The 57,671-nt window shown below is 71.8% G+C and carries 47 protein-coding genes (1 of these 47 running past the window's edge); 3 read left to right on the forward strand and 44 right to left on the reverse strand.

Annotated elements, in window-relative coordinates; translation table 11 throughout:
• Window positions 1-895, forward strand: partial view of a capsule assembly Wzi family protein gene (locus HNQ61_RS00970; RefSeq protein WP_170030793.1) — the 3' portion only. Its footprint begins 893 nt before the window's first position; only the last 895 of its 1,788 coding nucleotides appear in the window; the start codon falls outside the window, past its left edge; its stop codon occupies window positions 893-895.
• Between the two features lie 4 nt (window positions 896-899).
• On the opposite strand, the gene HNQ61_RS00975 is transcribed toward HNQ61_RS00970, so the two are convergent.
• The 12 genes from HNQ61_RS00975 to asnB form a co-directional block, all read right to left on the reverse strand.
• Entirely contained in the window at window positions 900-1,682 is a 783-nt protein-coding gene (locus HNQ61_RS00975; RefSeq protein WP_170030795.1) for a tyrosine-protein phosphatase, read from the reverse strand.
• 553 nt (window positions 1,683-2,235) lie between these two features.
• A complete protein-coding gene (locus HNQ61_RS00980; RefSeq protein WP_170030797.1) occupies window positions 2,236-3,717 on the reverse strand; it encodes an oligosaccharide flippase family protein in 1,482 nt (493 codons plus the stop codon).
• Window positions 3,714-4,889 (reverse strand): glycosyltransferase family 4 protein, encoded by a 1,176-nt coding sequence (locus HNQ61_RS00985; RefSeq protein WP_170030799.1) that lies wholly within the window; start codon window positions 4,887-4,889, stop codon window positions 3,714-3,716. The genes HNQ61_RS00980 and HNQ61_RS00985 overlap by 4 nt, the downstream gene beginning before the upstream one ends.
• Entirely contained in the window at window positions 4,886-6,163 is a 1,278-nt protein-coding gene (locus HNQ61_RS29075; protein WP_170030801.1) for a glycosyltransferase, read from the reverse strand. The genes HNQ61_RS00985 and HNQ61_RS29075 overlap by 4 nt, the downstream gene beginning before the upstream one ends.
• Window positions 6,160-7,230, reverse strand: coding sequence for an NAD-dependent epimerase/dehydratase family protein (locus tag HNQ61_RS00995; RefSeq protein ID WP_205761092.1), 1,071 nt, complete (start codon window positions 7,228-7,230; stop codon window positions 6,160-6,162). The genes HNQ61_RS29075 and HNQ61_RS00995 overlap by 4 nt, the downstream gene beginning before the upstream one ends.
• Entirely contained in the window at window positions 7,227-7,586 is a 360-nt protein-coding gene (locus tag HNQ61_RS01000) for a cupin domain-containing protein (RefSeq protein ID WP_170030804.1), read from the reverse strand. Before HNQ61_RS01000 ends, HNQ61_RS00995 begins: the two co-directional genes overlap by 4 nt.
• A 149-nt stretch (window positions 7,587-7,735) precedes the next feature.
• A complete protein-coding gene (locus HNQ61_RS01005) occupies window positions 7,736-8,932 on the reverse strand; it encodes a DegT/DnrJ/EryC1/StrS family aminotransferase (RefSeq protein ID WP_170030806.1) in 1,197 nt (398 codons plus the stop codon).
• Window positions 8,917-9,579, reverse strand: a complete 663-nt coding sequence (locus tag HNQ61_RS01010) for an acetyltransferase (protein WP_170030808.1) — start codon at window positions 9,577-9,579, stop codon at window positions 8,917-8,919. The genes HNQ61_RS01005 and HNQ61_RS01010 overlap by 16 nt, the downstream gene beginning before the upstream one ends.
• The gene (locus HNQ61_RS01015; protein WP_338088062.1) at window positions 9,579-10,202 is read right to left on the reverse strand and encodes a sugar transferase; all 624 of its coding nucleotides are present in this window, start codon (window positions 10,200-10,202) and stop codon (window positions 9,579-9,581) included. Before HNQ61_RS01015 ends, HNQ61_RS01010 begins: the two co-directional genes overlap by 1 nt.
• Window positions 10,203-10,568: 366 nt before the next feature.
• Window positions 10,569-12,401: a heparinase II/III domain-containing protein gene (locus HNQ61_RS01020; protein ID WP_170030812.1), complete on the reverse strand. Its 1,833-nt coding sequence runs from the start codon at window positions 12,399-12,401 to the stop codon at window positions 10,569-10,571.
• Window positions 12,388-13,605: a glycosyltransferase family 4 protein gene (locus HNQ61_RS01025; protein WP_170030814.1), complete on the reverse strand. Its 1,218-nt coding sequence runs from the start codon at window positions 13,603-13,605 to the stop codon at window positions 12,388-12,390. The genes HNQ61_RS01020 and HNQ61_RS01025 overlap by 14 nt, the downstream gene beginning before the upstream one ends.
• Window positions 13,605-15,623: an asparagine synthase (glutamine-hydrolyzing) gene (asnB, locus tag HNQ61_RS01030; protein WP_170030816.1), complete on the reverse strand. Its 2,019-nt coding sequence runs from the start codon at window positions 15,621-15,623 to the stop codon at window positions 13,605-13,607. Before asnB ends, HNQ61_RS01025 begins: the two co-directional genes overlap by 1 nt.
• A 777-nt stretch (window positions 15,624-16,400) precedes the next feature.
• Here asnB and HNQ61_RS01035 point away from each other — a divergent pair.
• Window positions 16,401-16,643: a hypothetical protein gene (locus tag HNQ61_RS01035; RefSeq protein ID WP_170030818.1), complete on the forward strand. Its 243-nt coding sequence runs from the start codon at window positions 16,401-16,403 to the stop codon at window positions 16,641-16,643.
• Here the strand turns inward: HNQ61_RS01035 and HNQ61_RS29425 are convergent.
• The 31 genes from HNQ61_RS29425 to gmd form a co-directional block, all read right to left on the reverse strand.
• Complete coding sequence (locus HNQ61_RS29425; protein WP_170030820.1) at window positions 16,631-17,875, reverse strand: glycosyltransferase; 1,245 nt, start codon at window positions 17,873-17,875, stop codon at window positions 16,631-16,633. The two genes, HNQ61_RS01035 and HNQ61_RS29425, sit on opposite strands and share 13 nt — an antisense overlap.
• The gene (locus HNQ61_RS01045; protein WP_170030822.1) at window positions 17,872-19,149 is read right to left on the reverse strand and encodes a glycosyltransferase; all 1,278 of its coding nucleotides are present in this window, start codon (window positions 19,147-19,149) and stop codon (window positions 17,872-17,874) included. The genes HNQ61_RS29425 and HNQ61_RS01045 overlap by 4 nt, the downstream gene beginning before the upstream one ends.
• A gap of 262 nt (window positions 19,150-19,411) precedes the next feature.
• A complete protein-coding gene (locus tag HNQ61_RS29080; RefSeq protein WP_170030825.1) occupies window positions 19,412-20,560 on the reverse strand; it encodes a glycosyltransferase family 4 protein in 1,149 nt (382 codons plus the stop codon).
• Window positions 20,553-22,004: an O-antigen polymerase gene (locus HNQ61_RS01055; RefSeq protein WP_170030827.1), complete on the reverse strand. Its 1,452-nt coding sequence runs from the start codon at window positions 22,002-22,004 to the stop codon at window positions 20,553-20,555. The genes HNQ61_RS29080 and HNQ61_RS01055 overlap by 8 nt, the downstream gene beginning before the upstream one ends.
• An 845-nt stretch (window positions 22,005-22,849) precedes the next feature.
• Window positions 22,850-23,971: a glycosyltransferase family 2 protein gene (locus tag HNQ61_RS01060; protein ID WP_338088064.1), complete on the reverse strand. Its 1,122-nt coding sequence runs from the start codon at window positions 23,969-23,971 to the stop codon at window positions 22,850-22,852.
• A 96-nt stretch (window positions 23,972-24,067) separates the two neighbouring features.
• Window positions 24,068-25,096 carry a hypothetical protein gene (locus HNQ61_RS01065; RefSeq protein ID WP_170030831.1) on the reverse strand — a complete coding sequence of 343 codons (1,029 nt, stop codon included), beginning with the start codon at window positions 25,094-25,096 and terminating at the stop codon, window positions 24,068-24,070.
• An 82-nt stretch (window positions 25,097-25,178) separates the two neighbouring features.
• Complete coding sequence (locus HNQ61_RS01070) at window positions 25,179-26,747, reverse strand: glycoside hydrolase family 32 protein (RefSeq protein ID WP_170030833.1); 1,569 nt, start codon at window positions 26,745-26,747, stop codon at window positions 25,179-25,181.
• A gap of 373 nt (window positions 26,748-27,120) precedes the next feature.
• Window positions 27,121-27,846: an O-methyltransferase gene (locus tag HNQ61_RS01075; protein WP_170030835.1), complete on the reverse strand. Its 726-nt coding sequence runs from the start codon at window positions 27,844-27,846 to the stop codon at window positions 27,121-27,123.
• A 50-nt stretch (window positions 27,847-27,896) separates the two neighbouring features.
• Window positions 27,897-28,835: a PfkB family carbohydrate kinase gene (locus tag HNQ61_RS01080; RefSeq protein WP_170030837.1), complete on the reverse strand. Its 939-nt coding sequence runs from the start codon at window positions 28,833-28,835 to the stop codon at window positions 27,897-27,899.
• A 2-nt stretch (window positions 28,836-28,837) separates the two neighbouring features.
• Window positions 28,838-29,557, reverse strand: coding sequence for an NTP transferase domain-containing protein (locus HNQ61_RS01085; RefSeq protein WP_170030839.1), 720 nt, complete (start codon window positions 29,555-29,557; stop codon window positions 28,838-28,840).
• On the reverse strand, window positions 29,554-29,943 hold the full coding sequence (locus HNQ61_RS01090) for an HAD family hydrolase (RefSeq protein WP_205761093.1): 390 nt from the start codon (window positions 29,941-29,943) through the stop codon (window positions 29,554-29,556). The genes HNQ61_RS01085 and HNQ61_RS01090 overlap by 4 nt, the downstream gene beginning before the upstream one ends.
• On the reverse strand, window positions 29,944-31,176 hold the full coding sequence (locus HNQ61_RS01095; protein ID WP_170030841.1) for an acyltransferase family protein: 1,233 nt from the start codon (window positions 31,174-31,176) through the stop codon (window positions 29,944-29,946).
• Window positions 31,173-32,432, reverse strand: coding sequence for an acyltransferase family protein (locus HNQ61_RS01100; protein WP_170030843.1), 1,260 nt, complete (start codon window positions 32,430-32,432; stop codon window positions 31,173-31,175). Before HNQ61_RS01100 ends, HNQ61_RS01095 begins: the two co-directional genes overlap by 4 nt.
• Window positions 32,429-34,057: a phosphotransferase gene (locus HNQ61_RS01105; protein WP_170030845.1), complete on the reverse strand. Its 1,629-nt coding sequence runs from the start codon at window positions 34,055-34,057 to the stop codon at window positions 32,429-32,431. Before HNQ61_RS01105 ends, HNQ61_RS01100 begins: the two co-directional genes overlap by 4 nt.
• Before the next feature lie 48 nt (window positions 34,058-34,105).
• Window positions 34,106-35,206 (reverse strand): WavE lipopolysaccharide synthesis family protein, encoded by a 1,101-nt coding sequence (locus tag HNQ61_RS01110; RefSeq protein WP_170030847.1) that lies wholly within the window; start codon window positions 35,204-35,206, stop codon window positions 34,106-34,108.
• A 9-nt stretch (window positions 35,207-35,215) separates the two neighbouring features.
• Complete coding sequence (locus tag HNQ61_RS01115) at window positions 35,216-36,355, reverse strand: WavE lipopolysaccharide synthesis family protein (RefSeq protein WP_170030849.1); 1,140 nt, start codon at window positions 36,353-36,355, stop codon at window positions 35,216-35,218.
• A 6-nt stretch (window positions 36,356-36,361) separates the two neighbouring features.
• On the reverse strand, window positions 36,362-37,531 hold the full coding sequence (locus tag HNQ61_RS01120; RefSeq protein WP_170030851.1) for a hypothetical protein: 1,170 nt from the start codon (window positions 37,529-37,531) through the stop codon (window positions 36,362-36,364).
• Window positions 37,528-38,826 (reverse strand): ABC transporter ATP-binding protein, encoded by a 1,299-nt coding sequence (locus HNQ61_RS01125; RefSeq protein WP_170030853.1) that lies wholly within the window; start codon window positions 38,824-38,826, stop codon window positions 37,528-37,530. The genes HNQ61_RS01120 and HNQ61_RS01125 overlap by 4 nt, the downstream gene beginning before the upstream one ends.
• Window positions 38,826-39,731 (reverse strand): ABC transporter permease, encoded by a 906-nt coding sequence (locus HNQ61_RS01130; RefSeq protein WP_170030855.1) that lies wholly within the window; start codon window positions 39,729-39,731, stop codon window positions 38,826-38,828. Before HNQ61_RS01130 ends, HNQ61_RS01125 begins: the two co-directional genes overlap by 1 nt.
• A 134-nt stretch (window positions 39,732-39,865) precedes the next feature.
• Window positions 39,866-40,993 carry a non-hydrolyzing UDP-N-acetylglucosamine 2-epimerase gene (gene wecB / locus HNQ61_RS01135; protein ID WP_170030857.1) on the reverse strand — a complete coding sequence of 376 codons (1,128 nt, stop codon included), beginning with the start codon at window positions 40,991-40,993 and terminating at the stop codon, window positions 39,866-39,868.
• Complete coding sequence (locus HNQ61_RS01140; RefSeq protein WP_170030859.1) at window positions 40,993-42,252, reverse strand: GumC domain-containing protein; 1,260 nt, start codon at window positions 42,250-42,252, stop codon at window positions 40,993-40,995. The genes wecB and HNQ61_RS01140 overlap by 1 nt, the downstream gene beginning before the upstream one ends.
• On the reverse strand, window positions 42,242-43,882 hold the full coding sequence (locus HNQ61_RS01145; RefSeq protein ID WP_170030861.1) for a polysaccharide biosynthesis/export family protein: 1,641 nt from the start codon (window positions 43,880-43,882) through the stop codon (window positions 42,242-42,244). The genes HNQ61_RS01140 and HNQ61_RS01145 overlap by 11 nt, the downstream gene beginning before the upstream one ends.
• 49 nt (window positions 43,883-43,931) lie before the next feature.
• Window positions 43,932-44,918: a UDP-glucuronic acid decarboxylase family protein gene (locus HNQ61_RS01150; protein WP_170030863.1), complete on the reverse strand. Its 987-nt coding sequence runs from the start codon at window positions 44,916-44,918 to the stop codon at window positions 43,932-43,934.
• Between the two features lie 7 nt (window positions 44,919-44,925).
• The gene (locus HNQ61_RS01155) at window positions 44,926-46,287 is read right to left on the reverse strand and encodes a UDP-glucose dehydrogenase family protein (RefSeq protein ID WP_170030865.1); all 1,362 of its coding nucleotides are present in this window, start codon (window positions 46,285-46,287) and stop codon (window positions 44,926-44,928) included.
• A gap of 94 nt (window positions 46,288-46,381) precedes the next feature.
• Window positions 46,382-47,761: a nucleotide sugar dehydrogenase gene (locus HNQ61_RS01160; protein WP_170030867.1), complete on the reverse strand. Its 1,380-nt coding sequence runs from the start codon at window positions 47,759-47,761 to the stop codon at window positions 46,382-46,384.
• A gap of 120 nt (window positions 47,762-47,881) precedes the next feature.
• The gene (locus HNQ61_RS01165; RefSeq protein WP_170030869.1) at window positions 47,882-49,768 is read right to left on the reverse strand and encodes a polysaccharide biosynthesis protein; all 1,887 of its coding nucleotides are present in this window, start codon (window positions 49,766-49,768) and stop codon (window positions 47,882-47,884) included.
• 236 nt (window positions 49,769-50,004) lie between these two features.
• Complete coding sequence (hemB, locus tag HNQ61_RS01170) at window positions 50,005-50,982, reverse strand: porphobilinogen synthase (RefSeq protein ID WP_170030871.1); 978 nt, start codon at window positions 50,980-50,982, stop codon at window positions 50,005-50,007.
• Window positions 50,983-51,002: 20 nt separating this feature from the next.
• The gene (locus HNQ61_RS01175; protein ID WP_170030873.1) at window positions 51,003-52,589 is read right to left on the reverse strand and encodes a capsule assembly Wzi family protein; all 1,587 of its coding nucleotides are present in this window, start codon (window positions 52,587-52,589) and stop codon (window positions 51,003-51,005) included.
• Window positions 52,590-52,609: 20 nt separating this feature from the next.
• Entirely contained in the window at window positions 52,610-54,127 is a 1,518-nt protein-coding gene (gene cobA / locus HNQ61_RS29430; protein ID WP_170030875.1) for a uroporphyrinogen-III C-methyltransferase, read from the reverse strand.
• A complete protein-coding gene (locus HNQ61_RS01185; RefSeq protein WP_170030877.1) occupies window positions 54,124-55,047 on the reverse strand; it encodes a GDP-mannose 4,6-dehydratase in 924 nt (307 codons plus the stop codon). Before HNQ61_RS01185 ends, cobA begins: the two co-directional genes overlap by 4 nt.
• 5 nt (window positions 55,048-55,052) lie before the next feature.
• A complete protein-coding gene (gene gmd, locus HNQ61_RS01190) occupies window positions 55,053-56,048 on the reverse strand; it encodes a GDP-mannose 4,6-dehydratase (protein WP_170030879.1) in 996 nt (331 codons plus the stop codon).
• Between the two features lie 187 nt (window positions 56,049-56,235).
• Between gmd and rpmB the strand changes: the two genes are divergently transcribed.
• Complete coding sequence (rpmB, locus tag HNQ61_RS01195; RefSeq protein ID WP_170030881.1) at window positions 56,236-56,427, forward strand: 50S ribosomal protein L28; 192 nt, start codon at window positions 56,236-56,238, stop codon at window positions 56,425-56,427.
• Window positions 56,428-56,758: 331 nt separating this feature from the next.
• Here the strand turns inward: rpmB and HNQ61_RS01200 are convergent, their stop codons facing one another.
• Complete coding sequence (locus tag HNQ61_RS01200; RefSeq protein ID WP_170030883.1) at window positions 56,759-57,487, reverse strand: Type 1 glutamine amidotransferase-like domain-containing protein; 729 nt, start codon at window positions 57,485-57,487, stop codon at window positions 56,759-56,761.
• Window positions 57,488-57,671 lie beyond the last annotated feature (184 nt).

Genomic DNA, 57,671 nt, shown 5'->3' on the forward strand with positions numbered 1-57,671 from the left:
GGGCGGGCTGGAGGCGTCCGACTACGCCCCCGGCCGGGATGACGAAAATGACGGCGAGCGTTCGCTCAGCGCGCTGGGAGTGACGCTGCGCCCGGCGGTGTTCCCGGCGCTGACGCTGGGGATCGCGCGTACGGTGATGTCGCCCGTGGACGACTGGGGCGGCGTGGCGGGGCGCTTTGCGGACGTGCTGGGCCACTGGGACGCCGGCCGCGACACCACCGGGCGCGCCGCGGAGCAGATGACCGCCCTGTCCGCGCGCCTGGTGGCGCCGGGCGACGGGGCGGAGGTGTACTTCGAGTGGGCACGGCGCGAGCTGCCCACCTCGTTCCGCGACCTGCTGCTGCGTCCGGAGCACACGCAGGGCTACACCATCGGCGGGCAGGTGGCGCGCCCGCTGGGGTCCGGGCTGGTGCGGCTGCAGGCGGAGCACACCTACCTGGAGCAGAGCCCCACGGAAACCACCAACCCGGCGGGAAGCTTCTACGCCAGCGAGCGGATTCCGCAGGGCTACACCAACAACGGCGAGGTTCTGGGCGCGTTCATGGGCCCGGGCGCGTCCGGCCAGTGGCTGGCGGCGGACTGGGTGACGCGCGGGGTGGAGGCGGGGTTGTTCGGCGGGCGCGTGCGCTGGGCGGATGACGCGTACTTCGCCCAGCCGGGCGGCCCCAACCGCTACCTGGCGCACGACATGACGGCGTACTTCGGCGCGCGGCTGGGGGTGGACGTGCTGGGCGCGCGGCTGTCCGCGGAGTGGACCGCCAACAAGCGGTGGAACTACCTGTTCCAGAGCACCTCGGGCACCTGGGCGGACCGCGACAAGTTCTCGGTCGATGTGATGAACCGCACGTTGCGCCTGGGGCTGTCGGCCTCGCCGCGGCTGGGACGCGCGCGCTGATCCGTCAGCGCCCCATCAACCGTCCCCAGAACGACTTCTTCGCCATCTGCAGCGGGGGAACGTCCAGCGGCGGCTGGTTGTCCAGCAGCCGCTGGGGGTTGGTCGCCGTCAGCAGTTCCAGTTGCTCTTCGCCGCCGCGGGCCAGGAGCAGCGCGCGTCCCTCCTCCGCGGAGAGCGAGCCCCGGGCGTGGTGGTCGCTGGACAGGTAGCTCACCATCCCCTGCTCCAGAAGATCCCACGCGATTCGGCGCGGCAGTTCTCCGTACCGCCCCGCCAGCGATCCCCAGTTCACCTGCAGCGCCGCGCCGGAGCGCACCCACAGGTCCGCGACGGCCAGGCTGGCCTGCGGGTTGGGATAGCGTTCCGGGTGCGCCACGATGGGCCGCAGCGCCGCCATGCGGATTTCGAACAGCACGCGTTCGGAGCCGGGCGGAACGCCGGTGAACGAAAATTCCACCAGCACCGAGCGCGTCCCCGCCAGCCGCAGCCGCGGATCGTCCAGCACGGGGTGCGGGTCGTCCAGCAGCAGTTCCACGCCGCGCTCCACCCGCATGCCGGGGAACGATTCGGCGGCCAGGGTGCGCAGCTCCTCCCATCCCCGGTCCAGCCGCGCCAGTTCGGCCGACAGACGTTCCGGGTGCGCGGTGAGGCTGGCGTTCAGGTGCGGGGTGGTGACCAGGGTGCGCACGCCCTGCGCGTACATGCGCTCCAGCGCGGTGCGCGACTCGTCCAGGTTGGCGGCACCGTCATCCACGGCGGGAATCAGGTGGGAATGCAGGTCGATCATCCGCGGCGGTCTGGATTGGAGGTGCAGGATCGGGCGTTCGCCCGCCCGGCATCCGCGCGCGGCGCCGGGCGGGAAGAAGATACGTCGTCCGCGGCCCACGTACACCCCTTTTGTGTATCAGATGGGTCCGGGGTGGGTGGATGACGGGGATGGTCGGCGGGAGGGGATCAAGGCGGTGATGAGGTCGGGCGTGGCGGCGGGCGGGGGCCCTCACCCCGCGTGCTGCGCACGACGACCCTCTCCCACGAACAGATGTGGGAGAGGGAGCACACCCCAGATCGGTGCGGGAGAGAGGTCGGAGCGGGGTGGCGACTTCCATCCGGCGGTTGAAACCGCGCCTCGAAAAACACGAAGTCCGCCTCCGCGGACTGGACGCTGTCCCCGCTCGCGTCCCCATGCAGTTGAAGCCCCGAACCGGATGCGCCAGCAGCCGGTGTCGGGGCTTCCCGCTGTTTGAGTGGCGGATTCATTCGCTCTCGCGGGGGAGGGTGGGCGAGTAGTACGAGCCCGGGTGGGGGCCTCCCTGAGGCTCGCACCCCGCGTCGACCGTCGCCTACCCGTCCGCGCCGGGGCTCGGTGCCGCCGCCGACCGGCCGAATCCCATTGCGCGCAGCGTGTCGCCGTGCACGCGAAAGATCGCCCATCCACACAGCGTGGCCGCGACGGCGAACCCCACGCGCCATCCCAGCCCGGGAAGCCAGAACGCCCCTGCCGCACCCGCCGCGGCGAACGCGCCCATCCGCGCGGCGCGGCCCAGCGCCGGCACGGCCTCCGGCACCTCGCGCCCCGCCGCGCGCAGCAGCAGCAGGGCGTCGCCCGAGGTCCGCAGCGTCCATGCGAGCGCGGCGCCGGGCACGCCCCACATCCACACCAGCAGCGCCACGAGGGGAACGTACAGCACCAGTTCCAGCAGGTGCGCGTGCGCCACGTGGTCCGGCCGCCCCGCGCCGTACAGCAGCGACGACGCCACCTTGCCGAATCCGTTCATCAGCAGCCCTACGCCCAGCACCGCCAGCGCCGCCCCGCCCTCGCGCGCAAAGTCCGCCCCCATCCACGCCCGCATCACATCCCCGCCCGCGGCCGCCAGCCCCATGGCGGCGGGCAGCACCAGCAGAAACACGCCGTCCATCCCCCGCCGCAGCAGCGCCCCCTCCGTCCGCCGCGCCGACGCGTGCGCCGCGGCGAACGCGGGAAACAGCACCGACCCGATCGCGCTCGATACCGCGCCCAGGCGAAGGGTGATCTCCTGCGGCACGCCGTAGAACGCCACCGCGGCCGTCGACACCAATCCGCCCAGGACGAAGCGGTCCAGGTACACGAGCACGGGCGATACGGCGGCACTGACCGTCGTCCATCCCCCGAAGCGCAGCAGCGGTCCGGCCGCTCCGCGCCGCAGACGCGGACGGCGCAGGGCGGGAAGCTCGCGCAGGCACAGCGTCAGGCACACCGTCCACGCCACCATGCGCACGACGGCCAGCAGCCCGGTCACGTACAGCAGGTCCGGCGAAATGGAGGCGACGAAGACCGGTCCCAGGTACGCCAGCGCCGACGCGGGCGCCGCCACCGCGTTCACCCGCCCGAAGCGGTAGCGCGCCTCCAGCACCCCCGTCAGCACGGGAAAGCTGATGACCCAGGGGAGGGTGAGGCCCAGCATGCGAAAGGCGTCCGCCGCCTCGCGCGCCAGACCCGGGGGCAGGTTCAGCCCGCGCGCCAGCCACGGCGCGGCCAGCGCGAGCCCGGCGCCCGCGGAAGCCGCCAGCGCCATCACCATCGCCAGCCCCGTCCAGAAAAGGCCGGACAGGGTGGCGTCCTCCCCTTCCCCGCCCGCGACGGCCTGGGTGAGCGCCCGCCCCACGCCCAGGTTCAGCACGCCGAAGTAGCTCAGCGTGGCCCACACGAGCGTCAGCACGCCCAGCCGCTCCGTCCCCAGCGCCGCGGCCAGCCGCGGCAGGGCGATCAGCGCCACCAGCGCCGGAAGCGCGATCCCCAGCAGGTTGTGAACGACGCCGCGCCGCAGCGGCCCCGGCGCCCTCACCGCCCGCCGTCCAGCGCGCCGCGTACGAGGGGGAGCAGCCGCGCCCGCAGCGCCGCCGCGCCCGCCTCCTCCACGAACCACGCCCGCGCCGCCCGCCCCCGCCGCGCCGCCTCCGCGGGATCCGCCGCAATGGCCGCCAGCGCCGCCGCGAGCGCCGCGTCGTCCTCCGGGGCGATCAGCCAGCCGCGCCCCTCCCCCAGGATCTCCGGCAGATCGCCGACCATGGAGGCGACGACGGGAACGCGCATCGCCATCGCTTCCAGCACCTTGGCGGGAAGCTGCGCCCGGGCGTACGCCTCGTCCCGCTGCGCGATGGGCACCGCGTCCGCCGCGGCCAGCAGGCGCGGCATCGCTTCGTTCGGCAGCATTCCCAGCGAGTGGAATCGTCCGCCGAGAAGCGCCCTCGCCCGCGCGTGCTCCGCGCCCTCCGGCCCCGCCGTCACCAGCGACCATTCCGCCGCGGCGGGGTTCCCCAGCGCGCGCAGCAGCACGTCCCACCCCTTGTGGGGCCGTGGCACGCCGGCGAACACCGCCAGCCGCCCCTCCGCCGGCAATCCCAGTTCCCGCCGCAGCCGCGCCCGGTCCGCCAGCCCGGGGAGGTCCGGATCAAAGCGCGACTCGTCCGGCCCGTGGCGCAGAAGGGTGCCGCCGTGGCGCCGCTGCAGCGCGCGCGTGGACACCGTCACCCCCGCGATCCCGAACGTCAGCGGGTGAAAGAGCCGCGCCTTGAAGCGGTGCGTGTCGCGCACCCGCTGCGCCACCCCGCGCAGCCCGGGCGCCGGCGTGTTCACCGCGCGCGCGGACCACTCGTCGTCCTCCACGTCCAGCAGCACGGGCGCGCCGGTGCGGCGCGCGGCCAGCCGGGCCGGGAGCAGGGTGGACGCGAGGGGTTTGCAGGCGTAGAGCAGGTCGCCCGTGGCCAGCGCCGCCAGCCGGGGCGCGGCGGCCAGGACGGCGGGGAGCGCGGGGGAACAGCGGATGGCGTGGACGGGAAAAAGGCCGCGGTAGGGGGCGTAGACCTCCGGGCCGCTCAGCAGCAGCCCGGCGAGTTCTACCTCGTATTCCACGGAAAGCGCCCGCGCCAGGGGAATGGCGCGGGCGAGTGCGTTGCCGGCGAGGTCGTTTACCAGGAGCGTTACGCGGCGGGGCGCGTCCCCGCGCGCGGCGGTCATGGCGCGTCGGCCACCACGTGCCCGCCGGAACGCGCGGGCGCCCCCTCCGGCGCGTCCGCCGCGGCCGGCCCGCCGAACAGGGCGCGGTTGCGGTCGCGGGGCCATCCCGCCGCGCTCCATGCCCGGGCCAGCGCCGCCGCCCCCGCGGACCATCGCCCGAACTCCTCCGCGTCCATCGCCAGGCACTGCTCCAGCACGGCGGTGAAAGCGGGGATGTCGGCCAGCGGCAGGTCCCACCCGGCGCGGCGCTGCGTCAGTTCGCGCCAGGGCGTCTGGTCGCTGATCAGCACCGGGCACCCCTCGGACAGCGCCTCCAGGATCACGTGGCCGAAGTTTTCGCCCAGCGTGGGGAGCAGAAGGAGGTGCGCGTCCCGGAAGATGGCGGCCACCGCGTCGTGCGGCACCGGGCCCATGTAGCGCACCGTCACGCTGGGCGGCAGCGCCTCCAGGATCCCCCGGCACTCTTCCCAGTAGCGCGCATCGTCCACCGGGCCGTAGATGTCGAAGCGGACCGGCCCGCGCACCCCGCGCAGCGCTTCCGCCGCGCCGCGCAGGTTCTTCATCGCGCACAGGCGGGAAAGAAAGACGACGCGCAGGTCGCCCGGCCGCTTGTCGCGCAGCAGCGCGGAGGTGGGTGCGGGCGGCGGAACCAGGTCCGGCGCCACCACCACCTCCGTACCCGCCCCCAGCGCGTGCTGGATGTGGATGCGCTCCTGCTCCGTGGATGCCTGCCAGGTGATTCCCCGGAACAGGCCGGCGGAGCGCGCGAAGCGCAGGTACGTCTGCTTCTTGAGATAGCGGGGCGTGCGGATCCCCGACACCAGCCGCGGCGGAACCAGCCGTCCCCAGTCCCCCGTTCCCAGCGCGCTGGGGTGCAGCTCGCCCCGGGGCGCCAGCACCACCCGCCGGGACGGGGCCGCGTTCAGCCGGCGCAGCAGGAGCGGCGCGGCGGAAAAGCGGGGGGAAAAGAGGCTGTTGAGGTACAGCAGGTCGTGCGGCGTCCCCGTGAGGATGTCGCGCATGGACGCCGTGTTCAGCCGGTCGGGGGACAGGTACAGCACGTCCGCCCGCCCCACGCGCTGCCAGCGGTTGGCCGGCACCCCCGGGTACGGCGCCGTGTCGCCCGCGTCGCGGTCGCGCGTCACCACGCGGAAGCGGAACTCGCCCCCCAGCTGCGTCACCAGCTGGTGCACGCTGCGCACCGGCCCCCCCGCCTTGTAGCCGGGGAGGTAGTGGTCCAGCAGGGCGAGCACCGTGGGCACGGCCTGGCTCACGGGGCCGACCGCGGGGAACGGGCGGACGAGTCGCGGAACCACCGCACGAAGGCGGCGATCCCCGCCTCGATGGAGGTGCCGGGCGCGTAGCCCAGCAGCTCGCCCGCGCGGCCGATGTCGGCCCAGGTGCGCTCCACGTCGCCGGGCTGCGCCGGAAGACGGCGCACCGCGGGGTCGATCCCCATCTCCCCCGCCAGCAGCTCCACCAGCCGGGCCAGCGTCACCGTCTGGCTCCCCCCCAGGTTCAGGATCTCCCACGCGCCGGGGCGCGCCAGGGCGAAGCGCGCGGCCGCCTCCACCCCGTGCACGATGTCGTCCACGAAGGTGTAGTCGCGCGCGGTGGAGCCGTCGCCGAACAGGGGAATGGCCTCCCCCGCCGCCATCAGCCGGGCGAACTTGTGAATGGCCAGGTCCGGGCGCTGCCGCGGGCCATAGACGGTAAAGAACCGCAGGCACACCACGCTGGTGCCGTACAGGTGGTGGTGGGCGTGGCACAGCAGCTCCCCCGCGCGCTTGGTGGCGGCGTAGGGAGAGATGGGCGACGCGGCGGGGGCGTCCTCGCGAAAGGGGACGCGGGCCTCGTTGCCGTACACGCTGGAGCTGGAGCCGAACACGTACGCGGGGATGGCCAGCCGCCGCGAAAGCTCCAGCGTGGCCGCCGTCCCCTGAACGTTGAAGCGGGCGTACCCCGCCGGGTCTTCGATGGAGGGGCGCACACCCGCCCGGGCCGCCAGGTGGATGAGCACGTCGGCGCCGCCGGGGCCCAGCCCCGCCGCTTCCAGCGCGTGCGCGGTGGCCGCCTCGTCGCACACGTCCGCCTCCACCAGGCGAAAGCGCGGACTGGCCTCCAGCTCGCGCACCGCGGCGCGCTTGATGGCCGGGTCGTAGAACGGGTCGAAGTTGTCGACGGCCCACACGGTGCCGCCGCCGTCCAGCAGCCGCTGGCAGAGGTGGCTGCCGATGAAGCCCGCGCCGCCGGTGACCACCACCCGCAGGGGCGAACCGGCCGGGCCGGAGAAGGACGGGCCGTGCGGCCCCTCCTCCCGCCGGAAAGGCGAAAGGCTCATCCCCGGCCGTAGCGGTCTTCCAGGCGCACCACGTCGTCCAGTTCCGGCGTGCTCACTTCCAGGATCACCGCGTCTTCCAGCGCTTCCACGCGGTGGATGTCCCCCGGGCGCACCGTGATGCACATCCCCGGCGTCATCTCGTAGTCCACGCCGTTGAAGTGGTACACCAGCCGGCCGCTCTGCAGGTACATGGTTTCCTGCTTGCGCTCGTGCTTCTGCAGCGACAGGGCGTGCCCCTTGGTGACTTCGAGGATCTTGCCGGCGTACCGGTCCTCGTGGGCGTACCAGACCTCGCGCCCCCACGGCTTGGGGATGATGCGGGGCGCCGCGAACGGGGAGGATGTGGGATCTTGCATGTGTACGCCGCGTAATGGTCGGGTTTCCGATGAGCCGGGAAGGACGGCCGGGGAATGGATCCCCCCCCGGACGCCCCCGGCGCGGTGCGCCGGGCTCGAAAGATAAACCGGGGCGCCCCTGCCGCGACACCCCGGAGAAGAGAGATGGTTCAGGCGGCCGGAGCGGCCATGGGTTCCGCGGCGGGCCGGCGGGCGCGCCGCCACACCTTGCGCACCGCGTCGGCCACGCGGCTCAGCTGGCCTTCGGTGAGGTTGGAGCCGGAGGGAAGGCACAGCCCGCGCTCGAACAGGTCCTCGGCCACGGCGCCGCCCCAGCAGGGCAGCCCGGCGAACACCGGCTGCAGGTGCATGGGCTTCCACACGGGGCGGGCCTCGATGTTCTGGTCCTCCAGCAGCAGCCGCAGCCGCTCGCGGTCGGTGCCGAACTCGCGCGGGTTCACCGTAAGGCAGGTGAGCCAGCGGCTGTGCCGGCCCCACGACGCCTCGGGCATCCACTCCAGCCCGGGGATGTCGGCCAGCGCCTGGCGGTAGAACTCGAAGTTGGCCCGGCGCGCCAGCACCCGCTCCTCCAGCACCTCCAGCTGCCCCCGGCCAATGGCGGCCAGGACGTTGCTGAGCCGGTAGTTGTAGCCGATCTCGGAGTGCTCGTAGTACGGGGCCGGGTCGCGCGCCTGCGTGGAAAGCTTGCGGGCGCGCGCCACCAGCGCCTCGTCGTCGCTCACCAGCATGCCGCCGCCGGAGGTGGTGATGACCTTGTTGCCGTTGAACGAGTAGATCCCCACCCGGCCCATGGTGCCCGGAATGCGGCCATGATACGTCGCGCCCAGCGCCTCGGCCGCGTCCTCCACCAGCGCCACCCCGTAGCGCGCGCACACCTCGGCCAGCGGGTCCATGTCGGCGCTCTGGCCGTACAGGTGCACCACCACCAGCGCCTTGGGAAGCCGTCCCGCGCGGGCGCGCGTTTCCAGCGCCTCCTGCACCAGCGCCGGGTCCAGGTTCCACGAGCCCCGCTCGCTGTCGATGAACGCGGGCCGCCCGCCCAGATACACGATGGGCGTAGCGCTGGCCGAAAAGGTGAGGGAGCTGACCAGCACTTCGTCCCCCGGGCCCACCCCCACCAGGCGCAGCGCCAGGTGCAGCGCGGCCGTGCCGGAGCTGAGCGCCGCCGCGTGCGCGCTGCCCACCGCGCTGGCGAACTCGCGTTCAAAGGCGTCCACCTGCGGGCCGAGCGGGGCGATCCAGTTGCTGGCGAAGGCTTCCTTTACGTAGGCCTCTTCGCGCCCGCTCATGTGCGGCGTAGAAAGATGTATGCGTTCCACGAGTCCAGTAGTCAGTTCAAGTACCATCCAGCGGCGCGCTGCCGGATGGGCCGCGCCGGCACTCCCACCGCGGTGCAGTCCGCGGGCAGGTCGCGCACCACCGCCGCGCCCGCGCCCACGATGCTCCAGGCTCCAATCCGGACGCCCTGGATGACGCTGCATCCGATCCCCAGGTCCGCGCCCTCCCCCACATGCACGGCTCCGGCCAGCAGAACTCCGGGGGCCAGCGTGGCGTACTCGCCCACCCGGCAGTCGTGCGATACGGTGCACAGCCGGTTCAGCGTGGCAAAGGCGCCGATCTCCAGATCCACCGTCACCACGCACCCGGCACACACCTGCACGCCCTCGCCCACCCGCGCGGACGGGTGCAGCGTGACGCCGGGGTGCACCAGCGCGGGAAATCCGGCCACCCGGGGGCGCAGACGCTCGGCCAGCCGCCGCTTGAGCGCGGGGCTTCCCAATCCAAGGACGACATGGGGGGCGATGGTTGAATTCAAAAGCCATTCCGCGCCGCCCAGCACCCGCGAGTCTCCCACGGCGGTGCCCGGCTCCCGGCCATCGTCCACAAAGCCCAGCAGCTCCCACCGCGGCGCCGCGGCGTTGATTTCCGCCACCAGCGCCGCCATTTCGCGCCCGTGCCCGCCCGCGCCCACGATCACCAGCGGCTGCACCATCACCCGCCTCCGCGCGCGGAGCCGCGGAACGGCTCCATGGTCACGTGGCCGGCCTGGCTGATGCCCTGGCGGCGGAACACGGAGGAAACGGTGCGCACCAGCACCCGCAGGTCCAGCGCCAGCGAGCAGTGGTCCACGTACCAGCCGTCCAGGCGAAAGCGCTCATCCCAGTCCACCGCGTTGCGGCCGTTCACCTGCGCCCACCCGGTGATTCCCGGCCGCACCTGGTGCCGGCGGGCCTGCTCCGGCGTGTACAGCGGCAGGTACTCCATCAGCAGCGGGCGAGGCCCCACCAGGCTCATTTCGCCGCGCAGCACGTTGACCAGCTCCGGAAGCTCGTCCAGGCTGGAGGCGCGCAGCAGGCGACCCACCCGGCCCAGCCGCTCGGCGTCGGGAAGCGGCCGGCCGTCCGGCCCCGCCGCGTCGCGCATCGTGCGGAACTTGAGGAGCGTAAACGGGCGCCCGTCCAGACCCGGCCGCGCCTGCCGGAAGAGCACCGGGCTCCCCAGCCACACGCGCACGGCGACGGCGGTCAGCAGCAGCAGCGGCGAAAAGACGATGAGCGCCACGAGCGCGACGACGACGTCCAGCGCGCGCTTGCCGCGGTATCCCCGCGCGTTCACGCCGCCCCGCCCGCGCCGGGCGCAGCGGGAGGCCGCATGGGGGCGCCCCGTTTCCGTCTCGTTTGTTGCATGTGAGCCGTGTACACCGCACGGGGGTGGCGGGTGCCCCTGCCGTCCGTGTTCCCCTCCCGGGCGCTCGTCGGCTTCGCGCCCGCAACCCTCGTCCGCCGACCCGTTTGCGGCCATCCGCGCGTGGCGGCGACGGTCGTTTGCGGACGGTCCGGGAGAGCGGCGCACCGGAGCGGGTCCGCGCCCGCTCCATCAACCCGCATCATCCCCATCCCTTTCAGGCCGTTTGGGAGAGGGATGAGGAGGCGCGCGCGGCCACCCCCCGCCGCGTTCCATCCTCCACGGAAACGACGCGCATCAGACACCGCCGGCCGCCATCGTCGTCACGATCCGCACGCCTTCCCTGGCCGGACGGCCGGCGTGCACGGTCCGCGAGGGGAGGCGCACGCCGTAGCCGGGGGAGTACCATCCCGCCGGATCGCCTTCCGCGGCGGCCGCCGTTTCCGCTCCGCCTTCCACCTGGACGGAGCGCGGATCGGCGTCCGGATGCAGCAGCCAGCGCACCTCGGCCTGCTCCGCCACGCCGGGCTGCACGTCATCCACCACGCGCACGGCGGAGGGGGAAACGTGCACGGTGCGGCGCATGCGGCCGGGTACCTCTGCCTCCAGGACGGCCTGCGCGCCGCGGATTTCCGCGCGGAGGACGCGCGCTTCCGGCCACAGGTACCACAGAAAGCGCGGGCCGCGCACGCCGGGCTCGCGGCCGTCCAGCACCGGGCCGTTGTGGATCCGCGCGCTCACCAGCCCGTTCTTCCACGGCGGCGGGCCGTTGTAGGCGAACGTCCCCGCATCCACCACCACTTCTCTTCCCGCCAGCCGGACGTCCAGCTGCAGCGGGTCCAGGTGGCTGGGGCGGCTGTCGTACTCGCCCGCGCGGATGAAGGCCTGCGCCTCTCCCAGACGGACGGCGGCCCAGCCGGACGGGCCGCTCCACACGCCGTCGCCCAGCGCGGGGCCGGCGGGCGGCGCGTCGAGCCCCAGCCATGCGAGCGTTTCCGCGCACGCCCGCACGTTGGCGGGAAGCGGCAGCCCCCACGTGGCGCAGACGGCGGTGAGCACGGGACGGAAGTCGCGGTACTCCGCCAGCGTCACGGGATGCACGAAGGCGCCGTCGTTGGCCCCGTGGTTGGGCACGTGCCCCGTCGCGGGGTGGATGACGGCCAGCAGCAGGCGCACCGCCGCCGCGATGCGCTCCGCCGCCGCGGGGGCGAGCCGCAGCCCCGCCGACCGCAGCGCCCGCTCGGCCAGGACGCACTGGTCCAGCGCCAGGCGCAGGTAGGTGAAGGAGTGCTGCACGTACCATCCGTCCACGGCGAACTGCTCGGTGACCAGCGTATTCATCCACCGGTGCCCGCGGCGCAGCCACTCTTCCGCCTCGGGGTGGGTGCCGCGAAAGCGCACGCCCAGTGCGACAAGGCCAGCGGCCTCGCTGATCGCGTGGTTGTTGCGCTGCGACACCGCGTAGCCCAGGGCGTCCGCGATCCGCTCGCCGGAGGCGGAAAGCGTTTCGGCGAGGCCGGGCGTGTGCGGCAGATTGGCCTCCGCGTACAGCAGGGCGAAGGCGCGGATGGCCGTCTCCTGCCCGCACGACCAGTGCGGGCCGCGGAAGGGCGGACTGCTTTCCCGCCAGACGGCGAAGCGGCGGCGGAAGTCCTCCGCGTAGCGCGCGTCGCCCGTCACCATGGAGGCGCGGACGAGGTCGTAGACCCAGGCGAAGCGGCCCGGCTCCCACAGGTCCTTGATGTCGCCCGAGGCGGCGCCCATGTGCGGCACCGTCCACCACGGCGCGGCGGAGGGAAAGGCGTGGCCGGTGGATGGATGCGTGCTCCACCCCGCAGCGTCGGCAGGGAGCGGGCGCCACGTCCACCGGTACGCCTGATGGAAGCCGCGGACGACCTGATCCCCGCGCTCCGCCGCCCCGGCGAGGTCCGTGGAGGCCTTCAATCTCCCAGTGTCCACACGGAACGGGTGCGCGCCGGCCATCTCCGCCGCGACGGCGTGCCGCGGCGCGGGACGAAAGCGGCCCGCCGCGCGACGTCCCTCGTGCACGGCGCGCAGGACGGCCCCGCGCGCGCCGTACGTACGGGCGAGCGTGCGCACGGCCCGTGGCCAGCGGTCAACGGGAAGCATGCGCCGGAAGCAGCGAGCGGAGCATGGCGTCCAGCCGGGCGGCCAGGACGGGGCGGTCGTGTTCGCGCGCCACCCAGGCGCGTCCCGCCACGCCCATCGCGCGGCGCTCGCCGGCCGGGCGCGCGGCCAGGCGCTCCACCGCGGCCACCAGCGCCGCGGCGGACGAATCCGCCGTCTGCTCGCCGGCGCCGGCGCTGCTCACCATCTCCGCCACCTCGCCGGGGACGTTGCAGACCACGGGGAGCGCCGCGCCGAAGTAGTCGAACAGCTTGTTGGGACTCACGCCGAAAGCGAAGAGCGGCGCCTCGCGCAGCACCATCAATCCGGCGTCCGCCTCCGCCAGCAGCGCGGGCATCGCCGTCTTGGAGATGGGGTCGCGGAACTCCACGTTCTTCAATCCGCGCCGCGCGGCCTCTTCCACCAGCGCCGGCTTGGCGGGGCCGTCACCGACGAGCAGAAAGCGGATCTCCGGCCGCCCGGCCAGCATTTCCGCCGCCTGGAGGACGGTGTCGAGCCCGTTGGCGGGGCCGTGCGCGCCGGTGTACACCAGCGTCATCGTCCGCCGGTCCGGCCGCTCGATGCGCGAGTAGGCGGAAACGTCCACGCCGTTGGGAACGTGCACCAGCCGCTCGGCGGGAACGCCCTTCTGCTCGCGCAGATACGTCGCCGAGCCGCCCGCCAGCACCAGCACGCGGTCCGCGCGGCGGTACAGCCCGGCGGCGATGCGGTCCAGCACGCGGTACGTCATCCCCCGGCCCTGCCCCAGCGCGGTCAGGCTTTCCGGCCACAGGTCGCGCACCTCAAAGACGAACGGCACGCCGCGCTTCTTTGCCAATCGCTCCGCCGCCAGCGCGGCGAACAGGTGCGGGGAGGAGCCGATCACCACGTCCGCCTTGGCATCCCGGTAGCCGCGCACCCGCTGGCTGAACGAGAGCCAGTTGTGCACCCGGCGCCAGTCGTTGCCCTGGTACGGCGCCGCCCACAGCCAGCGGAAGCGCACGCCGTCGATGACCTCGTCCTTGCCGGCCGTGTCGGCGGCGCTGTCGCGGCTGCCGTAGCGGCGCGAGTGCAGGTGAAAGTCCGATGCGGCGATGGTGACGTCCCATCCCAGCCGCACCAGCTCGCGCCCCAGCTCAAAGTGGCGCGTGCCGCCGCCCTGCGCGGGCGAAACGGCGAAGTGGTTTACCCAGAGCAGTGACGGCATCAGGCGGCGGCGCGCACGGGAAGGGGCGCATCGACGAACATGCGGCACCACAGTTCAATGCACATCAGCGAAAAGATGGTGTACGCGGCGTCCACCTCACCGCGGCGGTCGCGCTCCAGCAGGCGCGCGACCGCGGCGGGTTCAAACCAGCCCCGGCGGGAAAGAGACGCGGCGCTCAGGGTATCGTCACGCATGTCGCGCAGTTCGCCGTGCAGCCATCCGCGCAGCGGCGCGCCGAACCCGGTCTTGGGACGGTAGATGACGTCGTGCGGCAGAAAGGGCTCCATCGACTTCTTGAAGATGGATTTGCCCACCCGCCCGCGCTGCTTCATCTCCGGCGGAATGCGCGTGGCGAAGTCGATGAGCTCGCGGTCCAGCAGCGGCACGCGCGTCTCCACTCCGGCCGACATCCCGGTCTTGTCGGTGTAGTTCAGGTTGTGGTCGGCCAGAAAGTGCTTGGCCTCCAGGTACAGCATGCGGTTCAGCGGGTCGCGCTCGCCGGGAATGCGGGCGAGCGTTTCCACCAGCGGCGCGGCGGTGTCCAGGTGGCGCGTGGCGGCGGCGAACGCGGGGGTGTACAGCTCGCGCCGCACGGCCTCGCCGCTCCACCAGAAGTAGCTGGCCATCCGGCGGTCCGTATCCAGGTCCGCGTAGGCGAACGCCTTGGCGGCGCGGCGGGCGGCGGGGCGGTCCATCATCCCCATTCCGCCTTCCGCGGCCCAGCGCGCGCCCGCGGCCAGCCCGCCGCGCACCGGGCCGGGCAGCCAGCTCCAGGCGCGCTCCATCCGCAGGGCGTAGTGGCGCCGGTAGCCGCTGAACAGGTCGTCGCCGCCCGCGCCGGAAAGCAGGACCTTGGTGCCGTCCGCCCGGGCGCGCTCGGCGATCAGCAGGGCGTTGATGGGCGCCGGGTCCGCCTGCGGCTCATCCAGCTGGTACAGCATGCGCTCCAGATGGCCGATGGCGTCGGCCTCGATCTCCAGCACGCACAGGTCCACGTCCAGGTGCTTGGCGACGCGGCGCGCGTACGGCAGGTCCGCCGGGTTGCCCTCCACCTCGCCGTCGCCGCGAAAGCCGATGGAGTAGCAGCGGGGCCGGTAGTCCGGCCGCACGCGGCGCATCATCGCGACGACGGCGCTGCTGTCCAGCCCGCCGGAAAGGAACGCGCCCACGGGTACGTCGGCCACCATCTGCCGGTCTACCGCGGCCTCCACCTCGCGCGCCAGGTCGCGGGCGACTTCCTCCTCGGTGCCGCCCATCCGCTCGCGGCCGTACGGCAGGTCGTAGTGGCACCACTCGCGCTCGATGGCGCCGTCGCGGACGATGAGCGCAAAGCCGGGGCGCAGCTTGCGCACGCCGCTCAGGATGGTCGTCGGAGCCGGGGCCCAGAGGTAGGCGAGGTGATAGTGGATGGCGGCGGGGTCCAGGTCGCGCGAAACGAGGCCCGTGGCCAGCAGCGACTTGATCTCCGAGCCGAAGAGCAGCCCGTCCGCCACCTGCGCGTAGTACAGCGGCTTTACGCCCAGCCCGTCGCGCGCCACGAGGACGTCGCCGGGGCGCATGCCGCCGCGCTGGCCGCTGGGACGGCCGTCGTACAGGGCCAGGGCGAAGATGCCGTTGAGGCGCTCCAGCATGGCCGGGCCCTCGTCGGCGTACAGGTGCAGCAGCACCTCGCTGTCCGTGCGGCTGTGGAAGCGGTGGCCGCGGGATTCCAGGTCGCGGCGCAGCTCGGGAAAGTTGTAGATCTCGCCGTTGTAGGTGAGCCACAGCCCCGCGTGCGGATTGCCGGCGCGCGCGTCGGAGCCGCACCTGTCGCAGGTGACGCCCATGGGCTGGGCGCCATCGTCGGACAGGTCGATGATGGAAAGGCGGCGGTGCGCCAGCCCCACGCGGCGGCGCTCGCCGCCCGGCTCCAGGATGCGCCGGCCCTCGCCGTCCGGCCCGCGATGGGCCACGCAGCTGATCATTCCCCCCAGCACGTCCGGATCAAACCGGCCGCAGAACCCCGCGATCCCGCACATCAGCCCCGCCCCTTGCCCGTTTCCGGCACCCGCGCCGCCCTCCGCGCGCCGCCAGACCGGCGACTGTAACGGGAGCAGCACAATCGTGAAAAGTAAGCCCTGCATCCAGCCGGAACAAGCAAACTCCTGGCGCCCGCCCGCTCCATCCCCGCACCTGACGGCCAGCACGCGCAAACGTCAGTCCGGCAACCACCTGCATCGCTTCCGGCCGGCATCGTCCAACAGCGTTCCACCGCTCACGGACAACAGCGTCCGGTGGATGGAACCCGGTGCTCCGATCGATAACGAACCGCGCTTCGGTCGATGAAGATCGGCCGACCGTCGACATGGGGCCGCGTTTTCGGTCGATCAAGAGTGGCGGTCCGGTCGATGTTGAACCGCGTTCCGGCCGATATAGGCCGTTGGGCATCCGCCCCTCCGCCGCCCAATGGACGCCGATCCGCAACGGCATCCGGGACCCGCGACAACGCCTCGCCCTCAGTCCGCGGAGGCGGACTTCGCGTGTTTCGAGGCGCGGTTTCAACCGCCGGACGACCGCCGCCAGAGCCCGCCGCTGCTGGCCCATCACGCTGAGGTCTTCCTCCATCCACATCCCACGCTCAACAACGACGCGCGGCGGGAAAGATGACGACCATCGATCTCTCCAGCCGTCCCCCACCACCGGCATCCCCGGCGACGCGAGCGGAAAACGGGTAGCCGTCCGGGCGCGGACGCCGTCCTGCACGTCAGCGCCCGAGGGTCTCCCGCCCATCCACCGCGATCCGCAATCTGACCCCGATGCGCGATCCCGTCGGTCAGTTGCGATCTGCATCCAGCCCGAAGCGCGATTCCGTCGATCGACCGCGCGATCCGTATCCGGCCTGGCGCGCGATCACCTCGATCAGCCGCGCGATCGGTATTCAGCCCGCAACGCAGATCCCGTCGATCAGCCGCGATCCGTATCGGCCAGGCGCGCGATTCCGTCCATCAACCGCGACGTGCGTCCACCCGATGCGCAGCCTCGTCCATCAGCCCGGGTGAGCACCCGTGTCCAGCGCCCGCAGCCCGGCGACCAGCGCGCGGCGAAAGGCGGGCCACGAGTGTTCTTCCGCGCGGCGCCTGGCCAGCGTGCGCATGGCGGCCAGTTCGTCCCGGTTGGCATGGCACCAGCGCAGGCGGTCCACCAGCGCATCCGTGTCGCGAATGGGTACGACAAAGCCTTCCTGCCCGTCGCGCACCAGGTCCGCCGCGCCGGTGTTGTCCGTGCCGATGACCGGCGTTCCGCAGGCCAGCGACTCCAGGTACACCAGCCCGAACCCTTCGGCGAGCGAGGGAACGCAGCAGATGTCGCTCTCCTGATACAGTTCGCGCAGCCGGTCCGGCCCCGCGTCGCGCTCCAGGCGGAACAGGCCGGCATACTGCGCCAGCAGTTCATCATCCATCCGCCCGCGCCCCGCCAGCACCAGTTCCGCGTCCGGGAGCGCGGCCCGCTTCCACGCTTCCAGCAGGTAGCGAAGCCCCTTGCGCTGCACCATCTGCCCCACGAAGAGCACGCGAAGCGGCCCCAACGGCGGTGCCGCCGGGGGCTGAAAGCGCTCCAGATCCACGCCGTAGGGGATGACGGTGACGCGGTCGGGGTGCACCCCGTTCTCCACCAGCGTGCGCCGGGTGAACGCCGACGCCACGAAGCAGTGCTCCGCCATCCCCGGCTCTTCCGAAAGCTGCCGGAAGCGCGCGGGCGAGGCCGTCATCTCCTCCTCGTCCGCCAGCGTGGCCACCATGCCGCCCGCCAGCGCCATCTCCTCCTCGAACAGCCGGCGCAGCGACGCGGGATGCGGATGCACCTGAAACAGCACGCGCGGCCCGCTTCCCGCCGGATAGGCGGAAAACGCGGCGTGCGCGTAGTAGCTGTACGCCAGCAGCCCGGCCCCGCGGCGCGAGGCCAGCCGCCCGGCCCAGGCGCCCAGGCGCGCGTCGCCCGTCTCGTGCGAGCCGATGCCCAGCATCTGCCGCACCGCCTCGCCCCGCCGCGACCGTACACGCGACGAGGGAAGCCCCGGCGCATGGCGGCGGGCCAGGTAGCCGCGCAGCCCCGCCGGAAGCCGCGCCGCCAGCCCGCCGAACCAGCCGCGGTCCAGCGGCGAGTACCAGTCGGTGACCAGCGCCTCCAGCATTCCGGCTTCCGCCAGCGCCAGCGGCACCTGGTAGCCGTCGCGCGATCCGTTGAACATGGTGACCCAGCCCCGCCGCCCACCGCTCACGGCAGGCTTCACGGCGCCGTCCCCCGCCCCGCGGCGGCCGGAATGGCGGCCGCGTACAGCGCCTCCGCCCGCGCCATGGACCCCTCGTACTCCCCGCGCTCGCGGATGAGGGCCGCGTTGCGCTCCCCCGCCGTGCGGCGCAGTTCCGCGTCGTCCAGCGCGCGCACCGTGGCGTCCGCCAGCGCCTGCGCGTCCGCGGGGGGAAACAGGATTCCGTTCTCCCCGTCGCGCACCCACTCGCGCACCGAGGCGATGTTCCCCGCGACGGGAAAGGCGCCGCACGCCATGGATTCCAGCAGCGTGTTGGGCGTCCCGTCGAACTCCGACGGCGACACGGAAGCCGCCGCCAGCCGGAACAGTTCCGCCATCTCCGCGGGCGGCACGCGGGGAAGAAGGTGCACCGCGTCCCCGATCCCCAGTTCGCGCACCCAGCGCTGCGCCCGCGGATGCCCTTCCATCGCCACGGCGGCGAACACGGCGTCCGGCCGGCGGCGCAGAACGAGCGGGATGGAGCGGAAGAACGCGTCGTTGCGCACGTACGCGCGAAAGCCGCGCGAGTTCAGCACCACGGGGCGACCCGCGGGAATGCCGTACCGCGCGGCCACGCCCGCGTCCGGCTCGCCGGGGTGAAAGAGCGAAGTGCGGATGCCGCCGTTGCTGGGAAAGACGGCCGCCGGGCGATGGGCATCCCATCCCCAGTCCATGGCCAGCGTCAGGTCGCGCCCGCAGTCCGGGTGCAGCGCATCGGCGCGGGCCAGGGCGCGGCGGGTGAGGCGCGCCACCAGCGGATAGCGCGCGGCCCACAGCTCCAGGTCGTTGCCCCAGACGGACATCACCAGCGGGTACGGCAGGCCTTCCAGCGCCTGCGCCGCCAGGATCCCCTCGAACGGGATGCGCATGGCGTGCACCAGCACCGGGTCGATCTTCAGGATCAGTTCGCGGATGCGGTGCACGTGGCGCCCCACGTCCGCGGCCGGGGCCAGCCACCCGAACACGGCCGGGAACGCGGCGGATACGGCGCGCGCGCGAAGCTGGCGCGCAATCCGCGCCACCCCGCCCGGCGCGGGGGCATCCGCCGGCCGTCCCGCGTTGGCGCCGGCGAAACGCGCGAATGCGGCCGGCACCACGTTCAGGCTGGCCAGCCGCATCCCCGCCCCGTCAAAGGGAAAGGTGGAGATCAGGTGCACCTCATCGCCGCGCGCGATGAAGTGCTGAATGTAGTTGCGCGCGATGGGGCTGCGCCCGTCGGCCACAAAACACAGCCGGCTGCCGCGGGGCAGGCTCACGTCCGGCCTCCCCGGCCGGCGCTTCCCGCCGCGCCGTGCTTCACCTGAATCAAACTCGTTCTCCCCCAGCGAATGGCCGGCCATGGTACCGCGCGGGCGGCGCGGACGGCCACAAGGTTCCCGCAACACCGGCCCTCATGAGCCGGAAACGTACCACGCGCAAAACAGGGGCGCCAGCGGGCCGGAACCCGCGCGCTCCCCCCATCCCGTTGCGCGGCTTTGACTTCCGCTCTTCCCCGCACCGTTGGCGCGGCGGACGGGATCAGATCCCGGCCAGCGGACGGCCCGCACGGGCCGCGTCCAGCAGACGCACCAGCCGCTCCGCCGCCACCTGCGGCGCCTCGCCGCGCACCGCCTGGCGCGCCGCGGCGGACATGCGGTCGCGCGCCCCGGGCGAGGCGGACAGCGCGCGCAGTCCCGCCGCCAGCCCGGCCGCGTCGCCCACCGCGAATCGCCACCCGGACTCGCCGTGGTGCACCAGGTCCAGCGCGGCGTTCACCCGCTCCGACGCCAGCACCGGGAGCCCCGCCGCCATCGCCTCGGGCACCACCACGCCCCACCCCTCCCACTCCGAGGGGAGCACGAAGCCGTCCGCGGCGGCAAAGGCGCGCGGCAGCTCCGCCGGCTGCACGAAGCCCAGAAAGCGCACCCGGTCCTCCACCCCCAGCTCCCGCGCCAGCGCCTGCAGCGCCGCGCGGTCCGGCCCCTCTCCCGCCAGCAGCGCGACCACGTCCGGCGCCTCCGCCAGCGCGCGCAGCAGCGTATCCACCCGCTTGCGGCCGATCATCTGCCCGGCGTACAGCACCGCGCACGCCTCCGGGGACACGCCAGCGGACGCCCGCACTTCCGCGCGGGCGCTCTGCCGCGCGTCGGGAGACAGGGCGAAGTGGCCGGTGTCGGCGTAGTAGCGGAAGTCGGCGATGCGCTCCGGGGCGATCCCCACCCGCGCGTACGACGTGCACGCCCGCGAGCCGATGGCCAGCACCCCGCGCGCGGAGCGCAGCATTCCCCGCATGCGGTCGCGCAGCCAGCGCCGGGGCGCCGCCGCGGCGTCGTCGTGCGCCAGCTCCTCGCCCCAGTACACCCAGGGAATCCCGCGCATCCGCAGCACCGCCGCCGCCAGGCGCACCACGGGGAGCGTGTACGAACCCGTGAGCACCGCCACGTCCGGGCGGAATCGCGTCACCAGCCCCAGCAGCCCCCAGTTCAGGTGCAGCGAGCCGCGCACCGTCACGCCGGGAAGCACCTCGTATCCGTACGCCTTGTTCTCATCCAGCTTCCACAGCCGGTGCGACTCCACCCGCGCCCCGTACGCCACGTGCAGCTCCACCCCCGGCCGCGCGGCCAGGTGCTGGTAGAGCGAGTCGTTGTACGGCGTGGGGCTGTTGCTCACCACCAGAATCCTAGGCAACCGCCACATCCTTCCCGCCACGCGCCGCGCGCCGCGACAGCCACATGATCACCAGCACGGGCACCATGTAGAACGCCCACTCCTGAACAATCTGCGCCAGGTAGCCGCGGATGATGACCTGAAACAGAAAGGCGTTGTGCAGGGCAAAGATCACCTGCCGCCACGGATCGTCCGGGGCCGCCTTGAACCACCGCCACAGCACCTTGACGCCCATGCCGAAGAGGAAGGTGCCGATCAGCATTCCCGGCCACCCGAAGGCCATGTAGTACTCGCCGAAGTGGGGCACGGCCGCGCCCAGCGTAAGCCCCTCCTTGGTCCCGATGCTGCCGCCGATTTCCAGCAGCCAGTTGGGGTACGGCTTGCCCGGCCACAGAAAGCGGGGGATGGGAAGCACCAGCGGATACACGAAGGGCTGGATGCCGGCGTGGTCCACGAACTGGGGCACCACGTCCTGCACCGCCATGAACGTCTCGAAGATGCGCGTGTCGGTGATGGCGGAAAGCAGCGTGCCCCGGAAGTCGAAGCCCAGCTTGCCGATGGTGCCGGCGGAGCGAAAGAACAGGCGCGCCTGCCCCAGCCACCCGATGAACGCCAGCCCCGCCACCCCGAGCGGCAGCATGCGCAGGACGCTGGGCCGCCTGCCGGTTCGCAGGTAGGCGAGCATGCCCACCGCCAGCCACATCACCACGATGCGGTAGCGAAATCCGATGCTGATGTAGATGATGGTGATGAACAGCAGCATTCCCAGCTGGCGGCCGCGGCCGCGCAGCCCGCCCATGGCCATCAGGATCAACAGGACGGGGATGAACCACTCGATCGCCAGAAAGAAGTAGGCGACGTCCGTTCCCCCCTCCGAGTCCGCCGACGCGGAGCCGATGAGGCCGGGGAGAAAGAAGATCCCCACCGAGCGCCCGGCCACCCGCGCCCACAGCACCATGCACAGCAGCGCGCACCCCGCGCACGCCCACGCCAGCGTGCGCGCCCGGGCCGGGCTCCACGCGGGCCCGGGGCCCCGGCGCGCGGACGGGCCCACGGGGAGCGAGTACCCGGCCCACAGGGCGAGCACGCAGGGGAACATGGTCAGCAGCCCCTCGGCGTAGTCGTCCTGAAAGTTGCGCCCCACGAACACCATGTCGTCCATGGCGAAGCGGATGAGCGGCGCGGCCGAGAAGTACAGAAAGTACACGGCCGACACCATCACCATGGGCTCGAACAGGTCGAACTCGCCCCGGATCAGCCGTACGAAGATGGGCGCCAGAATCAGCAGCCCCAGCGCCACGGCCATCAGCGCCTCCAGCCCCATCTGCCCGTTGCCCACCACCCCCGCCACGCACCCGGCTGCGGCGGCCAGCAGCGCCAGCCACACCGCCCCCCGCAGCAGCGGCGACGGGGGATTCCCCGCGGCGGGGGGAGAAGGGGGCGAAGCGGCGGTGCCTGCGGTCATCAGCGGTGCGAACGGGTACGGTGGGCGGCGCGGTTTGGCGGCGCGGCGCGGCCCCGGACGGCGGCGTGGCTCCCGCCCGGGACAGAATCATGTGCTCCATCTTCCACCCGGGTCCGCGCTCGGCGGTTTTTCCCGGACGGGTTTTCGGTCGATCAAACGCGGCGGACAGGCGCCGCACGACGCGGCCTGACGAGCACCGCGCGGCCGCCGTCACCGTCCATCCTCCTCGAGCCGCGACAGCGGAAGACGGGGGACGCGGATTCAGGGCCGAGAAACCACTTCCGCCCCGTTCTCTCGCCCGCCACTGGCCGTCCAGAGCGCGTGTCGAGAAACGGCCCGCAGCCCCCTTCTCCCCGCTACCCCGCCGGAAAGGCGTCATCCCTGAGGGAGCGTGCGCCGGCCTCTCCGTCCCGCCGAGTCATGCGCGACCGAAGGATCTGCCATCCGCCGAGCCAACGTCGCGACCCGCACGCCCGTTCTCGCGGGGAAAGCAGATCCTTCGTCGGTGCCAGATTATGCAGCCGGTGCAGGTGCCTCCGGCGCCTCCTCAGAAGGATGCCGTGCGGCGTGGTCGTCCCGTGAGCCCATCCGGGCCAGGATGGACCGGGTCCCCCACCCCCCGTCGAGGCGGTCCGGCACGGCCGGGATAACCTACACCCCGCGCAGTCCGGGGCAAGCACGATCCACCGCGCGTCGTGGCGCCCGCGGCAGCCGATCCGCGACAGGGCGAACCCTCTCGCGCCCGCGCCTGAACGCGGAACGCCCCGGCGCGCGGAGCACCGGGGCGAACATGCCGAACCTGTATTTCCGGACAACGACGGGCCCCACGAACGACCGGAACGCGCTCACTCCTCCGCTTCGGTGCCCCACCGGGACTTGCCGATGCCGCCGGGGCGGCGGTCCCAGAAGCCCCGCCCGCGGCGCCGCCTGAGCCAGACGGTGCGGAACCACTCCCACCGCTCCCCCGCGGAGGGCGGCCGCGCCTCGGCCAGCGCCTGCGCCGTCTCAATCCGCCGGAAGCGCAGCGCGTCGTACGTCCGCAGCCCCGCGGGGGACACCGGCTTGCGCTCGCGCAGCACCCGCGGCAGCCCGGCCGCGAACGAGCCGATCGCCCACGCGCCCCACCGCAGTTCGCCGCGCCGCACGATCTCCATCCCGTACGACATCAGCTTCCAGCTGAACTCCCCCGCCGCGCGCGGAAAGGGCACGTTCAGCAGAATGGTCCACAGGTTGTTGCGCAGGTTGTACGCGGTGATCTTGCCTTCCGAGCGGTTCAGCGGCGACAGCCGGTGATGCACCACCACGTCGGGAAAGAAGAGGATACTCCACCCCTGGTCGATGACCCGCACCGCGTACTCGCCCTCCTCGCCGTAGTAGACGAAGAAGTCGCGGTACGCCCCCACGCTGCGCACCACCTCGCTGCGCATCATGTGCCCGCACCCGATGTACGAGTGCATGTACTGCTCGGCCTGCGGCTCCGCGGGGGGCGGCGGCTCCAGCCCCTCGTGAATGCGGAAGGTGAGCACCCCCAGCCGTGGCTCGCGCTCAAACCGGCGCACCGCGCGGGCGATGTCGTCCGGGTCCACCGGGGCGCTGTCGTCGTCCAGCGTAAGGATGTAGTCGCCGCCCGCCAGGGTCATCCCCAGCGAGCGGCTGCCGATCAGTCCCAGGTTCTGCGGATTGCGGTGAAAGCGCGCCTCCGGCCACTCCGCGCGCACCACCGGCTCCAGGCTTTCCGCCGAGGCGTCGTCGATCACCAGCAGTTCCAGCGACGGATACCGCTGCCGGCGAAGTTCGCGCAGCGTGGCGCGCAGCTCCTCCGGGCGGTTGTGCGCGGTGATCATCACCGTCACCCGCGGCGCGGCGGAGGCGGAGGGGAAAGGCCGGCCCGCGGCGCTCCCGGATTGTGAAGGGGCCTGCATGGTTGTACGAAAGCACTCCGCAGATGGCTCGTCCGGCACCGGCATGGCGCCCGGAGCGGCAAGGCCGCTCCTCGCTCGTTCAGCGGCCCCCACGCAAGGAACATGACGCGCGGAAGGCCGCGGCCGGATCGCGGCGGCGGGTCACCCGGCCGGCTTCTGCTCCGCATGCGTCACTGCGGGCCCGCCCTCGCCCGCTTCGCGCTGCCGCTGCTGGATCTCGATGTACTCGTTCCACTCCGGGGGAACGTCCTGGCCGGGAAACAGCGACCGGTTGGCCTGGAACCACTCGTCGCGCTCGCGCTCCAGCGCCGCGGCGCTCTGCAGCTCCGCCTCCGTGGGCGGCTTTTCGCGCTTGGAGCGCAGGATTTCGTACACCGTGAACGCCCGCATCTCCAGCTTGAGCTTGTGCTCAAAGTGGAGGTGGTAGGTCAGCAGCGACTCCGGGTGCAGCGGAACGCCGCGGCGCGCGTACTCGGCCACGTGGTCCGCCACCGACGAGTACGCGTCCATGTTGCGGGAGCTGGAAACCCCGATCTGATCGTTCATGCACATGGCGCCGGCTTCCATCCGCTCGCCGCGCTCCGCGTTCTCGAACCGCAGCACCGGCGCGGCGCCGCGGTTGGCGCGCCCTTTGGAATCGAAGCCCTCGCCCAGGGGCATGGTGATCACTTGGGGGTCCACCCGGCTCAGGTCCAGTTCCTTGTAGAACATCAGGTCCGGCCGGCAGCGGATGACGAAGTCGTACCGGAAGCCCTGGTCCGCCTCGTACTCGCACTTGAGCCGGTTGGCCTGCTGCACGTGGTGGTACATGGAAAAGATGCGGTCCGTCCACCCCGGCGGGTCCAGTTCGGCCAGCTCCTGCGTCTGCCGCCGGAACCGCTCCGCGTCGTACGTCCACAGGGTCATGCGGCGCAGCGTGGGGCCGTACGCCGCCCGCACGCTGTCGGGGTTCACCCGCGATTCGTAGTCTTCCCAGGTCCACACCTTGGACTTGGGATCGCCCAGGTTGCCCACCGCCCCCGTGACGTCGGGCGCGTACAGGAACAAGTCGCAGTCGTACGGCGCCTGCATGCACTCCATGAACGACTCGTACGTGTCGCGATAGGAACGCAGGAACCCCGAAAGGCAGATGGCCACCCGCGGCTTTCGCCGGAATCGTTTCAGGAACATCGTCACAGTCTGTTGAATCAGGGCGCGCCGCCGGATCGCGAACGCCGCGCCGGGGCCGGCCCGGGGTACCCGCCGGCCCGCGTCAGTTGCCGGACGGCGCCTGAATGCCGGCGCCGGAAAGCGGCCATGCCTCCAGCGACACCAGCCGGGCGCGGCCCCCACGGGCGTACACCGAAACCCCGTCGTTCACCCCGGTGGGAAAGATCTGGTCCGTGAGCACGGTTTCGCCCTCGCCCCCGAACACCTCCACCGACGACCAGTCCACGAACACGTGCAGCCGCACGCGGCCGTCGCGCACGGTGAGCGGCCCCGCGTGCCGGGCCGCAAAGCCGGGGTGAAAGCCGGTGCTCCCCGACCGGGTGCGGTCCACGAACAGCTGCGAGCCCGCCACGTTCACCCCCACCAGCGTTTCCTCGTTTCCGCCCTGCCGAACCTGGAGCCCCACCTCGGTGGCGGTTCCCACCTCGAACTCGGCGATGATCTCCATGGCGCGCCCGGCCACTCCACGCTCCGCCAGCGGCACGCTGCGGGACTCCAGCTCCAGCCCCTCCACCCGCACCGGCGTGCCGCGCAGCGACTGCAGCTCCGCCGCGGGCTGCTGCACCAGCCGGATACCGCCGGGGGTGGAGCCCAGCCCCAGAACGCGCGGAATGCTCATGCTTCCCCGGAACGGCGAGGTGGGGATGGCATTGGCGTACCACTGGTTGTTCATCCACCCCAGCATCACCCGCCGCCCGTCGTCGCGGGGGATGTCGGACCAGGAAAGCGAGGCGTAGAAGTCCGCGCCGTAGTCCACCCAGCGGGGCTCCGCCGATCCGTCCAGCGTAAAGGTGGTGCCGTCGAACCGGCCCAGAAAGTACTGGCCCGCCGAGCCGCCGGTGGGCCCGCCGCCGGACACGTCCACCTCCAGCACCCAGCGCACGTTCTGCGGATCGCCGTCCACCGCCAGGGGGAACAGGTCGGGGCACTCCCACACGCCCCAGACGCTCCCCAGCTGCCCGAAGTCGCTCAGGTACGTCCACTGCTTCAGGTCCGGCGACGAGTAGAAGCGCACCTTTCGCTCCTGCGAAAGGGCCACCACCATCACCCAGGTCTGGCCGGGCTCGTACCAGAACACCTTGGGATCACGGAAGTCCGTGGAGCCGATGTCGATGACCGGGTTGCCCCCGTACTTGGTCCAGGTGCGCCCGCGGTCCGTGCTGTAGGCCACCGCCTGCACCTGCCGGTTGTCGCGCGTGCGGTGGCCGGTGTACAGCGCCACCATCGGCGGCTCGCCGTCCTTGCCGAAGCCGCTGGTGTTCTGCCAGTCCACCACCACGCTCCCGGAAAACATCATCCACCCGTCTTCCTCGCGCAGCGCCACGGGCAGGTGCTCCCACCGCACCAGGTCGCGGCTCACCGCGTGTCCCCAGTTCATGTGCCCCCAGGTGCTTCCCTCGGGGTTGTACTGGTAGAAGAGGTGATATTCCCCCTGGTAGTAGACGAGCCCGTTGGGATCGTTCAGCCAGTTGGTGGGCGCGGTGAAGTGGTACTGGGGACGGTAGTCCGGCTCCACCGCCAGCGCGCGCAGCCCGTCGGATCCGGTCGCGGAATCACACCCCGAAAGCAGCAGGCACAGTGTGGCCAGCAGGTACATGGCGGCTCGATTCATTCCGTACGCGTCTGAAACGAAAGGGGGATGCGGAACGGCGGGGAGGGGGTGCCGGCCCGGCCCCGGCCGGCGAAGGCGCCCGGCGGGCTCCGTGCGGCCGGCGGGCGCGAATCACGACGGATGCGCGGAGGCCCGGGAGAGAAAGAACGCGCAAAGATGCCTGCGTACGGCCCTCCGCGCCAGTCCGGCCGGCGCGGAGCGGTTGGATGCGGGGACGTGCGTTCCGCGGGAAATCAGCCGGAAACGGCCGAACGGCTGACCCGCTTGCGCCCCGCCGTCCCGCGGGCGCTGACCGGAGGTGCGGCACGTCGCGGAGCCCGCTGCGCGCGCGCTCCGGCTTCCCGGGGAAGGCGCCGGATGCGCGGCGGGCGGGTCAGAACGGGGCGTAGAAGTTCCAGTCCGGCTCCCACTGCTCGCGTTTGCGAAAGTACTGGTCCGCGTCGTTGCGCCCCGTCACCCGGCGGGCGGCGGTCGCCAGCGGATTGCGGCCGGTAAAGGTGGCGGGGAGGCCCACGTCCACCGGATCGTACCGGCGGTGCGTCCGCACGAAGCGGAGCACACGGTGCACCGCGCGCATTCCGCAGTCGTTGAAGCCCACCACCCCGCCCGCGCGCAGCATGCGGTCCACGTACCAGAAGTCCAGCAGCGTGTAGTCGAAGGTGTGCCAGCCGTCGATGTACGCGAAGTCCAGCTCCGCGCCGCCGGCCAGCAGCTGCGGAAGAGCGATGTAGTCGAAGGTTTCCATCAGCCGGTGCTGGCCGGAAAGCCCGGCTCGTCGCACGCTCTCCACCCCCATCCCCTTCCACTGCGTGCTCTGGCCGGGGTCGATGGAGATCAGCGTGCCGCCCTCCCCCAGTTCCCGCAGCGCGGTGAGGATGGCCAGGCTGGCGATGCCGAACGCCATCCCCACCTCCACCACGGCGCGCGGACGCTCGGCCAGCACGGCGCGGTAGAGCGCGTCGGCAAAGGACTCGCGGATCTCGGAATGCACCCGCTGGGGCGTACCATCCGCCCCCACCGCCGTCGCCGTGTCAAAGATTCCCCGCGCCACCTCGCTGGCGTCGCGGAGGGAACGGCTGGTCACCGGCTTCACAGTCATGGCCGTCCCCCATCAGGAGAAACGAGATCCGGCGCGGCGCCCTCCGCGCGTCAATCCTCCGCGCCCGGGGCACGGACCGTTCCGCCGGGGAGCAGCCGGTACGCGGGCGTGGCGCCGCGGCTGGCCGCGACGAACTCGCCCAGCCGGCAGGCGTCGCGCAGTCCGGCATGCGGCGGCGCGCCGTCCAGCAGCACCCGCTGCACCAGCCGGGCGAGAAACGCGTCCCCGGCGCCCACGGTGTCCACCACGCGCACGGGGCGGCCGGCCTCCCACATCCACGCCCCGTCCCACAGCAGCCCCGCGCCGCGCGCCCCCGCCGTCACGCACACCCGCCGGCACCCGGCCCGGTCCCCCAGCGCGCGGGCGAGGGATTCCAGGCGCTCCGGCGACCCGTCCTCCTCCCCAACGCCAAGGAGGCGCCGCAGTTCGTCGTCGTTCACCTTCAGCAGCCCCGCGCCCCGCGCTGTCCCCAGCACGAAGGCGGGATCGTCGTACGGCGGGCGCAGATTGACGTCATACACCCGGCACGCGGCGGAAGCGGAGGCGAGCAGGCCGCGCAGCACCGCGCGGTTGTGCTCCTCCCGCAGCGCGAGCGTGCCGTGGATGACGGCGGCCACCCCGGCCGGCGCGTCCGCGGCGGGAATCAGGTCCCACGCCGCCACCGCGCCGAACGAGTAGCGGGCGGACCCGTCCGCCGCGAGTTCCGCCCGGGCCTCCCCCGTCGCCGCGCCGGGGACGACGGAGACCCGCGCCGTGTCGCACCCCGAAGCGCGGATGTGCTCCACCAGCGCGCGCCCGGGCTCGTCATCCCCCACCGCCGTCACCGGGAGCGCGCGGACGCCGCAGCGGGTAAGGTGGTACGCCACGTTCAGCGGCGCGCCGCCGGCGAAGCGCCCGTCCGGCAGCACGTCCCACAGCGCCTCGCCAAAGCAGAGCACCGTGCGATCGTCCGTCTCGACCCGATCGTTCGGGACGCCCGCCGCGGCCACGGTCAGCGCCGGTCCAGAAAGGCCTGCAGGGCGTCCGGCGTCCCCATGTCGTGCATCTCCGTCGCGACCGACACGTCCACCCGCCACCCGCGCTCGATGTACTTCTGGTAGACGGGGATGACGTAGTATTCGCCGCGCGTCTTTTCCTGCCGGGCGAACATCTCCCGCGCCGTGTCCATCAGCTCGCCCGCGCTGCTGAAGTAGTACAGCCCGGTGCTGGCGTGGTCGGAGATGCGCTCCTTCTCCGCCACCTGCACCACGCGCCCGGTCTCGTCCGTGCGCGCAAAGCTCCAGCGGTCGCCGGGCATGTCGGCCACGGAGATGATGCCGCGGCAGTCCTCGCGCCGCCGCGCGATCTCCCGCGCCAGCGGGGAAACGACGTAGGTGTCGCAGCTGGCCACCAGCAGGTCGTCGTCCGGGTCCAGCAGCGCCTCGGCCGCCATCACCGTGGCCAGCTGCCCCTCCGTCACCCCGTCGATCACCACCACCTCGGTGGCGGGGCCGGCCAGGCGGGGCAGCATGTCCCGCAGCCCGTAGCGCTCGTCGTGCTCGCGCAGAACGACGAAGACCACGCGGCGGGCGGAGGAAACCAGCTCCCCCAGCCCTTCCAGCGCCCACGCCACCATGGGGCGGCCGAGCACCTCGATGAGCGGCTTGGGGGTCTGCACCCCCTGGTCGGCGAAGCGCGCGCCGCGCCCCGCCATGGGGACCACGACGTTCACTGCTCCTTCGCCTCCCCGGCGATCATCTCCGGGGTGATGGCGTTCCATCCCTCGAAGCGATGGGCCCGGTCGTCGATGTAGATGTGCGCGTTGGCCTTGCCGAAGTAGATCTCGTCGTACTCGATCCCGTTGGCGTCCAGCCAGTCCAGCGTGATCTTGCCCACGTTCTTCATCACCTTGCCCAGGTTGCTTTCGCACGTCTTCATGTTGCGGGCGGTGATGATGATGATGTAGTGGCCAGCGGCGCGCAGCTCCCGCAGCCGCTCGGCGGCGCCGGGAAGGACGGCCAGGTCGGCGTACGTCTGGCCGGGGCCCTTGAGTTCGCAGATGGTTCCATCCAGGTCGACGGCCACGCGCAGCTGCGTGGTCACGGCGGAGTTTGTCATTCAGCTTCTCTGCAGAGGTTGGGTCGACAGCATCCGGCGCTCCGCGGATCCCGCCTGCGGCTGGGGCAAAGGGCCCAGCACGGGCCCGGGGCGCGGAGCGTAGCGCTTGAGTTCCAGAAACGGTTTTTCCAGCACCAGCCAGCTCACCTCGGCGGCGGCCAGCGAAACGGCCATCACGCAGGCGGCCACGCCGAACGGGTACAGCCCGCTGGCCGCGGGGATGGAGAACGCCCGCTGCACCAGGCCGGTGCCCAGCACGCCCACCACCACCAGGGTGTGCCACACGTACAGCCCGTAGCTGCGGGCGCCCAGGTGCCGCAGCCAGCGGGCGCTCAGAACGCGCTGCACCCCGTGCGACGGCGGCGCGGTGAGCACCATCACCAGCAGCGCGCCGAAGCCCCAGGCCAGCAGCAAAAAGCCCAGCGTCTGCATCCACGGGGTGTAGTTGCCCGTCGTGCCCGCGGCCACGGAAATGGCCGATACCCCGGCGGCGCAGGCCAGCGCCGTCCACGGGGCCGCCGGCTTCCACCGGGCCAGGCCGCCCGGCGCGCGGGCCGCCAGAGCCACCAGCGCGCCCACGCCCAGCGCGTCCATGCGCGCCACCGTCAGCACGTACGGCGCGTCCCCGGGCCCGTACCGCGTCACCAGCCCGATCCGCAGCAGGAGCGCGGCCGCGATCATTCCCCCCGCCGTCCACCCCAGCGCCCGCCGCGACAGCAGCCACACGGCCAGCGGCCACACCAGGTAGAACTGCTCTTCCACCGCCAGCGACCAGAAGGGAAACAGGTACAGCGGCACCACGTCGCGCCCGGCGGACAGGGCGATCTTCACGTTCAGCAGGTAGGCCCAGGCCCACGCGTTCCCCTCGTCGGGGACGGCGGAACCGTGCATCCACCCGCCAGCCAGCCATGGCAGCACCGCCAGCATCACCACCAGCGCCGCGTAGTACAGGGGAAAGATGCGCAGCGTGCGGCGCGCGTAGAAGCTTCCGAAGTAGCCCCGCTGGTCGCGGGTGTCCAGCAGGATCCCCGTGATGAGCATTCCCGACAGGACAAAGAACAGGTCCACCCCCATCCACCCGAAGGCGAACAGGTGCTGCACCCACTCCGGCCGCCCCGGCGGCCGCGCGCCCATGGACGAGTGAAGCCACATCACCATCAGAATCGCCAGCCCGCGCACCCCGTCCAGCGCGGCCACATGCCCCGGCTCGCGGCCGGCCCCCGTGTTCGTCATCGTGGTTGAACGAGTGGCCGGCCCCCGTCTCTCCCGCCAGGGAGCCCGGCCGCCGGGATTGCCTCCGCGCCCCGCGCCTCCGGACGGGGAACGTAGCGCTTCAGCTTCAGAAACGGCTGCTCCACCAGGCGCCAGCTGGCCTCCGACACGGCGAGAGAGGCGGCCAGCACCAGGCAGGCCATCAGCGCCTGGTGCACCGGGCTGGTGGGCTCCACCCCCAGCAGCCGCGGCAGCACGCGCAGGCGAAGGATGATGAACAGCGTGAGCACGTGCCACACGTACACCCCGTAGCTGCGCGCCCCCAGGTAACGCAGCTCGCGGCGCGAAAACACCCGGGTCAGCGGGTGCGACGGCCCGGCCGCCAGCACCATCACCAGCAGGGCTCCGCACGCCAGCGCCACCAGCGTGTAGCCGGCGGTCTGCATCTCGGGGGTGTGGTTGTCGGCGGAACCGGCGCGCGCCATCAGCGCCAGCACCGCCGCGGTGCACCCCGCGAGCACGGCGGGCGCGAACCGCTTCCAGCGCGCCAGACCCCCCGGCCCGCGGAGCGCGATGGCGATCAGCGCGCCCACCGCCAGGGCGTCCATCCGGGCCACCGTCAGTACGTACGGCGCGTCGCTGGTGCCCGTCGCGGCAACCAGGGCCACGCGCAGCAGCAGCGCCGCGGCGATCATCCCCCCCGCCACCCACGCCAGCGGCCGCCGGGGAACCAGCCACACCAGCAGCGGCCACACCAGGTAGAACTGCTCTTCCACCGAGAGCGACCAGAAGGGGAAGATGTAGAAGGGAACGACCTCCCGTCCCGGCGACAGGACGACCTTCACGTTCAGCAGGTACGCCCACACCCACGGCCCGCCCTCGTGCGAGCCGGACGCGGAGCCCAGCAGGCCGCTGGCGGGCAACATCACCAGCATCACCAGCAGCGCCAGGTAGTACAGCGGAAAGATGCGCAGCGTGCGGCGCGCGTAGAAGCTGCGGAAGTACCCCGCCGAGCGGCGCGTGTCCAGCAGAATGCCGGTAATCAGCATTCCGGACATGACGAAGAACAGGTCTACCCCCGCCCACCCCGCCGAGAACAGGCGCTGTACGGCCAGCCCCGCCGCCCCCTCCGGCCGCGCTCCGAACCCGGTGTGAACGCACACCACCACCAGAATGGCCAGCCCCCGCACGCCGTCCAGCGCGGGGATGTGGCCCGCCTCCTCCCCCGTGCCGCGGGTCCCCGCCGGGCCGTCCGCCCGGCGCCCGGCCGCGGTCACAGGACGTCGTTCAGCAGCGTGAGCCCCGTAAGGTACAGCAGCTGCTGGCGGCGCGGGTGGCCGTGGTGGTACGGCACCATCGACACGAAGAGAAGCCCCTCGATGAAGCGGATCTCGTTCACGTCGTAGCCCAGCGCCGCCACCATGCGGTCAAAGTCCCCGGCCAGCGAGCGCAGCCGCGCGTCGGCGTACACCTGCGACGTCCAGCTTCCGTCCGCTTCGCGCCGCACGTCGAACATGTCGGCCATGACAAAATCGTACAGCCCGCTCAGGCTGTGGCGCAGCTTGGCGATGTCGTACCGCGCGTCGCCGTAGATGCCGCTCTTGCCGAAGCTGCCGCGCGGGTCGATGAGCCGCACGATCTGGTTGTTGACGTCGAACAGGATGTTGCTGAAGCAGTAGTCGCCGTGGATGATGCTGATGGGCGCCGACCCCGCCAGCCGCTCCGCGCCGCGGTTGATGGCGTCGCGCAGCACGTCCACGTTGCGCAGCTCGCGCCCCTGGTAGGTGATGACGGGCGCGTCCAGCATCTCCTGCCACGCCGGGTCCTGCCCGCGCAGCGCGTCCAGCCGGTCCCACGTCTTGGCGCCGTACATGGCGTGCACGTGCTCCGGCTCCAGCTCGCCCGGGTGGCGGCGGAACTCCTGGTGAATGAGCAGCACCTTGCGCATCACCGAGCTCCAGATCTCCCGCGGCAGGTCGCCGTACACGTACAGTTCCGCCAGCGTGGGATACCCGTAGTACTCCTGGCTCACCGACACGTTGCCCTCGGCGTCGCGCGTGGCCAGCACGCGCGGCGTCAGCACCTTGAGCTCCTCGGGAAGCAGCTGGAACCACGCCAGCTCCTCCTCCAGCTTCTTGGTGTGCTGGCTCACCTTGGTGATGGTGTTGAGCACGGGGTTGATGGTGAGCGCGTTGAAGTAGCGCGGCTGCAGCAGCCGGCGGCGCGCCCCCACCAGGTTGTCGATGTGCCCGAAGTCGAACCACTCGCGCGCCTGCTGCGCCTGCAGCGGATGCACCGCCATGTAGCGGCGCAGCACGTCGCTCAGCTCGGTGTCGCCGGCCAGCACGCTTTCATCCACCGCGGCCCGCAGCAGCGCCCCGTCGCGCAGGTGGTAGTAGCCCGCCAGCGCCTGAAAGGGCGGCTCGTCCAGCTCCTGCTTGTCGATCAGCCGCACCACCTCGCCCACCGCGCCGGTCACCGCCACGCACCACCGCCGCGAATCCTCCACCTCGGCCGTGTACACGAAGTCGCGGTCGCCCGTGAACGAGTCGCGGATCAGCGTGTCGCCCAGCACCACGCGCACCAGCCCGGGCTCCGTCTCGCCCTCCAGCCCCGCCTGCATGGAGCGCACGATGCTCCCGGAGTCCCGCACGGTGGCGATCCGCAGCTCCATGCGCTCGCGGTACACCCGCTCCACAAAGCCGCGCAGCTGGGTGTTTTCCTCGCGCACCACCACGGTGGCGCGGCGGATTCCCTTGAACAGCAGCTCGTCCAGGATCCACCCGATGACCGGCTTGCCGTTCACCGGCACCATGGCGTTGGACTGCCCGGCCCCCAGGGGAAGGTTGGTGGGGTTCGGCGGGCCGCCGCACAGGATCAGGGTCGTTTCAGTAGGGTTCAACACGGAACTCTTCGCGTGTGCGTATCGAAAAAAAACAGGACGGGGCAGTCAGCTCCCGGGGCGTCGCCCCAGGGCGGCCAGCCCCGACACGTATGCCCGCTTGGCGGCGCGGAACGCGCCGGGAAAGCGGGACTCGGCGCCCGCGCTCAGCGCGCGCAGCGCCGGCGACGAGCGCGGCGAAAGCAGGGCCAGGTGCGCCCCCGCCAGCCAGCGGTCGTACCCCCGCTTCCACGCCAGCCGCGCGTCGGGCGCGGGGCGGAAGGCGGGGTCGCAGCAGTCGCGGTACAGCCGCTGCCACTCGCCGTGCGTGTACAGCGCGGCCCAGTGCGCCAGCTGCATGGGGTACTTCAGAAACTCGATGTTCAGCGCCTGCACCTCGGCCACCACCAGGTTGTTGGCGATGGTCAGCTCCGAAAGGCGGCGCGCCTCCGGGCCCGCGTCCGTCTTGTGCGCGAACGGCACCGGGCCGTACCCGCGCAGAAACGCCAGCCAGTTGTGCTGCTCCACCGTGTAGCGGTGGGTGAGCCACCAGTCCGCGTCCCCCTCGGGGCGGGGGTGGTGGTCGTACCACCGCACCATCTCCTCGTCCGCCAGCGGAATGTCCCACAGCCGCAGCACGTCGCCGCGCAGGCCGAAGTGGAACCAGTCGCTGGGGTGAAAGGGGTACGCGACGCGGCGGCGCACGCTGCGCGAAAACCAGTCCGCAGTCACCACTCGCTCCTCCAGCACCCGCCACTCCGCCGCCCGCACCGGATACCGGCCGAAGAAGCGCAGAAACCCGGTGCCGGAAAGCACCATGTCGCTGCGCAGCTTCATGGCGTACGGGCGGGCCGCCTGGCGCAGCCCGTTGCGTGACGAGACGATCTGCCGGTTCGCGTTGTAGAACGCCTGAAAGCCCGGCCGCGAATCCGCGTCGCAGCGGAACGTTCCCGGATCGTCGCTTTCCACCAGGCGGTCGAACGGAAGCCCCGACACGTCGGACCCCGCCCAGGTGGAAAGGACGATTTCGGCGCCGGGCAGGTGCCGCCGCACGCTTTCCAGCGCGCGCAGCGTGTGCCTCTCCTCATGCGGGGCGTCGGGGCGCCCGGTCACCGGCCCCTGCACCACCACCGAGATGTCCTCCGGCCGGGGAGGCGGCCGCTCAGCCATGCGCGCGGGTCACCGGCTGGCGATCCGGTCCACCGCCGCCCACACCGACGAGTACAGCCGCTTGGCCACCCGGAAGCTCGCCGGCGACCGCCGCTCCCACCCGGCGCTCACCACGGCGCCCGCGCGCGACATGCGCGGGTTCAGCAGCGTGCTGTGCGCCCCGGCCAGGTAGCGGCTGTACAGCCGCTTGGACACGTGGGGAAGGTCCATCTCCACCCGGGCGTCGGGATCGCAGAAGGCGGCGTACAGGGCCTGCCACTCGCGGTGTGTGTACAGCGTCTCGGCGTGCTGCACCGAAACCGGGTACTTGGCGAAGCGGATGCCCAGCGCGCGCCGGTCCGCCACCACCAAGTTGTTGGCGAAGGCCAGGTCCGAAAGATCCAGCGCCTCCGGCGAATCGTCGCACTTGTGCTCGAACGGCACCTCGCCGTGACGGCGCAGAAAGCTGAGCCACACCCACTGCTCCACGGTGTAGCGGTACATCACCCAGGGTTCAGGGTCGTTGGGCGCGTGCGGCCGGTGCTCGTACCAGCGCGGAACCGAGGGGTCCAGCGGCGGGCTGTTCCACAGATCCAGCAGGTCTTCGCGCAGCCCGAACTGAAACCAGTCGCTGGGGTGAAACGGGTACGGCAGCCGGTTTCGCGGGTTGCGCGAAAAGTAGTTGGGCACCACCACCCGCTCGCGGAACAGGCGCCACTGCGGGCTGCGCGCGCGGTACCGCCCGAAGTAGCGCAGAAAGCCCGTTCCGGTCAGGAGCATGTCGCTGCGCAGCTTCATGGCGTACGGGCGCGAAGCCGCGCGCAGCCCCTGGTACGTGGAAACCGCCTGCCGGTCGGCGTTGTAGTACACCGGGCCCCATCCCGGGTGGGCCGGGTCGTCGCAGCGCGGCCCGCCGGGATCGTCGCTCTCCACCAGCACATCGAAATGCAGCCCCGACACGTCGGAGCCGCGCCAGGTGGACAGCACGATCTCGGCGTCGGGCAGGTGCCTGCGCACGCTCTGCAGGCAGCGCTGCGTCAGGCGCGCCGCGGGGGGGGCGTCGGGGGCCCCCATCACCGGCCCCTGCACCACTACCGAGATCTGCCCGGAGCGGACGGGTTCCCGCCGCCGGGGCGCGCGGGCCTCGCCGGGCGCTGAAGTGGACGTCATGGCCGGCTACTCCTTCCCGGAGGGAGGGGAGGCCCGCAGCAGGTCCACGCGCAGCAGCGGCGTGCGCAGAACGGTGCGCATCTCCGGAAGCGGCTCGCCCAGCTGCGCGGGCGGCGGCGGGCGCCGGGTGTGCCCCCCGATGGGCATGTCGTGCTCGCTCCCCATGGGATCCACGTGGTAGTAGGCGTAGCGCTTGGTGGCCACCCCCCACTTGAACCGCAGCTGCTTTCCAGAGGCGAGGCGGAAGGTGGTGAACTTTACGCCCAGCCCCAGCCGCTCCAGCAGCGCGCCCCCGCCCACCAGCGTCGAACGCACCAGCAGGTCGCGCAGCAGCAGCCCCGTGGCCACCACGCCCAGCGGAATCCACGTGCGCCGCAGCCGCTCCGGGTACCCCGCGGGAATCAGCCGCGTGAGCGTGGGGCCGCTGTCGCGGTCGTAGATGATCCAGTTGAACCGGTTGAAGGCCGACCGGCTGATCTGCAGGTCCTTGAACCACACCAGCCCGTACTCCCCGAAGTCCAGCACCTCGATCCAGTCGCGCAGAAACTCCAGGTGCCCCAGCATGGTCATGGGGTACGGGAGCTGGCGGCTGCGCACGAACATCCGCGCGAACTGCACCTCGGGCGAGTACAGGTCCTCGTAGTACACCTCGCGCGTGTCGTACCACGCCCGCACGTTGGCGAAGGTGGAAAACACCAGCATGTCCGAGATGTGGAACGGCTCGTAGCGGGTGAATACATTGGTCACCAGCACCCGCTCGTACCCCCGCTCCGCGCGCTCCACCAGCGCGCCCAGCAGCCGGTCGGTGAGGCCGAAGTCGCTGCGGGTCTTGAGCACGTACTCGAAGCCGCCCGGCTCGATCAGGTCCAGCGCCGCCGCGATGCCGTGGCGCTGCAGGTTGCGGTTTCCGCTTCCCCACCGCTCCGGCTGCCGCGCCAGGCTCACCTGGTCCAGGTGCGGGCGCAGCACGTTCAGCCGCTCGGGGGCCTCGGTGTCCCATGCGGCGTACACCACGTGAAAGTGGCGGCGCAGCGGCGAGGCGCTCAGAAACTCCAGGATTTCCAGCGTGGAGTGCCCGTTCAGCTGCTCGTAGATGGGCCCCTGGATCACCAGCGCGATGCGCGGCGCCGCGCCGGAAGCGGGCACCCGCCCGTCTTCGGCCGTCTGCACGCTCACCCGGATACCGCCGCGTCGGCGGCGGCGGGGAACTCCACCCGGTTTTCCCACGGAAGGTACGGAAGGAGCGCGCTTCCGCTGCGCCACCCGCTGAGCTCCCAGCGGCTTCCCACCCCGCGCACGTTGTTCACCGAGAACTGCAGCTGCTGCTCCTCGCCCGCCACCCGCCGGACCTTGGAGATCCCCACGTCGGGCACCAGGCGGAACGTTCCCTCGGGAAGGAAGTGCGCGGGGATCTCGCAGCGCAGCCGGTACACCCCGGGCTGCGGAATCCCCGGCTTGGTGGGGTCCAGGTCGTCGAAGTACGACGAAAACAGCTCCACCTGGTTTTCGTTGAACACGGCAAAGCCGATCACCAGCCCCTCGAAGCGGGGCGGGTTCCCCACCCGCACCTCCATCTCCACCTGCACGGGAAGGTGCGACTCGAAGCTCCCGGTCTCGTTGTCCTCCTGGCGCACGGCAAGCAGGCGCATGGCCAGTTCGTCGTCGCCCACCAGGGCGTCGCCGTCGTACTCGCGCCGCGTGCTTCCCACCTGGTACTGGCGGTGGTACAGGCCGATGGCGTCCAGCGTGGGCCCGTCAAACTCCACCCGCCCGCCCTGCATGAGCAGCGCGCGGGTGCACAGGTTGGCGATGGCCTGCATGTTGTGGCTCACGAACAGGATGGTGCGGCCGTGGCGCGCCACGTCGCCCATCTTGCCCAGGCACTTCTTCTGGAACGCCAGGTCGCCCACGGCCAGCACCTCGTCCACGATCATGATCTCGGGCTCCAGGTGCGCCGACACGGCGAACGCCAGCCGCATGTACATGCCGCTGGAATAGCGCTTCACGGGGGTGTCGATGAAGCGGTCCACCTCGGCGAAGGCCACGATCTCGTCGAACTTGGCGGCGATCTCGGCGCGCCTCATTCCCAGCACGGCGCCGTTCAGAAAGACGTTTTCGCGCCCGGTGAGCTCGGGGTGAAAGCCGGTGCCCACCTCCAGCAGGCTTCCCACCCGCCCGCGCAGCTCCACCCGCCCGCGGGTGGGCGCCACGATGCGCGAAAGCACCTTGAGCAGCGTGGACTTCCCCGCCCCGTTGTGGCCGATGAAGCCCACCACCTCGCCGGGCGCGATCTCGAAGTTGACGTCGTCCAGCGCCCACAGGGTGGTGGCCGGCGTCGCGCCCCCGCGGCGCAGGGCCGCGAGCGGGGCGCGCATCGTCTCTCCCAGCGCTTCGCGCAGGCTGCGTGAAACCGGGCGCGCCCCGATCTGGTAGCGCTTGGAAAGGTGCTGTACCTGTACGACAGACTGCATCAGATGTAGTCGGCGAAGTTGCGTTCCACCCGCGCGAACACGTACGCGGAAAGCGCGAGCAGAACCACCGTGGCGGCCGCGGAAATCCCCAGCGCGGGCCAGTCGAACGCGCCGCCGCTCACCGCCACGCGGAAGTTGCCGACGATGCCCACCACCGGGTTCAGGTTGTACAGCGTCCGCCACCGGGCGGGCACCATGCTGGCCGAGTACACCACCGGCGACGCGAACATCCAGAGCTGAAGCAGCACCGGCACCGCCATCCCCACGTCGCGCCAGCGCACGTTGATTCCCGCCAGCATCAGCCCGAAAGCGAAGCTCAGCAGGCTCACCAGCACCACCAGCACGGGGATCATCAGCAGGTTGCGCGTGGGCGCCACCTGGTACACCAGCATCATCCCCACCAGCACCAGAAAGGAGATGGCGAAGTCCACCAGCCGGGCCGCGATGGCCGCCGCGGGAACGATCACCCGGGGAAAGTACACCTTGGTGACCAGGTGGGCGCTCCCCACCACGCTCCCCGCCCCGCTGGTCACCGCGCTGGCGAAGAAGGTCCACGGCAGCAGCGCGGAGTACACGAACAGGGGGTACGGCACCCCGCCCGAGTCCACCCGCGCCACGTTGCCCAGAAACACGGTAAAGACGATGGCCGTGAGCAGGGGAAGGAGAACCACCCACCCCAGCCCCAGCACCGTCTGCTTGTAGCGCACCTTTACGTCGCGCAGCGTCAGAAACAGGAGCAGCTCGCGGTGCTCCCAGGTTTCGCGCAGGTGCAGCGCGCCCCACGCCCCCACCGGCTCCACCACCACGACCGGCCCCGCCGCCGCGGGCGGCGCCCCGGCCGGACGCACCGGCCGGCCCTCCGGACCTCCGGCCACCAGCACGCGCGAAACTGTCTCAGTGCTCATCCACACTCTCATGCAGTGACCGCCGGATCCCTCCGGCGCATGCCGCGCGGCACCGCCGCCCGGCAGAAAACAACGGCCCGGCGGCGGAAACAGATGACGCGCGGGCGCGTCGCTCCGTCACCGCCCCGGGGCGATCAGAAGCCCGCCGCGCCGTCCGTGCGGGCAAGGGCGTGCAGGGCATGCACGATGCGCTCCGCGGCGGCACCATCCCACCCTTCGGGGCCGGGCACGCCGTCGGGACGACGCCCGCGCGCCTGCGCCGCGCGGAAGCTGGACACCACGCCGTCCGCCGTCAGCGGCCACGGGGCCAGGCGGTTGGTTCCCTCCGTCACCGTCACCGGGCGCTCGGTCTGCTCGCGCAGCGTCACGCAGGGAACGCCCAGCGCGGTCGTTTCTTCCTGCACCCCGCCGCTGTCCGTGAGCACCACCGCGGCGCCGTCCACCAGCGACAGCATGTCGGTGTACCCCACAGGCTCCAGCACGTGCAGTCCTTCCAGCAGTCCTTCCAGGCCGAACTCGCGCGCGCGGGCCCGGGTGCGCGGGTGCAGCGGCAGCACCACGGGGGTGCTGGCCGCCACCTGGCGCAGCGCGCCCAGCACGGCGCCCAGCGCGTCCGGGCTGTCGACGTTGGACGGGCGGTGCAGCGTGGCCAGGGCGTACCCCCCGCGCGGGAGCCCCATTGCCCCCGCGGCGTCACGGGCGCGGGCGGACTCCAGCTGGGCAAACAGGGTGTCGATCATCACGTTCCCCACGAACCGGACCCGCTCCTCCGCGATTCCTTCGGCGCGCAGGTTGTGCAGCGCGTCGCGGCTGGGGGTAAGCAGCAGGTCGGCAAGCCGGTCGGTGAGCACGCGGTTCACCTCCTCGGGCATGCGCCAGTCGCCGCTGCGCAGCCCGGCTTCCACGTGCGCCACGCGGCACCCCACGGACTCGTCCTGCTTGGCGGCCACCAGGGCGCACGCCAGGGTGCTGTTCACGTCGCCCACCACCACCACCCACTCCGGGCGCACCTGCAGCAGCACCGGCTCGAACGCCACCATCACCCGCGCGGTCTGCTCCGCGTGCGAGCCGGAGCCCACCCCCAGGTGAAAGTCCGCCGGGGCCATCCCCAGGTCGCGGAAGAAGGCGTCCGACATGCGGTCGTCGTAGTGCTGGCCCGTGTGCACCAGCACCGCCTCGTCCCCCGCCGCGTGCAGCGCGCGCAGGATGGGCGCGACCTTGATGAAGTTGGGCCGCGCCCCGGCCACCACCAGAACACGCATCAGCGGGCTCCCGCGCGGGAGCGCCGCCCGCCGCGCACCTGCCGCCACGCCTCGAAGAGCGGCTCGTTCTGCGGCGCGCTGCGCACCCGGCGCATCGCCTCGGCCAGAAGCGCGGCGCCCATCCCCAGCAGAACCCCCAGCACCATCCAGGTGAGCACCAGCTTCCACAGCGGCGAACGGGCGGGCGCGCCCGGCAGCACCGGCGCGTCCAGCACCGTCAGCACCGGGAGGGTGTTGTTGGCGTCGATCTGCGTCTGCGCCAGCGCGGCGGTGAGGCTCTGGTACACCCGCTCGTTCTGCGTGTAGTCGCGCAGCAGGCGGGTGGAGGCCACGCGCACGTCGGCGCCCTGCCCCAGCGGGGTAAAGACGCGGCTCGACGAAGACCCGCCGTCCGTCAGCCGGCGCAGCTGTGCGCGGCGGGTGGCCAGTTCGGCGAGCGCGGCCTGCATCTGCGGGTTCTGCTCCGTCACCGACTGCCGCAGCTGGGCCACGACCACTTCCTGCTCGTTGATGGCCTGCTGCGCCTCGGCCGCGGCCTGCAGCGTGCGCGCCGCGCTGGCCTCGTCCACCTGGCCGGAGGGCACCGCGCGGCCAAAGCTCAGCATCCGCTCCTCGGAGCGCACCAGCGCCTCGCGCGCGCTGTCCAGCTGCATGCGCAGAAACGCCTCCTTGCGGTTGGCGCCGTCAGTGTTGACGCGCGACAGCAGGGAGTTGAGGATCACGGGATACGCACGTACGATGTCCACCGCCAGCTGCGGCGTGGTGGCGCCCACTTCGATGCGGATGGAGCCGTCGGGGGCCCGGTTCACCCGGGTGTGCTCCCAGAAGATCTCGTGGATCTCCGCCGTCCGCCCGGGGGTGGTGCCCAGGCGCGCCACCAGCGAGTCCAGCAGGGTGCGGCTCCCCAGCACCACCCCCACCATCCGGTCGTTGCCCGACTGCGGCAGGCCCAGCATGCCGCCCACCCCGGCGGGAAGCTGCGCCAGCGCCGCCCCGCCGGACTGCTGCGTGGCGGCAAAGGGCACCAGCAGCGTGTCCGCGTTGTAGCGCGCCGTCAGCAGGTAGCGCGTGGCGACGGCGGCCAAGGGCACCAGGACCGCCGCGCCCAGCACCCACTTCCACCGCCGCAGCAGCGCGGCCGCCAGGTCCACGGCGCGAAGGCCCGGCGCCGGTTCCGTCTCGTTCGCCATCGGCTCGTTCAGGGTGTCGCGCTCCGCCCGCCCGCCGCGGGCGGGCGGCTCCGCCAGGTCATGGATCACGGGGAAAGATCTGGCGGAAGGCGATGATGGTGAGTGCCACTCCCGAGATGGTGCTGATGATGCTCTGCGCGCTCTGCAGCGTCTGCAGCGGATTGCGGCGCTCCCGGAACGGCACCACGATCTGGTCGCCCGGAACGATGGCCCGCACGTCGCCCAGCTGCGTGCGGCTGCCGAACTGCGCGCCGAAGACGGTGACCTCGCCGCGGTCCGCGCGGCGGTTGTACCCGCCGGCCAGGCGGATGTAGTCCTCGGCGGTGCGCCCTTCCACGTACTGGATGAGCCCCGGCTGCCCCACCGCGCCCAGCACCGTCACCCCGGTCCGGCGCAGCGGAATCACCAGCTCGTCGCCGGCCTCCAGCACCTGGTCCAGCGCGTCGCCCCCGGCGGCGAACAGCCGCTGAAAGTCCAGCACCACCACGTTGGGGTCCCCCTGCCCGCGGGCCTGCAGCAGCCGCCGCTCATCCGAGCTCAGCAGCTCCGGCGGCACGCCCTGCAGGTCGCCCAGCACGTTTCCGCCGCTGCCGCCCACCCGCTGCCTGCGGCGCAGCGTGGCGTCCACCAGCGACGCTTCGGGCGTGAACCCGCCGGCCAGCTGCACCAGTTCGCGCACCGTGGTGACGCCCGGGCGGATGGGGTACGTCCCCTGCCGCACCACCTGGCCGATGACCAGGGCCGTCCGCTGCTCCTGGAAATTGGTCAGCTGGGCGATGTACACCGCGTCCGCGGGGCGCAGCCGGAACGCGCGCCCCGCCACGCCGATCGCCTCCGCGCGCGAAAAGGTGTGGAACTCCCGCTGCTCGGCGCCCAGGAACCGCGTGACGCGCACCGTGTCGGCCGCGTTGGCCGGAAAGTCGCCCCCGGCGTTGGCCAGCATCAGCAGGTCGGCCAGCGACTCGCCCGCGCGGAACTCGTAGCGGCCGGGAAAGTGGACCCGTCCGTAGATCTCCACCGTACGCTCGATGGTGGGAACCACCACCACGTCTCCCTCGCGCAGCGGCGGATTGGCGTCCAGGTCGCCCGCCTGGCGGAACCGCACCAGGTCGGCGATGATGGAATCGCCCGCGCTGCGCCGCACCACCACGTTGCGCCGCACCACGCCGTTCACCACGTCCACCGGCACCAGGTCGCTCACCCGGGTGGCCGCGCTGGCCACCCGCGCGCCCGGATCGGGCACCCCGCCCACCAGGAACACGCGAAAGCGCCGCGTCTCCGCAAGCGTCAGGCTCACGGTGACGCCCTGATAGTAGCGCTGCACCAGGTCGCGCACCCGCGCCTGCGCCTGGTCCAGGTTCAGGTTGAGCACGCGCGTCACGCCCAGCTCCGGCACCACCAGCGCGCCCTCGGGGCTGACGGGGACTTCCCACACCCGGTTCAGCGTTCCCGTCAGCGACACCGTCACCACATCGCCCGCGCCCAGCAGGTACTGGGCGCGGCTCACCGGGGCGTCCAGCAGCGGGGCCCCGGAGCTCACCGCCATCCCCGCCTGCCCCACCGAAGAGGGCGCGGGAGCGGCGGGCGCAGCAGGAGCGGGAGCCGGGGTGGTCACCTGCGCCGCGGCGGGCGCGGCAAGCACCAGCGCCGCCAGGCACACGGCCCACCCGCGCAGGTACCCGTCAATTCGTCTTCTCATCAACTGCACACCGTCTTCAAAAGAAAGCGTTCACACCGCGGATGGACGATCAGCGCCGCGCGGCGGCGGCGCCGTCCTCCAGAAACCGGGCGGCCTGATCGCCCTCTTCCACCAGCCGGCGAAAGTGCGGAATGGTGCGCGACAGCCCTTCCTCCAGCGGCACGCGCGGCTCCCACCCCAGCACGGACCGGGCGAGGGTGATGTCCGGCTGCCGCACCTTGGGGTCGTCTTCCGGCAGCGGCAGGCGCTGCAGTTCGGAGCGGCTCCCCGTCATCCGCAGCACCAGCTCGGCCAGTTCGCGCACGGTGAACTCGCCCGGGTTGCCGATGTTGGTGGGCTCCGCCCGGTCGCTCAGGAACAGGCGGTAGATCCCCTCCACCAGGTCGTCCACGTAGGTGAACGAGCGCGTCTGCGAGCCGTCGCCGTAGATGGAAATGGGGTCGCCGCGCAGCGCCTGCACGATGAAGTTGCTCACCACGCGGCCGTCGCCCGGGCGCATGCGCGGCCCGTAGGTGTTGAAGATGCGCACGATGCGCGTCTCCATCCCGTGAAAGCGGTGGTACGCCATGGTCATGGCCTCGGCAAAGCGCTTGGCCTCGTCGTACACGCCGCGCGGGCCCACCGGGTTCACGTGCCCCCAGTAGCTTTCCGGCTGCGGGTGCACCTGCGGGTCGCCGTACACCTCGCTGGTGGAGGCCAGCAGAAAGCGGGCGCCCTTGGCCTTGGCCAGGCCCAGCGCCTTGTGCGTCCCCAGCGACCCCACCTTCAGGGTGGGAATCGGCTGCTCCAGGTAGTCGATGGGGCTGGCCGGCGAGGCAAAGTGCAGCACGCCGTCCAGCGGCCCCTCCACGTACATGAAGTTGGTAACGTCGTGCTGCACGAACTGAAAGTCCGGGCGGCCCATCAGGTGGGCGATGTTGTCGGGGTGGCCGGTGATGAAGTTGTCCATCCCCACCACCGAGTGCCCCTCGGCCAGAAAGCGGTCGCACAGGTGCGAGCCCAGGAACCCCGCGGCCCCGGTAATCAGAATCCGCATCCGCGCCTCAGGCCGTGGCGGCCAGCCGCGCCGAACCCGCGCGCGCCTGCCGTCCGATGGACACGTAGTGGAAGCCCGCCTCGCGCATGCGCTCCGGGTCCCACAGGTTGCGGCCGTCAAAGATCACCGGCTCGCCCAACTGCGCGCGCACCCGGGCAAAGTCCGGGTTGCGGTACGGCGCCCACTCCGTCAGCACCAGCAGGGCGTCGGCGCCCTCCAGGCAGTCGTAGTTGTGCTCGCACAGCGTCAGCCCGCCGCTCGTGATCAGGTCCTCGAAGTAGCGCTCGGCCTCGTGCCCGGCCTCGGGATCGTGCGCGCGCACCCGCGCGCCGCGCTCCACCAGCCCGCGCACCACCGTCAGCGACGGCGCCTCGCGCATGTCGTCGGTCTCGGGCTTGAAGCTCAGCCCCCACACCCCGAAGGTGCGCCCCGTCAGGTCGGCGCCAAAGCGCTCCGTCACGCGCTGCACCAGCACGCTCTTCTGCGCGTCGTTCACCTGCTCCACCCCGTCCAGGATCGAGGCATCCACGCCCGTGTCGCGAAGGGTGTGGATGAGCGCCTTGACGTCCTTGGGAAAGCAGCTGCCGCCGTACCCGATCCCCGCGAACAGGAATCCCGGCCCGATGCGCTCGTCCGTGCCGATGCCCTGGCGCACGTGCGTCACGTCGGCGCCCACCGCCTCGCACAGCCCCGCGATCATGTTCATGAACGAGATGCGGGTGGCCAGCATGGCGTTGGCCGCGTACTTGGTGATCTCGGCGCTGGCGATGTCCATGAACAGGATGGGGTTGCCGGTGCGCACGAAGGGGGCGTACAGCTCGCCCAGCTTTTCGCGCGCGTACTCCGAGTCCACCCCCACCACCACGCGGTCCGGCTTCATGAAGTCCAGGACGGCCGCGCCCTCCTTGAGGAACTCCGGGTTGGAGCAGACGTGCACCGTGCGCCCGGTGTGGCGCGCCACCGCGGCGCGCACCTTGGCGGCGGTGCCCACCGGCACCGTGCTCTTGGTGATGACGATCTTTTCCGGGCCGTCGTCGGGCATGTTGCTGCCGATGGTGTCGGCCACCGCCAGCACGTGCTTGAGGTCCGCCGAGCCGTCCTCGCCCGGAGGGGTGCCCACGGCGATGAAGATGATTTCGGCCGAGGCCACCGCCGGGCCCACGTCCGTGGTGAAGCTGATGCGGCCGTCGCGCAGGTTGCGCTCCACCAGCGGCTCCAGCCCCGGCTCGTAGATGGGGATTTCGCCGGCGTTCAGGCGCGCGATCTTGCCGGCGTCCACGTCGGCGCAGACCACGTCGTTCCCCGTTTCCGCCAGGCAGGCGCCCACCACCAGTCCCACGTACCCCGTCCCGACCACCGCTATGCGCATCAACCGTTCTCCTTGACGTGATTCCGTACCGCGAAACGCAACCGCCGCGGGCCGCGAAGATAGCGGGCCCGCGGCTGGATCGAAAGCGGACCGTTCAGCCCACCAGTACCGGCACCCGCACCCGTTCGGGGCCGCGCGCCACCCCCGAAAGCCCCACGATGCGCGCGCCGCCGCGTCCCGCCGGGCGCACCACCCCGCGGGTGTCCACCACCACGCGCGCCCGCTCGGCCACGCGATCGTAGTCCACCGCCGTGTGGTCGGTCACCACCACCACCACGTCGGCCCCGGCCAGCGCCTCGTCCGTGAGCTCCTGGCTCAGCAGCGGGAGGTTGCGCAGCGGCGTGTGGCCGTCGTCGCGGATGGCGCCGCAGAACGGGTCGTGGTACTGCACGTCGGCGCCCTTTTCCTGCAGCAGGCGCAGGATTTCCAGCGCCGGGCTTTCGCGCAGGTCGTCGATGTCCTTCTTGTACGCCACGCCCAGCACCAGCACGCGGCTGCCCCGCACCGCCTTGCCGTCGTCGTTGAGCGCGTCGGCCACCTTGCCCACCACGAACCCCGGCATTTCGGCGTTGATCTCGCTGGCCAGCTCGATCATGCGCGTCTTGAAGGCCAGGGTGCGCATCTTCCAGCTCAGGTAGTGCGGATCCAGCGGAATGCAGTGCCCGCCCAGCCCCGGCCCCGGAGTGAACTTCATGAAGCCGAAGGGCTTGGTGGCGGCGGCGTCGATCACCTCCCACACGTTCACCCCCAGCCGGTCGCAGGCCTGGGCCAGTTCGTTGGCGAGGGCGATGTTGATCATGCGGAAGGTGTTCTCGTACACCTTCACCAGCTCGGCCGCTTCGGCGCTTTCCACCGGCACCAGCGTGTCGAACACGCCGCCGTACAGCGCCACCCCCGCCTCCAGGCAGCGGGGCGTGATGCCGCCGATGACCTTGGGGGTGTTGCGCGTGTGCCACACCGGGTTGCCCGGGTCCACCCGCTCGGGGCTGAAGCAGACGAACAGATTTTCGCCCACCTTGAGGCCGCCGCGCTCCAGGATGGGGAGCACCACGTCGCGGGTGGTTCCGGGATAGGTGGTGCTTTCCAGAATCACCATCTGCCCGGGACGCAGTTGCGCGGCGATCGCCTCGGCGGCGGCCGCCACGAACGACAGGTCCGGGTCCTTGATCTTGTTGAGCGGGGTGGGGACGCAGATGCAGATGGCGTCGCACTCTCCCATGCGCGTCATGTCGTCGGTGGCGGAAAGCAGCCCCTCGCCCACGAACGCGCCCAGCACCTCCGACGACACGTCCTGCACGTGGCTGCGGCCGCCGTTGATACCGCGCACCACGCCCTCGGAGATGTCGAAGCCCAGCGTGCGGTATCCGCTGCGGGCCAGTTCCACGGCCAGGGGGAGCCCCACGTACCCCAGCCCCATGATTCCGACGACGGCTTCCCGGCGTTCTATGCGCGACAGAAGTTCAGTGTACGCCATGATTCGTCCCACGGAGTAGAAAAGGAGCGGGATGCGCCGGGGGCGCATCCACCAAGATGCGCCCCCGAAAACGCAACCGAAGAATATACAGCAACTTGCGAGACGCGGGCAACCCGCTGTCTACCGTGCGAAGGCGGCGTGCAGCCCGCGTTCGCGCAGCGGCGACACGCACTCCGGGATCAGTCCGCAGATGGCCGCCACGCAGTCGTCCGAGCTTCCCACCTCCACCGCGGCGCCCAGGCGGTCCAGCCCGGAGACCAGCGCCTCGGCCTCGGTCTCGGGGGTCTGCACCACCCGGATCTTGGCCAGCGCGGTGGGAAAGGTGGTTTCCACGTCCGACATCAGCTCCTCGTGCAGCTTCTCGCCGGGGCGCAGCCCGGTAAAGAGAATGGGCACGTCGCTGTACGGCTCCAGCCCCGAAAGCCGGATCAGGTTTTCGGCCAGTTCCACGATGCGCACGGGCGAGCCCATGTCCAGCATGCAGATGCGCCCGGCCGCGTCGGGGAGCGCCGCGGCCTGCAGCACCAGCTGCACGGCCTCGGGAATGGTCATGAAGTAGCGGGTGACGTCCGGGTGCGTCACCGTGAGCGGCTTGCCCGCCGCCAGCTGCTTGCGGAACAGGGGCACCACGCTGCCGTCGGAGCCCAGCACGTTGCCAAAGCGCACGGCGCGGAAGTCGGTGCGCGAGGCCTGCAGCACCGGCCATCCCAGCACCACGCGCTCGGCCAGCCGCTTGGTGGCGCCCATGACGCTGGACGGGTGCACCGCCTTGTCGGTGCTGATCAGCACGAACTTGCGGGTGCCGAACTTGGCGGCCAGCTTGGCCACGCACAGCGTGCCCAGCGTGTTGTTGCGCACCGCCTCCACCGCGTTGTCTTCCATCAGCGGCACGTGCTTGTACGCCGCCGCGTGAAAGACGCTGTCGGGGCGGTGCTTCTTGAACACCGCCTCCATCCGCCCCTCGTTGGTGATGTCGGCCACCACGGGGACAATGTCCAGCCCGGGGAACGACGTCTCCAGCTCCATGGCGATGTAGTACAGCGGCGTTTCGCCCTGGTCCAGCACCACCAGCCGGCTGGGCTGCAGCGCCGCCACCTGCCGCGCCAGCTCCGACCCGATGGAGCCCGCGCCGCCGGTGACCATCACCACGCGTCCTTCCAGGTCCTCGCGCACGCCCTCCAGTTCCAGCGCCACCGTTTCGCGCCCCAGCAGGTCCTCCACCTGCACCTTGCGCAGCTCGCTCAGGCGGGCGCGGCCGTCCAGCACTTCGCGCATGGACGGGACGATCTTGAACTCCACCCCCGAATCCATGCACGGCTGCACGATGCGGCGCATTTCTTCGCGCGTGGCGGACGGGATGGCGATGATCACCTCCTCGATCTGCCGGGCCGCGATCAGGGCGGGAAGGTCCTCGCTGGTGCCCAGCATGGGAATGCCGTGCATGCGCATGCCGCGCTTGCCCGGATCGTCGTCCACCAGCCCCACCAGCCAGGTGCTGTCGGAGTCGTCACGCTGAATGTGGCGCAGCAGCCGCTCGGCCGAGGCGCCGGCGCCCACCACCAGGGTGCGCTTGCCGGAGCGCACGCGCCACGGGCGGAACTGGCGCTCGCGCGCGGCCCGCACCAGAAAGCGCACGCCGCCAAAGATCAGAACGGCCAGAACCCAGTCCAGCACCAGCACCGAGCGGGGCACCCCCGCCACCTGGCTGGTCATGAACAGCGCGCCCAGCAGCAGCGCGGAACTCAGCGTCACGGCGCGCACCAGGTCCACCAGGTCGCGCATCCCCACGTGGCGCCACCAGCCCTGAAACAGCCCGAAGATCAGAAACGAGGCAAGGCGGGCCCCCAGCAGGTACGGCAGGGTGGACCAGAACACGGGCGCCACGTCTTCCGGCATCCGCAGATCGAACCGCAGCGCGAAGGCGGCATAGTAGGCCAGCGGGATCAGCAGCAGGTGCAGGCCCAGAACCAGAGGCCGGCGCAGACGAAGCAACAGGGGCGGCAGCATCGATTCCAGAAACACAGGGACAGGCGGCCGGCGCGTCCTCGCCGGAAACTACCGCCAAAAGTGAGCAGACAGGCGCGCCGCTCCGGACCTGGCCGGAGCGGGATGCAGCGGACGGCGTGGACAACGCCGCCGCGCATCGCCTGCACATTCGGGTCCACCAACGTTCAACCCGGCAGAAGGTGACACCGGGCACTCCCGCGCTGCTACAAATCTGCACCGGAGACCGGGACCATCTGCTACCTGGCGCGCGACCGGGCGAACTGGCGCGCATAATAGCTCACCACCCGGTCCGCGCCCGCGCGGCGGATGGAGGTGAGCGCTTCTTCGTGGGCGCGGGGCCCGTCGATCCACCCGCGCTGGGCGGCGGCCTCGATCATGGCGTACTCGCCGGACACGTGATACGCGAACACCGGGTAGCCGGTGTCCTCCTTTACACGGTGGATGACGTCCAGGTAGGACAGCGCGGGCTTCACCATCAGCATGTCCGCGCCCTCGGCCACGTCCTGCCGGGCCTCGCGCAGCGCCTCGCGCACGTTGCCGGGATCCATCTGCGCCGAGCGCCGGTCCCCTTCTGACGGCGCGCTTTCCGCGGCGTCACGGAATGGCCCGTAGAAGGCGGACGCATACTTCACCGCGTAGGACAGGATCGCGGTCTGCTCGAACCCGCCCGCGTCCAGCGCCTTGCGCAGCGCGCCCACCCGGCCGTCCATCATGTCCGACGGGGCGACCACGTCCGCGCCCGCGGCGGCGTGCGTGGCGGCCACGCGCGCCAGCAGCGGCAGGGTGGCGTCATTGTCCACATCCCCCGCGCGCAGGATGCCGCAGTGGCCGTGGCTGGTGTACTCGCACAGGCACACGTCGGTGATCACCAGCAGTTCGGGAAGCTCGCGCTTGAGCAGGCGCACGGCCCGCTGCACGATCCCGTCCTCGTCGTATCCGCCGGTCCCCAGTTCGTCCTTGTGCTCGGGGATGCCGAAGAGAAGCACGCCGCCGATCCCCAGCCGCAGCGCCTCTTCCGCGTCGCGCAGCAGTTCATCCGCCGAGGTCTGCTCCACCCCGGCCATGGAACCCACGGGGCGGCGCACCCCCGTTCCCGGGACGGCGAACAGGGGAAGGATCAGGTCCGCCGGGCTCACCACCGTTTCGCGCGAGGCGGAGCGCAGGGCCTCCGTCCGCCGCAGCCGGCGCGGGCGGTACGTGGGAAATATGGACATCAAAAACCTCTACGTCGGTCTCAGAAGAAGGCGGCGGCGCCGGCCTGCAGGCGGCGCTGGCGCCACCCGTCGCCCGCGTCGCGGAACCAGGCGGCGGTCAGGTCCACCCGCCCGATGCGCAGCGCGGCGTCCACGCTCCCCCCGCTGCTGCGTCCCACACGGAGCGGCGCAAAGAGATTGGCGCCGCCGTACTGCTCCAGCGATTCGTTGGAGCGCGAGCGCCGGAACGCGCGCCCGTCCAGGCGCAGGCGGCCGTCCAGCAGGTCGGCCTGCGCGTAGACCAGCGCCTCGTCCCCCTCGCCGCCCAGCGGGTGGCCCAGGGGGTGGCTGCCGCGCGCCCAGTTGCCGGTCTGGCTGGAGTTGAAGTACCACGGCCCGTGGCCGCAGCACACGGTGGAAAAGCGCGTGTACTCGCCCCCCACCGCCACCTGGGGCAGCCCCGGCAGCGCGGGGATGAAGACGCCCGCCACCGTCCCGGGCACCTCATCCAGCGCGCCCGCGCCGTCGTCCGCGCCGGTTTCGGCGTACAGAGTGACGGGGAGCCAGCGCTCCGTCGGCAGGCGCAGGCGGCCGTCGAACGACAGGATCTGGTTCTCGAAGTTGCTGCTGCGGATCACTCCCGCCGTCATCCGCAGGAGCCGCGACAGGGAGATGCGCTCCCGCTCGCTGCCGAACACGGAGCCCCGGTTGACGGCCAGGGTGAGGCGCGCGTGGGGCTGAAATGCGACGCGCGCGCCCCACAGCCATGCCTCGTCCGGGTGGCGTCCCGGGTCGCTCATCCGGCTGAAGAAGGTGTGCAGGCTCACCGGGCCGGCGTATCGAAGGACGGACGGCAGCTCCAGCGGCCGCGTGGTCTGCACCTCCAGCCGGGTGAGCGGCGCGTTGGGATAAAAGACGACCGCGCCGCCCACGCCCGGGCCGTAGCCCACGGCCTGCCGCCCCACGGACGCGGAAAAGGAGCCCGCCGCGGCGACGGCTTCCCACCGCGGCAGCGCGGCGCCGTCCTGGTCCGCCCGGCCCTGCGCGTACGCGGCGCCAAACCCGCCCAGGCGCACCGCGCCCTCGGCGCGGACGCGCGCGGCGGACAGTTCCCGCACGGGCTTGGGATCGATCCGCCACGGCCCGTACGAGATGGCGGGGGTCAGCCGGCCGGCCTCGCTCTCGTACCCGGCCTGCACCCGCCCGCCCAGCAGCGCCAGGGGGCTCGCGACGGCACGGCGGTACTCACCGAACTCCTCGTAGAAGCGGGACAGCCACCCTTCCGCCAGCGGCTGCAGCCGGGTGCCGTCCGCCGCGATGGCGGCGCGCTCCAGCGCTTGGGCCAGCGCGTGGCGCGGCACGGCGCCCTGCGCGGGAAGGTAGCCCGGGATGAGCCCCAATGCGTCGGCGCGGCGCGCGGCGCGGACGGCCCAGTGCGTCTGCGGCACCAGCGGCGACGCGCCCCGGTGGTGCGGCGCATCGTCGTCCCGCCGGCCGGCGCCATCTCTCTCCGCGCCGTCCACGACATCCGCCGGCGGACGCGTGGAATCAGCGGAAATGGTCTGCGCGCAAAGCGCGGCGCCGTCCAGCAGCGCCGCGCCCATGACCGCGGTAAGAGCCCGTCCCATCCCTCCTGCCGATCGCGCCATCAACTTTCCTGAGTTCGAGACGCGAACGCGTTCCGCAGCGCCGCCACCAGACCGTCGATCGTGTGCTCGCCGGCTTCGATGTCCACCGTGAGCCCCAGTTCCCGCGCCGCGGCGGAGGTCACCGGGCCGATGCTGGCCACCCGCGCCCCGCCCAGCTCCGCACCCGCCGCCTGCACGAAGTTGCGGACGGTGGATCCGGCGGTGAACGCCACGGCATCCACCTGCCCGCCCGCCAGCAGCGCCCGCACCTCGTCCGCGCCGGTGGCGTCGGGCGCGGTGGCGTAGACCGCCACGTCCACGACCTCCGCCCCCGCGTCGCGCAGCCGCGCGGGGAGTTCCGCGCCGGCGGCTTCCGCCCGGGGAAGCAGGATTCGCACCCCGTCCACGGGGCCCTCCGCCAGCAGCGCCTCCGCCGCGGCGGTGCCCAGCGACTCGGAGGGCACCACGTCCGCGCGGATTCCACGCGCGTTCAGCGCCGCGGCCGTCCCCGGCCCCACCGCGCAGATCCTGACGCCGGAAAGTGCGCGGGCGTCACGGCCGGACGCGGCGAGCGCATCCCAGAAGCGCTCCACCGCGTTGGCGCTGGTAAAGACGATCCACCCGAACGATTCGATCTCGCCCACCGCGTCTCGCAGCGGAGCCGGATCGGCGGGCGGGACCACGCGGATGGTGGGGAACTGGACGACTTCCGCCCCCAGCGCCGTCAACTCGGCCGCGAAGCCGCTGGCCTGCGCGCGGGCGCGGGTCACCACGATCCGCTTTCCCGAGAGCGGGCGCCGGTCCCACCACGCCAGGCGCTCGCGCAGGGAGGCTACCTGCCCCACGACGATCAGCGACGGCGCACCTATGCCCGCCTCCACCGCCAGCGCCGGAAGGGTGTCCAGCGTGCCGACGACGGTGCGCTGCCGCGGGTACGTCCCCCACTCGATCACGGCGGCGGGGGTGTCGGAGGGACGGCCGGCTTCCACCAGGCGGCGGAAGTTTTCCTCCATCCGCCCCACGCCCATGTAGAACACCACCGTGCCCACGCCGCGCGCCAGGTGCGCCCAGTCCACGTCCGTCCCGGACTTTTCCGGGTCTTCGTGCCCTGTCACGAAGGCGACGCTGGCCGCCATCCCGCGCTGGGTGACGGGGATGCCCGCGTACGCCGGCGCCGCGATCCCGGCCGTGACGCCGGGGACGATCTCGAACGGGACGCCCGCGTTCGCCAGCACCAGCGCCTCTTCCCCGCCCCGCCCGAAGACGAACGGGTCGCCGCCCTTGAGGCGGACGACGCGGCGAAAGCGGCCGGCCAGCTCCACCAGAATCGCGTTCGTCTCGTCCTGCGTGCGCGCCTGAAAGCCGCGGCGCTTGCCCACGAACACGCGCTCCTCCGTCTGCACCAGCTCCAGGATCGCCGGGCTCACCAGCGCGTCGTACACCAGCACGTCGGCGGAGCGCAGAAGCTCGGCGGCGCGCAGGGTGAGCAGCCCGGGATCGCCCGGGCCGGCGCCCACCAGGTAAACCGTTCCCGTCACGAACCCGTCCCGGCAAAGGAGTCCAGAAGATCCCTGAGCGTCTGCTCAAAGGGGATCGCGGGGGCCCAGCCCAGCGCGGCCAGGCGGTCGGCGCGGCCCAGCAGCAGCGGAATGTCCACGGGGCGCACCCGCTCCGGGTCCACCTCCACCCGCGCGGGGACGCCGGAGATGGCAATCATGTCGCGCACCACGTCCTCCATGCTGCGCGCGGTGCCGGAGCAGACGTTGTACACGCCGCCGGGCTCGCCCGCTTCCATCAGCCGCACGTATCCACGGACGACGTCGCGCACGTCCAGCAGGTCGCGGCGCGCGCTCAGGTTGCCCACGCGCAGCACGGGGTCGGCGGCGCCGCGCATCCCCGCGATCTGCCGCGCGAAGCTGGCCAGGGCAAAGCGCGAGTCCTGCCCCGGGCCCGTGTGGTTGAAGGATCGGGCAATCACCACCTCCACGCCGGACGCCTGCAGCGCCGCGATCTCCGCGGCGGCCTTGCTGGCCGCGTACGGATTGCAGGGGCGCTGGGGATGATCTTCGGCGATGGGCTGCTCGTCATCCGGCACCAAGCCGTACACCTCGGCCGAGCTCACCACCAGCAGCCGCGTTCCCTGGGGGAGCGCGAGGGCGAGGCGCAGCGTTCCGGTGGCGTTCACGTCCCACGTGCCCAGGGGATCGGCGAACGCCCCGGCCACCGACGCCTGCCCGGCCAGGTGGTATACGACGTCGGGGCGCGCCCGGCCCACGGCCGCGCGCACCCCGTCATCCGACGTCACGTCCAGTTCGATCCACTCCGCGCCCTCGCCGGCCAGCGCGGCGGGAGCGAGCCCGTCCTGGCTGGCCGCGACCACCGCGTGCCCCCGGCCCCGCAGCGCCCGCACCAGCCAGCCGCCGGCAAAGCCGGCGGCCCCGGTCACCAGAACGCGCACGACGCTCAGACCGCGGAAGAAACGGCCGAACGACGATTGCCACGCAGGCGCTCGAGGTCGGCCTCCACCATCATGGTCACCAGCGACTCGAAGTTCACCTCGGGCTCCCAACCGAGCTTGCGCTTGGCCTTGCCGGGGTCGCCCACCAGCAGGTCCACCTCGGCGGGGCGCATGAAGCGCTCGTCCAGCTTCACGTGCTCGCGCCAGTCCAGCCCCACGGCGCTGAAGGCGAGCTCCACCAGCTTCTGCACGGTGTGCGTCTCGCCCGTGGCCACCACGTAGTCGTCCGGCTCGTCCTGCTGCAGCATCAGGTGCATGGCGCGCACGTAGTCGCCGGCGAAGCCCCAGTCGCGCTGCGCGTCCAGGTTGCCCAGGCGCAGCTCGCGGCTCAGCCCCAGGCTGATGCGCGCGGCGCCGTCGGTGACCTTGCGCGTCACGAACTCCAGCCCGCGGCGCGGCGACTCGTGGTTGAACAGGATGCCGCTGACCGCGTACATCCCGTAGCTTTCGCGGTAGTTCACCGTGGCCCAGTGGCCGTACACCTTGGCCACGCCATACGGCGAGCGGGGATAAAACGAGGTGTCCTCGTCCTGCGGTACCGCCTGCACCTTGCCGAACATTTCCGACGACGACGCCTGGTAGAAGCGGATGCGGCGTTCGCGGTCAAAGATGCGGATGGCTTCCAGCATGCGCGTCACGCCCAGGCCGGTGACGTCGCCGGTAAGCACCGGCTGCGTCCACGAAGTCTGCACGAACGACTGCGCGGCCAGGTTGTACACCTCGTCGGGCTGGCTGGCTTCCAGCGCGTAGAACAGGGAGTTCTGGTCCGACAGGTCGCCCGACACCAGCTCCAGCCGGTCCTGGATGTGGTCGATCCGCTCAAAGGTGACCGTGGAGCTGCGGCGGACCAGACCAAAGACGCGATAGCCCTTCTCCAGGAGCAGTTCGGCGAGGTAGCTTCCGTCCTGCCCGGTGATGCCGGTGATCAGTGCTGTTTTCATACCCGTGTGTGCGGGGGTGGGGCCCGCGGAACGGCGGGCGGGTACAGGCGGGGGAAGGTAAACCCGGGCGCACACTCCGTCAACGCAAACGGGTGCGGGGCACGGGTTGACCGCGGGGCAACAATGCCCTATCATTCCCGGCTTCGCAGGTTTTGGTATACAAAGGTACGGCTACAGGAGACTTCCGATGGCTTTTTGCGCCGTCTGCGGAAAGGGCCCGCGCAGCGGGAACAACGTCAGCCACGCGAACAACAAGACCAAGCGTGTCTGGCGTCCCAACCTCCAGCCTGCCCGGATCGTGACTGACAACGGCACGCACAAGCGCGTCCGCGTCTGCACGAGCTGCATCTCGGCTGGCAAGATCCGCAAGGCGGGCTGAGGGTTCCGGCAGGTCCCCCGCAGGACTGAACACGAAAGCGGCCGCGCATCCCCGGATGTGCGGCCGCTTTCGCGTTCTCCCCTTTTTCTGTCACGCGATCGGTCTTCGCGCGCAAGGCTTCGCTCGTCATCAGGCGGGGAGGCCCCTCCCCCGGCACCTCCCCGCTCCCCTCCCGGCCGAAGCAGAAGCGCGTGGAAGAACTCACACCGGGATCGAGGCTTCGTGCAGGTGAAGCCTCACTGCCAACGCCGCGAGGCTTTCCGCCGTTGTTGCGGCGAATCCATTCGCACCCGCACCAACCCGCCCGATCGGACCGGGACGAATCTCCCGATCAGCCGCGGCCGGAGGCCCCCAGGTACTCGGTCGGCATCGTCTCCACGCGCACGTCGCCGCCGCCGAGGGGCTCGGCCAGCCACGCACGCGCCTCTGGACGGGAGGAGACCGCGCGCACCAGGCGACCATCCGCGTAGTGCAGCCCCACGCCGTCCTCCGCGGCGATCCCCGGCTGCCCGGTGTCGCGCACGATGTCGCGGAACGCGGCGGGGCGGCGAGGGTCGCTGTCGTAGTGCGGGCAGAAGCCGCCGGGAAGCATGCCCAGCCCATCGTGCAGCGGGTTTAGGCCGGGCCCGTACGAGTCGGTGATGCCGCGCTCGAACCAGCACAGCCCGCCCGCGCTCACCCCGCACGCCACCGTTCCCCCCGCCAGCACGTCGGGCAGAACATCCGCCAGCCCCTGCGCCCGCCAGATCGCGATCAGGTTGACCGTGTTGCCCCCGCCCACGTACAGCAGGTCCATGCCCGACAGGTAGGCGTGCAGGTCCGTCACCGAGCGGCTGAAGAGCGTCAGGTGGCTCGGCTCGCAGCGCCCGTCGTCGAACGCGTCGTAGAAGCGGTCCAGCCACACCTGCGCGTCGCCGCTGGCCGTGGGGATCATGCACACGCGCGGGCGCGATCGCCGGCACAGGCTGAGCGCGTAGTCGTCCAGCAGCGGATTGGAGGGCTCCATGGCGAACCCGCCGCCGCCGAACGCGACGATCTGGCCCTTGGTGATGGGAGGCATGAGACGACGGTCAGGTTGAGAGGCGATCATCCGAGATCCAGAAAGATGCAGATTACTGTCGCAATCCGAAAGCCACGCCACGTACGATCCCCCTCATCAGTTTCCCGCGTACCTCCGCGAACCTCCGCGGCCTCCGCGTGAAACCTCACCCCTTCCGACGACCGGCACTCAGCGGAAAACGACG

Source organism: Longimicrobium terrae, from assembly GCF_014202995.1.
GTDB lineage: Bacteria > Gemmatimonadota > Gemmatimonadetes > Longimicrobiales > Longimicrobiaceae > Longimicrobium > Longimicrobium terrae.

What these genes read in the sequence shown, in the direction of transcription:
- HNQ61_RS00975 (WP_170030795.1), bottom strand. Translation starts at nt 1,682, where the DNA reads ATGATCGACCTGCATTCCCACCTGATTCCCGCCGTGGATGACGGTGCC.
- HNQ61_RS00985 (WP_170030799.1), bottom strand. Translation starts at nt 4,889, where the DNA reads ATGACCGCCGCGCGCGGGGACGCGCCCCGCCGCGTAACGCTCCTGGTA.
- HNQ61_RS00995 (WP_205761092.1), bottom strand. Translation starts at nt 7,230, where the DNA reads ATGAGCCTTTCGCCTTTCCGGCGGGAGGAGGGGCCGCACGGCCCGTCC.
- HNQ61_RS01000 (WP_170030804.1), bottom strand. Translation starts at nt 7,586, where the DNA reads ATGCAAGATCCCACATCCTCCCCGTTCGCGGCGCCCCGCATCATCCCC.
- HNQ61_RS01005 (WP_170030806.1), bottom strand. Translation starts at nt 8,932, where the DNA reads ATGGTACTTGAACTGACTACTGGACTCGTGGAACGCATACATCTTTCT.
- HNQ61_RS01010 (WP_170030808.1), bottom strand. Translation starts at nt 9,579, where the DNA reads ATGGTGCAGCCGCTGGTGATCGTGGGCGCGGGCGGGCACGGGCGCGAA.
- HNQ61_RS01020 (WP_170030812.1), bottom strand. Translation starts at nt 12,401, where the DNA reads ATGCTTCCCGTTGACCGCTGGCCACGGGCCGTGCGCACGCTCGCCCGT.
- HNQ61_RS01025 (WP_170030814.1), bottom strand. Translation starts at nt 13,605, where the DNA reads ATGCCGTCACTGCTCTGGGTAAACCACTTCGCCGTTTCGCCCGCGCAG.
- asnB (WP_170030816.1), bottom strand. Translation starts at nt 15,623, where the DNA reads ATGTGCGGGATCGCGGGGTTCTGCGGCCGGTTTGATCCGGACGTGCTG.
- HNQ61_RS01035 (WP_170030818.1), top strand. Translation starts at nt 16,401, where the DNA reads ATGCGCGATCCCGTCGGTCAGTTGCGATCTGCATCCAGCCCGAAGCGC.
- HNQ61_RS01055 (WP_170030827.1), bottom strand. Translation starts at nt 22,004, where the DNA reads ATGACCGCAGGCACCGCCGCTTCGCCCCCTTCTCCCCCCGCCGCGGGG.
- HNQ61_RS01060 (WP_338088064.1), bottom strand. Translation starts at nt 23,971, where the DNA reads ATGCCGGTGCCGGACGAGCCATCTGCGGAGTGCTTTCGTACAACCATG.
- HNQ61_RS01065 (WP_170030831.1), bottom strand. Translation starts at nt 25,096, where the DNA reads ATGTTCCTGAAACGATTCCGGCGAAAGCCGCGGGTGGCCATCTGCCTT.
- HNQ61_RS01070 (WP_170030833.1), bottom strand. Translation starts at nt 26,747, where the DNA reads ATGAATCGAGCCGCCATGTACCTGCTGGCCACACTGTGCCTGCTGCTT.
- HNQ61_RS01075 (WP_170030835.1), bottom strand. Translation starts at nt 27,846, where the DNA reads ATGACTGTGAAGCCGGTGACCAGCCGTTCCCTCCGCGACGCCAGCGAG.
- HNQ61_RS01090 (WP_205761093.1), bottom strand. Translation starts at nt 29,943, where the DNA reads ATGACAAACTCCGCCGTGACCACGCAGCTGCGCGTGGCCGTCGACCTG.
- HNQ61_RS01095 (WP_170030841.1), bottom strand. Translation starts at nt 31,176, where the DNA reads ATGACGAACACGGGGGCCGGCCGCGAGCCGGGGCATGTGGCCGCGCTG.
- HNQ61_RS01110 (WP_170030847.1), bottom strand. Translation starts at nt 35,206, where the DNA reads ATGGCTGAGCGGCCGCCTCCCCGGCCGGAGGACATCTCGGTGGTGGTG.
- HNQ61_RS01115 (WP_170030849.1), bottom strand. Translation starts at nt 36,355, where the DNA reads ATGACGTCCACTTCAGCGCCCGGCGAGGCCCGCGCGCCCCGGCGGCGG.
- HNQ61_RS01125 (WP_170030853.1), bottom strand. Translation starts at nt 38,826, where the DNA reads ATGCAGTCTGTCGTACAGGTACAGCACCTTTCCAAGCGCTACCAGATC.
- HNQ61_RS01130 (WP_170030855.1), bottom strand. Translation starts at nt 39,731, where the DNA reads ATGAGCACTGAGACAGTTTCGCGCGTGCTGGTGGCCGGAGGTCCGGAG.
- wecB (WP_170030857.1), bottom strand. Translation starts at nt 40,993, where the DNA reads ATGCGTGTTCTGGTGGTGGCCGGGGCGCGGCCCAACTTCATCAAGGTC.
- HNQ61_RS01145 (WP_170030861.1), bottom strand. Translation starts at nt 43,882, where the DNA reads ATGAGAAGACGAATTGACGGGTACCTGCGCGGGTGGGCCGTGTGCCTG.
- HNQ61_RS01150 (WP_170030863.1), bottom strand. Translation starts at nt 44,918, where the DNA reads ATGCGGATTCTGATTACCGGGGCCGCGGGGTTCCTGGGCTCGCACCTG.
- HNQ61_RS01155 (WP_170030865.1), bottom strand. Translation starts at nt 46,287, where the DNA reads ATGCGCATAGCGGTGGTCGGGACGGGGTACGTGGGACTGGTGGTGGGC.
- HNQ61_RS01160 (WP_170030867.1), bottom strand. Translation starts at nt 47,761, where the DNA reads ATGGCGTACACTGAACTTCTGTCGCGCATAGAACGCCGGGAAGCCGTC.
- HNQ61_RS01165 (WP_170030869.1), bottom strand. Translation starts at nt 49,768, where the DNA reads ATGCTGCCGCCCCTGTTGCTTCGTCTGCGCCGGCCTCTGGTTCTGGGC.
- hemB (WP_170030871.1), bottom strand. Translation starts at nt 50,982, where the DNA reads ATGTCCATATTTCCCACGTACCGCCCGCGCCGGCTGCGGCGGACGGAG.
- HNQ61_RS01175 (WP_170030873.1), bottom strand. Translation starts at nt 52,589, where the DNA reads ATGGGACGGGCTCTTACCGCGGTCATGGGCGCGGCGCTGCTGGACGGC.
- gmd (WP_170030879.1), bottom strand. Translation starts at nt 56,048, where the DNA reads ATGAAAACAGCACTGATCACCGGCATCACCGGGCAGGACGGAAGCTAC.
- rpmB (WP_170030881.1), top strand. Translation starts at nt 56,236, where the DNA reads ATGGCTTTTTGCGCCGTCTGCGGAAAGGGCCCGCGCAGCGGGAACAAC.
- HNQ61_RS01200 (WP_170030883.1), bottom strand. Translation starts at nt 57,487, where the DNA reads ATGCCTCCCATCACCAAGGGCCAGATCGTCGCGTTCGGCGGCGGCGGG.